Here is a 54,700-nt window from a genome sequence, read left to right as displayed (position 1 = left end):
GCTGGGCTTGCAGGCCGAGCGCAAGCTCGCTGGCCGTCAGTGCGCCTGTTTTGACCAGCAGTTGCCCCAGCATCTCGTTGTCTTCCGGCAGGGCGTTGATGAGCGCTATGTACTCGGCGATCTTGCTGTGGGGCGGCAAGATGCTGATGAGACAGTCATCTCGCACGAATTCGAACACGTCGCTCAGGGCACTCTTGTCGGCCTGGGAGTCCAGATCGATCTCGTAGCCGAGGTAACAGCTCTCCGGATCGAACTGTTCCCACTCCGGCAGGGCATGGTGAATGGTCTCGATGGCGCAGAGGGTACCCATGGTACCGAGGTAGCGCAGGAAAGAGGTGGGATCCATGCCGTTGCGCAGCACGTCAGGACCAAAGCGCAGGGAGATGTGCCACAGGGAGGTAGCGCTGACATGACCCTCCTCCTTGGTGACCGGATCGGCATCGGCAGGCTGGGTCCGCTCCGGCAGCGTGGTCTGGTTGCCGCTTTGGTGACGAGCCAGATTGCGCCGCAGCAACTCATCCTGAGCCTGTTCATCCGCACCAAGGGCTTCCCCTTGTTCAGCCACCAGACTGACGAGGCGTTCGATGTGATCCCGACTCTCCAGCAGATCCCTGATGAGGGGGGCACTTATCGCCAGCTGCTGGTTGCGTACCTGATCGAGCAGGTCCTCGACGATGTGGGTGAAGCTGACTATGGGTTGCAGGCCGAACAAGCCGGCGGAACCTTTGATGGTGTGCGCCGCCCGGAAGATGGCCCCGATGAGCTCGCCATTGTCTGGGTCGTTCTCCAGGGTCAGCAGCGCGGACTCCATCTCCTCCAGCAGCTCGCGCGCCTCGGCGATATAGGTTTGCAGGGCCTGATCAAGATTGATGCTCACGAATGACTCCTTGTCCGCGGAACCGGTTAGGCGTGATCGGCGTGGGGAATGAGGGTGGGATCACCGAAGAAGGCCGCCAGCTGGCACAGCTCAAGGGCATCAAGCACGGCATGGCTGTGCATGACCAGATGCAGCGGATAGCCTCCCTGCTGCGCCGTCTTCTTGGCCGCCAGCAGCAGCTGCAAACCAGCGCTGTCCATTTCGCTGACCTGGGAGAGGTTCAGTTCCAGCTCCTGCTGGCGATAGAGCAGGGGTGTGAGCGCCTGTTTCAGCTCGGCTGCCGTGTAGATGGTCATCTCGCCCGAGATGGTCACGACACTCTTGTGCTCACCCGTTTCGATTTGCAGCGGCATGAACGCCTCCCGGCTCAGGGCATGATGAGCTTGGCCACGGCAGCCAGCATCTGATCCGGCTGGAACGGCTTGACCACCCAGGCCTTGGCTCCCGCGGCCTGTCCCTCCTGCTTCTTGCTGTCCTGGGACTCTGTCGTCAGCATGATCACCGGAGTGAACTTGTAGCTGGCCAGCTTCTTGGCCTCCTTGACGAAACTGATGCCGTCCATGTTCGGCATGTTGACGTCACTGATGATGAGGTTGATCTTCTTGCCATCGAGCTTTTTGAGGGCATCCTTGCCGTCACTGGCCTCCATCACCTCGTAACCGGCTCCCTTGAGCGTCATGCCGACGACCTGGCGTATGGTGGCCGAGTCATCCACGATCAGGACTGTTTTGGGCATATCTCTCTCCTAGAAAAAAGTGACATCTGCATTGCTGGAAGGGGTTGCCGCCTGGTGCTGGCGACCATGATGAATGTTGCGTTGTTCATCGGTGGCGTATGAGAGCTCCATGTCAGCCAACCAGCTCTCCGCATCGATCCGGATGGGGCCTGACTGGTGTGTTCTGTTGCGTGACGAGACCAGGTGGTCGTTGAGGCTGTCCATGTTTTGACGCACATGGCTGAGGATTTGACTGACCCTATCCTGGAACTGTAACGAAACGATGACATCGGAGATCTCGCGATGTATCCCGCTGCTCTCGCTCTGTAACAGGGCTGCGGATTCTGCCAGGCTGGTGGTGGCCATCCGAAAGCGTTCCAGTACCTGCTCGATGGCGTGCTCGGCATCGCTGACGGCAACCTGGTCGCGCCCGGCCGCGCTCTCGGCAATCTGGAAGGCGCGGCCGATGCCGGCATTGATGGTGTCGACCTTGTCGGTCATCTTCTGGGCGGTCTCGCTGGAGAGGCGCGACAGGGTGCGCACCTCGTCAGCCACCACGGCGAAGCCACGACCAGCCTCACCGGCCCGGGCCGCTTCGATGGCGGCGTTGAGGGCCAGCAGGTTGGTCTGGGAGGCTATCTTGGCCACGTCGAGCGCCATGGTGTTGAGCTCTATGGTGTAGGCGGTGAGCGTCTTGATCTCAGCCAGCATGGCATCGCGGTTGGCCTGGGTGGAGTGCATGATGGTGATGACCTGATTGAGCTGGGCCTGACTCTGGGCCAGCACGGCTGCCATGCCGGCCGACTTCTCCCCCCCCAGATCGCCGGCGGCATTGTGGGAGGCGGCGACCGCCTCTTCCAGTTTGGTGGTCAGGCCGGCGAAGCGCTGGGTGAGGTCGATCATGGCTCCTTCGGTTTGCTGGCGAGAGTTTTCAATCTGTTGCGACCAGATAGGAACCGCTTTTTCACATACCTGCTCGAGCCCGATGATGGAGTGGTTGAGTCCGTTATCGGCAAATGGGTGGGTCTGCTTTGCCTCACTCTCTAGGCCGGCGGGTTTGGCGTGGTAGTGGCGGGCGCTCCAGAGGGTGGCGGCCAGTGCAGCCGCCAGGTTGGCCAGCAGATAAGGAAGGGGGCTGCCCGCGAGCAGCAACAGCAGGGTGCTGAACAGGCCCAGGCCAAGGCCGCAAGCCCAGCTGACCGGCTCCCAGAAGGCTGAGGTGTGTGCCCGTGTGTTGTCTGTCATACGCAAACTCGCCCCTGCTCTTGAATGTGAAGAGGGTGAGCCGTCATTTCAGTCAGACCGAATGAGCCAAGCGCAACCCACTAATTATCAATAACTCAGTAAGGTTAGCGCAAAAAAATCGCCTGGTTACAAATTGCTCTTTCTTGCTTGGTGTTACTGAGAAAAATGGAATATGGAGGGGACGCTTGGCAGCTTGCAGCCCCTTGTTGGCGGGGAATGGCGTATCTGCACAATAAGGAAGGAGGGGAGAACGAAAAAGAGCCTGCATATGGCAGGCTCTTGGCGTTGTGCGGGCGGCTTATGCCTCGTTGGCGTGGGCTTTTTGGCACCCTTCCACGGCATGGGCGATGAGTTCGAGGGCGCTCTTGTCGCACGGCGGCAGTTCGGCCTCGCACGCCTTGATGGGGGTAACACGCTCGCCCCACTTGATGATGGCGGCGCCCCAAGTCAGACCGGCACCGAAGGCGGCGGTCAGCAGATAGCTGTTCGGCTGGACGCGGCCTTGCTCCAGTGCCTCGCACAGGGCGATGGGCACGGTGGCGGCGGAGGTGTTGCCATAGTGCTCGATGTTGACCATCACCTTCTCCATCGGCGCGTTCATGCGCTTGGCGAGGGTCTCGATAATGCGGATGTTGGCTTGGTGCGGCACGATCAGATCGATCTGTTCCGGTGCGATGCCGGCCTGTGCCAGTACCGTGTTGGTGGCTTCGCCCATGCCGCGTACGGCCCGCTTGAAGATCTCCTGGCCTTCGAAGTTGAAGGTGAAGAGGCCGTCGATGTCGGCAAAACGCACCCGGTCGGTACCGAAGTTCGGCACGTGCAGGATCTCGCGCGCCTCGCTGTCACAGCCCAGCTTGTTGGCGATGAGACCGCTCTCCTGCTCGCTCGCCTCGATCACCACGGCGCCGGCGCCGTCGCCAAACAGCACGGCGGTATCGCGACGGGCCCAGTCCAGCAGATAGGTGAGGCGCTCGGCGCCGATCACAAGCACCTTCTTCATCATGCCGGTCTGTACCAGCGAGGTGGCGACCGAGAGGGAGTAGACGAAACCGGTGCAGGCGGCGTTGAGGTCGAACACGGCGGCATTGGTGGCGCCCAGCTTCTTCTGCACAGCGGAGGCGGCGCTCGGCAGCAGGTTGTCCGGCGTGGCGGTGGCCAGGATGATGCCGTCGAGGTCGCTGGCTTCCAGCCCGGCGCAGGCCAGCGCACGACGGCCGGCCAGGGTGGCCAGATCGGAGGTGCTGACGTGGGAGATGCGGCGAGCCTTGATGCCGGTGCGCGGGTAGATCCACTCATCCGACGTATCCATGATGGTGCTGAGGTCGTCGTTGGTCAGTACGGAGGGAGGCAGGCATTTGCCCCAGCCTGTGATATTGGCGTATTTCATCTTGTTACCGCTTCTCAAGTGGATCGCCCGCGGGCGGAAAATCGCGCAATTATGCCGCACGGGGCAACCACTGTCATCTTGTGGTCATGGTTATCTGGCAGCAGGGTCACGCCAGGTTGCGGGGGCCGGCGGGAAATTTCGCTTAAACCACGAGGCTTGGCTGCCCTAAGATAGGGCTTTCGCCACTGGATGGAACCTCTCCCTTGCACAAAGCCAACCTCAACCTGCTGCCGACCCTCAAGGTGCTGCTGGAGACCCGCAACATCAGCCGGGCGGCGGAGCTGCTGCACCTGAGCCAGCCTTCCATCAGCAAGCAGCTTGGCCAGCTGCGCAGCGAGTTTGGCGACGAGTTGCTGGTGCGGGAGGGGCAGCGCTGGCTGCTGACGCCACGGGCCGAGGCGCTGGCCGCCCAGCTGGCGGACTCCCTCGGTGCGCTCGAGCGACTCTACGAGGCTCCCGGTTTTGACTCGAGCCGCTGCGAGCGGGTGTTCCGGCTCGCCTCCTCCGATTACGTGGCCCAACATATCCTGCCAAACATCTGCGCGGCGCTGGCCAGGGAGGCGCCACTGGCGGCGCTGGAGTACAGCCTGTGGGACAAGCGTCAGCTGCCGCAGCTGTGGCAATCCGAGCTGGACATGGTCTCCACCATTACCGAGCTGGTGCCGGATCAGATCCGCGGCCTGCATCAGGGGGAAGATCGGCTGGTGGTGTTGATGGGTAGCCACCACCCGTTGGCGGGGCGCTCACTGAGTCTGGATGACTACCTCGCCTGGCCCCATTTGCAGGTGAGCGGCGGGGGTGACAAGGACAGCCCGGTGGAACAGGTGCTGGCACCGCAGGGGTTGAGTCGGCGCTGGTTTGCCCGGGTGCCCTTCTTTCAGGCGGCGGTGGAGGTGTTGCTGCGCACCGACTGCCTGCTGACCACCCCGGCTCACATCGCCTGGCAGCTATCCTGCGAGCATGCCCTGCACTTTTGTGATCTGCCGTTTGTCAGCCGCACCCAGCAGTATCATCTGCTGTGGCACCAGCGTCACCATCAGGATCCGGCCCACAAGTGGTTTCGCGAACTGGCCTATCCCTTCCTGCGCGAACACCTGCAGCGCACGGTGGCGGCGAGCCGTAAGGTGTTGAACCCGCCCCGCTAGCAACAGACGCTTGTGTTGACCTATAGCCGTTGGCTATGGGTTCTATTCCCAACTTTCACTTCTGGCATAACCAGGGGCCCTTTACCCTGAGCGCAGACATTCATCTTCCGCTTGAGACAAGGAACACCATGGAATTGACGAGTTGGCTGGCTCTGGCCGCAATCTGCGTGATGGGCGCCATCAGCCCGGGGCCGAGCCTGGCACTGATCATCCGCAACACGGTGCAGGGTGGACAGGGGCACGGCGTGGCCACCGCCCTTGGCCACGGCTTCGGAGTCGGCATCTATGCGCTGATCACGGCTTTGGGTCTGGCCATCCTGATCACCCAGACCCCGCTGCTGTTTGACGTTATCCGCTACGGTGGTGCGGCGTTTCTCGCCTGGCTCGGGGTCAAGGCGCTGCTGGCCAAACCTGCCAAGGGGGAGGCGAGGGAAGAGGTGCATCAGCTGCGCGGTCGGCAAGGCGCCTTCGAAGGCTTTATGGTGGCCTTTCTCAACCCCCAGCTCGCGGTCTTCTTCATCGCCCTGTTCAGCCAGTTTGTGCATGCAGACACTGGCTGGCGCGAGGGGGGCATCATGATGCTCACCGCCGGCGGGATCGACGCCGTCTGGTACGTGCTGGTGGCGCTGGTGCTCTCTCGTGGTCCCGTGCTGGCCTGGCTCAAGGCCAAGTCCTTCGTCATCGACAAGGTGAGCGGTCTGGTGCTGCTGGGGCTGGCCTTGAAGGTGGTGCTCTGATCCAATCCTGTATTTTGCGGTGATCTTAAGCGGGATCAAGGCGGGGAGAGTGGCAATGCCCTAGAGTGGCGCCCATTTGCTGTCCGCCCTGATCCCGAGACCATGCACCAGAACAAGCACCCGTTAAGCCACCACAACCGGTTGGAGCTACTGGCTCCGGCCAAGAACCTCGCCTACGGCATCGAAGCCATCAATCACGGTGCCGATGCCGTCTACATGGGCGGCCCCGCCTTTGGTGCCCGCAGCGCGGCGGGCAACAGCATAGAGGATATCGAAGCGCTGGCGCGCCATGCCCATCGCTTCGGTGCCCAGGTCTTTGTCGCCTTCAACACCCTGCTGCACGATCACGAACTGGAACAGGCCCGGCGGCTGACCCACCAGATCTACGAAGCGGGGGCCGATGCGCTGATCGTGCAGGACATGGGGTTGCTGGCGCTCGATTTGCCCCCCATTGCGCTCCATGCCAGTACCCAGACTGATAACCGCACCCCGGAGAAGGTGAAGTTTCTGCAGGATGTGGGCTTCTCCCAGGTGGTGCTGGCGCGCGAGCTATCCCTTGAGCAGATCCGCGAGATCAGTGCGGCCACCAATGTGCAGCTGGAGTTCTTTATCCACGGTGCGCTCTGCGTCTCCTACAGCGGTCAGTGCAACATCAGCTACGCTCGGACCGGCCGCAGCGCCAACCGCGGCGAATGTGCCCAGCTCTGTCGCCTGCCCTGCTCGTTGCAAAAGCCGGATGGCGAGGTGTTGGTGGCCGATAGCCACCTGCTCTCCCTCAAGGACATGGATCAGACCGACAATCTGGAGGCGCTGATCGAGGAGGGGATCCGCTCGTTCAAAATCGAGGGGCGCCTCAAGGGGCTCGATTACGTCAAGAACGTCACGGCCTGGTATCGGCAGAAGCTAGACGCCATTCTGGAGCGCCGCGGCGATCTGGTGGCCGCTTCGGCCGGCCGCTGCAGCTACAGCTTCACGCCGGATCCGAAGAAGAGCTTCAACCGCGGCAGCACCGATTACTTCCTCCATGGTCGCAAGCCCGGGATCGACTCCACCAAGAGCCCGAAATACGTGGGCGAGCCGCTGGGCCGGGTCACCAGCGTCACCAGGGATGGCATCGAGATTGACGGCAAGCAGGTCACCCTCAACAACGGCGACGGTCTCGGCTTCTTCAAGCCGAACAACGAGCTGGTGGGGATGCGCCTGAACAAAGTAGAAGGTAAGCAGTTACTCCTGTCAGAGCGCATGCCGGGGCTGAAGGTAGGCACGGAAATCTACCGCAACCACGATCAGGCATTCAGCAAGGTGCTGGAGAAGGCGAGCGCCGATCGCCGCATCCGGGTCGATATGGTGCTGGCAGAGTGTGATAAGGGATTGCGCCTCACGCTCACCGATGAGCAGGGCATCAGCGCCGCCGTCACGCTCCCCTGTGACAAACAGCCGGCCGACAACCCGGAACGGGCACTGCAACAGGCGCGGGATCAGCTCGGCAAACTCGGCAATACCCTGTTCGTGGCGCACAAGGTTGAGTTGGCGTTTACTCACCCGCTATTCATTGCCGCATCCATGCTCAACGGTTTGCGCCGGGATGGCATCGCCGCGCTGGAGGCTGCCCGTCTGGCCGGCTACCAGCGCCCCGAGCGGCGCATCGCCCTGCGGGATATCCACTATCCCCAGCACCGTCTCTCCTACCTTGGCAACGTGCTGAACAGCGCGGCCGAGCAGTTCTTCCGCGAGCACGGGGTGGAGCGCATCGCCCCCGCCTATGAGGCGAACAAGGAGGAGCGGGAAGTGGTGCTGATGATCACCAAACACTGCATCCGTTACAGCCAGAACCTCTGCCCGAACGAGGTGCCCGGCCTCAAGGCAGAGCCGTTGGAGCTCAAGATGGGCAAGGACACCTTCCGCCTGCGCTTTGACTGTCACCGCTGTGAAATGCACGTGATGGGGAGTTTGAAACGCTGAGGAGCATGATGCCGCCAGGTTCCATGGCTCGGGCAGTGTGGCCCATTTGGGATTGAGTTATCATCCTGTGCCAGGGATCCCCAGCAAGCTGCAAGGAAGGACCTATGCTCGCACTCTCCATCGTGGCGCCCCATGGCGCCAATATTGCTTCGGGCAAGAAGACGCTCGAGGTTCGCTCGTGGTTGCCTCCCTCACTGCCCATTCGCGACCTGCTGATCGTTGAAAATGGCCGATACCTCAGCGCCGATCATCCTGTGGATCCGGCCGGTCGAGCGGTCGCCCTGGTTGATATCGAGGAGGCCCATGAGTGGCAACCCGATGAGGTGTTGGCCGCCTGCTCCGGGGGCTGGGAGCCGGGTTACTTTGCATGGCGGCTGTTCAACGTGCGTCCTGTGGTCGATGGGCCCGTGGTGCCGGCGCAGAGGAAGTTGTATGAGGTAGACGGCTCGGGCGTTCTGGGCGCACATTGCGGCTAAAACAGGGCTGGTCAGAAGAACAGGCATCGGCTTGTGGGTTGATACCCATGGAGAGTGTTATCGGAGGTGGTGAGGTAGCCGCATAGACCCTTCGATACTGCACAGAGCAAGCCTGGTGCGAGCAGCATGTACAGGGATGGTGCCCCTGTGGATTGCCGGTGCGGGGAGGTGCCTTCAATATTTTCAATTATTGGAATTTATTCAGAAACGCCTCTAATGCCTCTCCTGGGTTCTCTTTTTCAGATGAGATCATGCTGATCCCCCATTGCTCAAGAACGGCCTCTTGTACCGGATTCGACCTGGCTGAGAAAATATACGATTTCGGCTGGGCATCACCCGCCCGGTTGGCTTTCCATAATTTGGAAAGCTTGTAAAATAAAAGCCGCAGGTTGATATCGGCCAAGCTATATCCGATAAACAACACTGATTTACCCAGCACATCCGAACGCAGTTTTATATCCAGTGGTGTTTCGAATTCAAGCCGCTCAAAATAGCTGGTCTCATCAATGACAATGGACTTGTCATCATCAAAATCACCATGGAATTTTACAACTTGCACCTTGTCACTTTTGATCCTGGTAAAGTCTGATACCGATGCGATTTTGGTAAATGGCTTGCCATAATATGCGAGGGCATGCTCTATCCAGCGGTCATAGTTGGTGGTGTATATTATCGGAAAGTTAGCTTTGGCAATGTATTCATGGACTTTGGACGTTGAAATATCAATGTCAGGCGAATGCCAAACTCTGTCCATCCAGCTTCTTAAAGGGCCTATGCTGCCTTTCTGTAAACGATAATATTCTGCCAGCGCATAGTGGTCGCCAAAAGATTTATATATTTCAGGCTCATAGCCGAGATCCTTGGCGATCTTGTCGAGCAGGGTTGACCATGATGGAAGACCAAGGTTCATCGATACCCCGGCCCCTACAAAAAGAATGACATTGCCTTGTCTAAAGGCAGATAGTAGCTGCTCCATATTTAATCTCTCCTTAATAAATATGGTTCTGCCACTATACTCTGGTTAGAAAAGTCGATGAAATCGTAAATCTGTGGTGGATATTATTTTATGATAGATAGTGTCTATGGCTTATAGGCATTACATTATCTTTCACTGATATTCTCCAGTTGCAGCAACGCCTTTTTAATCTCCAGTCCCCCCGCATAGCCGGTCAGGCTGCCGTTCTGGCCGATCACCCGATGGCACGGAATGATGATCGAGAGCGGGTTGCGGCCGTTGGCAGCCCCCACCGCCCGCACCGCATTGGGCTTGCCGATGGCGCGGGCGATGTCGCCGTAACTGCGGGTCTCGCCGTAGGGGATGTCGCACAGCGCCTGCCAGACCGCTTGCTGAAACGCCGTGCCTCTTGGTGCGAGCGGCAGGGTGAAGCGTTGCAGGCGGCCGGCAAAGTAGGCTTCAAATTGAGCGAGAAAAGGGGCCAGCGCCGTCTTGTCTTGTTGCCAGTCGCGCATCTCGGGCAGTGCGCGCAGCCCCGCCACAAAGTCCACGTGCACCAGACCGCGCTCGTCGATGGCCACCAGCAGATCGCCGCAGCGGCTGGGCAAGAAGTCGTAACGGATCATGGGGTTGTCTCCTCTGCTTGGTTGTCGCTTGCTGTGCGGCCTGGTGCTGACTCGGTCAACAGTGCTGGCTGCTCGCTCATGGCATGCCACAGCCAGCTCGCCGCGTAGCCGCGCCAGGGCCGCCACCTTTCGCTGTGGGCCAATACCGCTTTCACCGGCAACTTGGTGCCGCCCCCCAGCGCCTTCAGTAGCACCAGATCCGAGGCGGGGAAGGCATCCGGGTCCAGCCCACAGCGCAGCCGCCAGTAAGCCACCGTCCAGGGGCCGATGCCGGGTAGTGCCAGCAGTTGTTCATCGCTGGCGCAGGTCAAGTTCAACTCGCCGCTGGCCAGCGCCTGTGCCAGCCCCTGCAGCGTTCTTATCCGGCTGCCGGGCATGCCGATACCGTCCAGGTTCAGCTCGCACAGCTGGGCAGGGGTGGGCAACTGCGCCACCCCGAATTGCGCCTCGGTGCGTGCCACCAGCCGCCCCAGTATGGTGATGGCCCCCTTGACCGACACCTGCTGGCCGATGATGGCGCGCAGCATCACCTCGTACTCGTCCCAGCCGGCGGGCAGCCGAACCCCCGGCCAGCGTGCCTGCAGGCGTGCCAGCAGCGGATCCTGCCCGAGCCGCGCACCGATGCGCTGCATGTCGGCATCGAGATCCCACATTCGGCGCACCCGATACAGCAGATCAGGCAGCGCGGCGGGCGGCAGATCATGGACGCTGAGCTGCAGGCTGTGCCCCTTGCCCTGGCTGATGCGCACCCGTGCGAGCCGATCGCCGACCCGGTGCAGGCGTTCATACACCTCGCCATCTACCCGTTCCAGCCCCGGAATGGCGCGCAGCCGGTAGAACGCCAGCATGGCCGCCACGTCATAAGGGGGGCGGTAGGGCAGTTGCAGCGTGAGCATCGCCCCATCCTCGGTCTGTGGCGCAGCCTGCGTCAGGGCGGCGGCGTCGCCGGTTGGCTCGCTCTGACGACGCAGCGCCCGCGGCGCCAGCCCGTATGCCTGCTGCCAGGCGTCGTTGAAGCGGCGAATGCTGGCAAAGCCCGCTGCAAACGCGATGTCGGTGATGGGCAGCCGGGTTTCGGTCAACAGTCGCTTGGCGAGCAGCAGTCGGCGCGTCTGCTCCACCTGTTTCGGTGAGGCGCCGAGGTGCTGTTCGAACTGGCGGCGCAGCGTGCGCTCACTGATGCCGGCCTGTTCTGCCAGGATGGTGAGCGAGCCTTCCGCCAGTTCGCCGCGATCGATCCGGGCCAGCAGGCGCGCCAGCGTCGGTGGCAGATCGCCGGGCGCGGCGGGCGCGAGCTCAGGCCGGCAGCGCAGGCAGGGGCGCAGGCCGTGCTGCTCCGCTGCGGCGGCGCTTTGGAAGTAGCGCACGTTGTGCTCGTGCGGTGGCCGCGCCGGACAGACAGGGCGGCAGTAGATGCCGGTGGAGAGCACGCCGGTAAAGAAGCGGCCGTCGAAGCGCGCATCGCGGGCCAGGCGGGCGGCATGGCACTGCTCGGCGCTGAGCGGCAGGCCTGACTCATCCTCTGGGGCCGGCGGCATCGTCGTGGCGGGATCTGTTGGCATCGGTGGCTCCTTGCGCCGAAAACGGGGTGGGCACGGCGGCCCGGATGAGTGAGAGACTAAGCAGGAACGGGGGCTATGACTAGCCAGAAACGGACAGCAATTGAAATAAAGCCGATGCCGCGTGCACGGTATGAAAAACAGATCGGTTTGAGGGGGCAAGTGTGCGAATCTGGGCTGACAACATCCAAGGAGGAGAGAGCCATGCCAGGACCCGCACGTGCCGGCGCCCTGATCTACGCCAGGGATCCCGGCCTGCTGAGCCACTTTTATCGCACCCTGCTGCAGATGGAGATCCGCAGCCAGAGTGACGAGCTGATCGTGCAGGAAAATGCCGACATCCAGCTGTTGCTGCACGCGATCCCAGCCCCCTATGCGGAACAGGTGGTCATCACCACGCCGCCGCAGCTGCGCGAGCAGGGCGCCATCAAGCTGTTCTTTACCGTGCCTAGCCTCGCCTGGGCGGAGGCGAAGGCGGCCGATCTCGGTGGCGGCCTGCTGCCGCAGCAGTGGTCAGGGCCAGGTTTCGTGGTGCGCAATGCGTTTGACCCCGAGGGCAACATACTGCAGCTGCGCGAGTTCACCGGCGTGCCGGACGGGCGCTGAGGCGCCACGCCGCCATGAAAAACGGGGCCGCGAGGCCCCGTTTGTTGTCTGCTGGTGGGCACGCTGGCCCTACTTCAGATAGCGCTGCTCGAGGTGTTTGCGCAGCCAGTGCGGATTCAGCGCCTCGCCAGTGGCACGGCTGACCAGTTCGTCCGTGCCGTAGCGGCTGCCCTGGGACCAGATGTGACGGCCCAGCCAGGCGAAGATCTCCGGCAGGCGGCCCGCCGCGATCAGCTCGCCCATGTTGCCGAGCTCCCGCTCGAGCGCGAAGCGCAGCTGCGCCGCGTACATGGCGCCGAGCGTGTAGCTCGGGAAGTAGCCGAACGAGCCGTCGGTCCAGTGAATGTCCTGCATGCAGCCATTCTGGTAGTTGCCCTGGGTGGAGAGCCCCAGCCACTGCTGCATCTTGGTGTCCCACAGCGCGGGAATGTCTGCCACCTCGATGCGCCCCTCGATAAGGTCGCGCTCCAGCTCGTAGCGCAGGATGACGTGGGCCGGGTAGGTCACCTCGTCCGCATCGACCCGGATAAAGCCGGGCTCGACCCGATTGTAGAGCTTGACCAGGTTCGCCGGCGCCAACGCCGCCTGCTCGCCGAAGTGGGCGCGAATGTGCGGCGCCAGCAGCGTGAGGAAGGCGGGATCATGGCCGAGCTGCATCTCGCAGAACAGGCTCTGGCTCTCGTGAATGCCCATGGAGCGAGCCTCGGCCACCGGCTGGCCCAGCAACTGGCGTGGCAAGCCCTGCTCGTAACGGGCGTGGCCGGTTTCGTGGACTATGCCCATCAGGCTGGAGACGAACTCCTGCTCGTTGTAGCGGGTGGTGATGCGCACGTCGGTCGGCACCCCGCCGCAGAACGGGTGGCTGCTCACATCGAGCCGGCCGTGAGCAAAATCGAAGCCGAGCAGCCCCATCACCTGCTGGCCGAGCGCCTGCTGGGCGGCGATGGGGAAGGGGCCTTGCGGGATCTGCACCGACTCGCGCTTTTGCTGCTCGCTCACGGTCTGGATCAGGTTTGGCAGCCAGCCGGTCAGATCGCCGAAGATCTCGTCGAGCCGGGCGCTGGTCATGCCCGGCTCATAGAGCGCCAGCATGGCGTCGTAGGGGCGTACCCCCAGCGCGTCGGCACGCAGGCGAGCCACCTCGCGCGAGAGCGTCACCACCTCGGTGAGGTTGGAGGCAAAGCCCGCCCAGTCGTTCTCCTTGCGCTGGCGGCGCCAGGCGTGCTCGCACTTGCTGCCGGCGAGCGACAGCGCCTCCACGAGATCCCCGGGCAGCAGGCTGGCATCCTGCCAGTGCCGCTTGATCTCGCGCAGGTTGGCGCGCTGGAGCTCATCCAGCGGCTCGCTCTCGGCCTTGGCAATCCAGTCGCCCAGTTCGGGGGCGGTGCGCTTGTGGTGGATCAGCAGCCCCAGTTCGGCCATGGCCTCGGCGCGGGCTTCGTTGCCCCCCTCCGGCATCATGGCGGCCTGATCCCAACCACAGATGGCCGAGAGGTGGGAGAGCCGGTGCAGCTGCTGCTGATGTTGTTCAAGTTTCTGATATGACATGGGATTGTCCTTGTTATCGTCCCTGATGGCGTGCACCCCGTACCTGGCATGCTCGGGGCCGTTCGATGCTACCACCGCTCACCGCCCGGTGCGAGCCGCCGCTTAGCCGAGCCGCTTCTGGTGGCGTTCGCGGTTCTCCGCCTTCTTGCGCTCGCTCTTGCGCAGCAGCACGTAGAGCGCACCACCGCCGCCGTGACGACGCTCGGCGCTGTGCATGGCCATCACCGCCGGCAGTTGCGGCAACCAGGCGCTGACATAGCTTTTGAGCAGGGCGCGCGGCGTGCTGCGCTCTCCCTTGCCGTGCAGGATCAGCAGGCAGCGGATGTCGCGCAGTTCGCAATCCGCGATGAACTGCACCAGGTTCTGGCGCGCTTCGTTCAGGGTCTTCTGGTGCAGATCCAGGCTCGCCTGCAACTCGTATTTGCCGAGTCGCAGCTTCTTGTAGACCCCCTCCTGCACCCCGTCGCGCTTGAAGCCGACAATGGCGTGGGGGTCGAGCATCTCGACCGCCTCCATGCTGAGGTGATCCAGGGCGAGTTGTTCGGCGGTGGCGGCCTGGCGCCGCGCCAGCTGGGCGTCGGTCGGGCTGCTGGCCGTCTGGAGGCGGACATGGTCGTTGCGAATGGGGCGCACATCGGCCACTTCATTGCGAAACAGTGAGAGTTCGTCGTTTTGAGACACGGCAGGCTCCCCGCAGGTGGAATGAGCGGCCATTATAGCGGGCGGGGGCGGATCTGAAAGTGGCGGGCGCGGCAGTGGCGCCAGGTTGCTCAGCCCGTGAGCAAAGGGGAGGCGAGGGCGGGATCAGGCGATCGGGGATCGCCTGACGCAAGCTTATTGGCCCTCTTTCGGCGGCTTGGCGTTCATCACCTTGTAGATGAAATAAGCCGCGTAGGAACTGATCAGCAGGAAGGTACCGATAATCACCAACATGGACATCAGTCCCACGCTGTTGCCGAACATCAGGTTCATCCAAAAATCCATCTCGTGCACTCCTGTCATCCCATTGATGACAGGCATGATAGATACCTCTTTGGGAGCAAAGAGATGATCTCGATCAAGTCCCCTTGTGGTTATTAAATCAGCAGCCGGTTCTGTGAGCGCCCTCCCATATAAAGACCCTGACGGGGCCAGCGTGGTCCTGTCGGCGCCTATTGGCGGGCAGGCTTGCGCGGGCCCGGCTCGGTGAGCGGGGTGATGCGCCAGCCCTGTTGTTCCAGCAGGGCGAGCAGCCCCTGGTTGCCGTAAAGATGCAGGGCCCCTACCACGATGAAACTCTCGTTCGGCAGGGTGGACCACTTCTTCAGCCAGTTGTGGTTGCGCTCCGCCAGCAGGGTCTGTTCCAGCCAGGACTGCAGTTTGGGCGGCGCCATCTCCGACTTGAGCAGGTTGATGAGGGTCGCCTCGTCCCCCTCTTCCCACGCCTTCATCACCTCGCCAAAGCCGCGTTCGAGCTCGGGCAGTTCGTCCAGGGTGCTCTCCAGCATCAGGGTCTGGTTGTCACCGACGCTGGCGAGGTAGCCGAGCTGCTCGAGCAGGGTCTCGAAGCCGATGATGGGCTTGCCGCCGTCGGTGGCCTGTTTGGCGAAGTGCTGATCCACCCCGAGCGCGCTGCGAAAGTCGGTGCGCTCCAGCGCCGCCTGGGTGAGGGTGATGGCGGCGAACCAGGGGCGCAGCGGGGCCAGCATGTTCTCGGTCAGGCCGTTCTGGCCGGCGGCGATGATGGTGCGCCGGTAGAGGTCGAGCGGTATGTGCTCCTTGAGGGTCTTGCCGTCCACCAGCCGGGTGATGGCCCCCATCTCCTGCCACTGCTGCTGGCTGATGTGGGTCAGATCGACCTCCAGCACCAGGGCGCGGCTCTGCAGCCAGGCCCGCTCTATGGGGTCGGGCAGCGGATAGAGCGAGGGCTTGCCCGCGTGGATGGAGCCCAGCAGCCAGTGCTGTTGATCGCCCTTGCTGACCTTATAGAAGGCGGGGTCGGCTAAGGCGCTCAGCGGCAGCAGCAGGCAGAGCAGGAAGGGGAGCAGCAGGCGATGGAGTCTCATGGGGCACCTTATGTCAGCGGATGGCTTCTCTTCGTCACAATAACTCCTATGATAAGTCCTCATTTGTCACAGCCAAGAGGTTTTCCCATGCCCCACCTTCGTTTCCGGGCCGTCTCCGTCGACACCCTCAAGCAGATAAGCACCCCCCTGCTGGCGGATCTCTGTGCCCTCACCGGGGGCAAACCTGAGTTCGTCACCCTGGAGTGCATCGATAGCCACTGGGTGCGCGAGGGGGAGCGCGAGGCCGGCTTTCCGTTTGTCGAGCTGGTCTGGTTCGAACGCCCGCAGGAGCTGCAGGACGCGGCCGCGGCGCTGATCACCCGTCACCTGAAAGCGGTGCTGGGGGAGCAGACCTATGTGGTGGTGCAGGTGCTGCCCATCGTCAAGAGCTGCTATTACAGCAACGGCCAGCACTACTGAGCGGGGACGGCCAGGGATGGCGGCTTGAATGATTCAAGCCACTCTGGCGCTGCACTCTGGTGCCGGTTGGTGGGGATGAGACGAGAGGCGACGATGCGCGTCGTCGCCTCTGGTTGCCAGTAGTGTGCGGGCGTGCCGGGGGGGGCGAAGCGGTTGCCGTCAGGCCGACTTGGCGAGGATCCGGTCGAGCAGGCGGCTTGGCAACAGGCGGCGCAGCACCCCGAACAGCCGGGTCGGGAAGGTGACCGGGTAGCGGTGTTTGGGGTGCGGGCTGCCGAGTGCGTGCAACAGCGGTGCGATGCAGGCTTCGCTTGGCAGGGTAAAACCGCGGGCACCCCCTTCACGCTCCAGCCGGCTCAGGGTCTGCTGGTAGGCGGCCTGATGGCGGCTGGCGGCGGGATCTATGTGGCGCAGGAAGGCGGCGCGGGCATTGGCCCGAAAGCGGGTGTCGATGGGGCCCGGCTCGATCAGGCTGATCTGCACGCCGCTGCCGGCCAGCTCCAGGCGCAGGGTATCGGTATACCCTTCCAGCGCGAACTTGCTGGCGTTGTAGGCGCCGCGATACTTCATGGCCACCAGCCCCAGCACCGAGCTGTTCTGCACGATGCGTCCCTCGCCGGCCGCCAGCATGGCCGGCAGCAGCTGGCGAATGAGGTGGTGCCAACCGAACAGGTTGGTGTCGAACTGCTCGCGCAGCGCCTGGGTGGGCAAATCCTCCAGCGCGCCGGGCTGGCCGTAGGCGCCGTTGTTGAACAGGCCATACAGGCGGCCACCGGCCAGTGCCTGTGCCTCGGCCGCGCCCCTCTCTATGCTGGCCTCGTTGGCCAGATCCAGCTCGACGGCCAGCAAACCGAGCTGGCGCAGCTGCGTCACGTCCTCGGCCTTGCGGGCGGAGGCGATGACGGTGTAGCCGTGCTGGCCGAGCGCCTTGGCGGCGGCCAGGCCGATGCCGCTGGAGCAGCCGGTGATCAGAACGAAGCGGGACATGGGCGCATCCTTGTGGTGACGGTGCAGGCATAAGCGCCTGCGGCTTTGCATGTTAACCCGCTGATCAGAAAAAAGAAAACCGGGCCAATCGGCCCGGTTTGCTAAGTTCAACCACCTGCTTACAGGATGGTGAACGGCATGATGATGTGGAACTTGACGTCTTTCTCGGAGGCGAAGATGTTGGGGTATTCGGTCCAACCGCCGCTCTGGCTGATGTCGTTGTTGTAATCGGTGTAGTGCAGCTTGAACAGGGTGCCCTTCAGCTTGCCATCCTGCACTGTGTACATGACGTCGAAGTTGGCTGCCCATTCGGTATCTTCACCGTTGGTGGCCTTGGTGCCGTCGCCTTTCTGGATATCCCAGCCGTAGGCACCGGAGACACCGACGGACCAGCCAGGTGCGCCCACCAGGTCATCCAGGGAACGGGTCACGCCGAAGAACAGCGCTTTTTCGTTGTTGGCGTTCCAGTCGGAGCGGGAGTCCCACCAGATCTCGTTCGCGCCCTGGGAGTTGCCGTAGCCACGGGTCAGACGGGGCAGGTAGTTACCTTCGTTACCCTCGGCCTTGGTCCACAGACCTTCCAGACGGAAGCCGTACGGGCCCATGCCCCAGGCGGCGGTCAGCGCTTGTTGCCATGCCAGGCCATCGTAAGTCTCGATGTCGGCACCGCCCTTCTGATAGGTCTCGGTGTCGGATCCGTAGAACTGGTAGCTGGTGGAGAGGCCGCCCAGCACGTCAAACTTGTGGGCCAGTTTGAAGTGGTAGCTGTCCATGTAGTTCTCGGAGTTACCGTAAGAACCGGTAATGGAGGTGCCGTTTTCGAAGGTGTAACGCGCCGCTACGCCCTGGATGTAGTCGATGACGTTTTCATCGGCGAACGGATCCATCCATGCCTTGGCGCGGGAGAACTTCTGGGTCTCCTTGTACCAGGGGGATTTGTACTCGTCGGCGATGGCGTAGGTCAGGTAGAGGCCGCCGAAGTTGCCTTCAATCTGGCCACCACGGTAGGTACCCGGCTGATAGGACCAGTTCACGCCGATCACGCCCGGTACGTAGAGCTGGGTCAGACCGCCCTTGGCGGTGAGGGCACCGTCCAGCGCCTTGAATTTCAGTGAGGCGTTGGCCAGGCTGAAGCCGCCTTCCGGGGAACCGTCCTTGTAGTTTTCGCCCCATTTGTTGCCGGCGAAGGAGAATTCGTTCTCCTGGTTGACCGGATGGTTCTCGGTCACGGCCAGGTCATAGGCACCGAAACCGCCCACATCGATACCCACCACGTCCCAGGCGTAGCCGGAGTTGAAGTTCAGGGAGGCCTGGGTAGTGGCGTGGCTCAGGTTGGACTGGTACTTGCCTTCCTTGTTCTTGGCAGTGGGGTCGCCGTCGATACGCTGACGATCACGCTGGAAGTAGAAGAGACCACCGTTGAGTTTGCCTTCTTCATAGAATTTGCTGGCGGCGGCTGCATAGGCGGGACCTGCTTCGTCGGCAGCCAACACCATACCGGGGGCGAGCATGGCCGCAACGACGGCTGCGCTCAATGCGGCACGTTTGAAGATCACTTTTTCCATTTTGTATTGCTCCTGATTTTATGGACTTAGCTTTTTTTGTCCGGCAGTCAGGCAGGTGCCCGCCGCTCGGTATTGGCATTGCAATCAAGACCCCGAAGGGCAAAAAGTTCGAGTATGTCGGCTGCGGCCGCGACGTCTTGGCACATCTGCGGTGGGTGCAGTTCTGTTCATCACATATTTTGTTTTTTGTGTTCCGATACTTGGCTATCGGACAGCTCAAGAGTACGTTCGCGGTGCGAAATATCAATGGAAAGTTCCCACCAAGTTTCAAAAATATGACCGAGTGCAAATAATCATGACGCTCGTTGTGGACACTCCCAGCCCACTCATAACGGCGATGACAACGTTTTCAGATGAAATTGCCGGCCGATCCGGACGGATCGCACTGTGCAGAGGGATCTTTCCTCGTTAACCTGCGGATAACAGATAATTTTGTGCCACAAAAAAAGATAAACCCCTGCGCGATGGCAGGGGCCGGGTTGGGGGCGCCGGCTGAACCGGCACGGCTCAGGCCTGGTGGCCGAGGATGCGCGGGATCTGGCTGGCCTGGTGGTGAATGTGCTCCGACACCTGCACCGAGAGACGGCTGCCCTGGCGGGCGTGCTGGCTGATGCGGCCGATGAGATCGGCAAAACTGGCCAGCTTGTGCTCCTGGCTCTTGGCGTTGTCGGCCCCCTGCAGGGCGATGACCGCCGTACTGCGCGCCATCTCCCGCACCGCCTGGGTGGTCTGGCGCAGCTGCTCCGCCTGTTGACGCTGGGCGGCGGCCTCTGCGGTGATCCGCGCCAGCACGGTGCCGAGCTGATCCCCCGCCTGGGTCAGTCTGGTCAGGATCTCGGTGATCTGGCCAAGGGAGCGCTGGGTATCGGCGGAGAGGTGGCGCACCTCGTCGGCCACCACCGCAAAACCGCGCCCCTGTTCCCCGGCCCGGGCCGCCTCGATGGCCGCGTTGAGCGCCAGCAGATTGGTCTGCTGGGAGATGTGGCCAATCACGTCGACGATGGCGGTCACATCTTCCACCGAACGCTTGAGCTGAGCCAGGGCGCCACCGCTCTCGTCGATGGCGAGCCCGGTCTGGGCGGTGGCCTGCAACATGCCCCCCACCAGCTGCTCGCTCTGGCTCATGGAGTGCTCGTTGTGCTGGGCGTGCTGCGCTATCTCGGCGGCCACCTGGTGTACCTCGCCGGCCAGCTGGTTCAGCTCGCTCATCATCAGATCGCTCTCGCCCACCGCCTGCTCCGTGGTGCGGGTGCTGTGATGGATCTCCTGCACCTGGTTGACCATCCCCTGCAGGCTTTGCGACACCGCCGACAGTTGACCCTCTTTCTGCTGCTGATCCTGTTGCAGGCGCAGGATGAGGCGGTTGTAGCTGGCGACGATGTCGGCCAGCTCGTTGCGCTCGCGCCCCTCTGGCAGGGTCTCGGCCTGCCCGGTCTCGTCGAGCTGCAGGAAGGCCGCGCGCAGGCGCAGCAGCGGCCTGACCAGCCAGCGGCGCTGCACCAGCGCAAACAGCAGGGCCACCAGCACCAGACAGAGTGCCAGGCTGCCGAGGATGGCGGCCAGCCGCTGGTTCACCGCCTGGCGGGCGGCGGCCAGTTCGCTGCCCATCTGGCCGGTGGCCTGCAGCATCTGGTCAATATCCTGCTGCACCGCCTTGCGTGCCTGCTGCTGCTGTTGCAGCGCCTTGCGGCTGTTTTCCAGCTCCTGCGGGTAGCGCTTGAGCAGGGAGATCAGCTCGGCCTTGGGGAGATCCCCCAGCTCCTTGCGCTCCGGCTCCCCCAGGGTGAATTCGTCGGCGGGAGGCGCCTCGAAAAGCGCCAGACTCGGCAGGGCCGCCAGCTGCTCGGCCTGTTTTTGCAGGGCCGCCAGCTCGAACCGCAACCCTTCCAGCAGCTTGGGGCTGGCCTGCTCCATGTAGTTCTGGCGCAGGTGAGCGAGCCCCGGCAGGGCCGCCAGCAGGTCGCCTGCCAGCTGGCGATAGCGCTCGGCGCTGGCCGGGTCGCTCCCCGTCGCTCCTTGCTGACCGTATCGCAGCAGCGCCCTGGCCTGATCGGTCAGTTCGTTCTCGGCATTTTGCAGCAGCCACTGGCTGTTGCCGGAGAGCTTGCCCGCCGCCAGATAGTCGCTGTCGATGCGCGCTCCCATCTGCTCGAGCAGGGTGCGCAGCGGGGCAGTGAGCGCCCCATCTTGCTGGGAGAGCTGGGCGAGCGCCTGTTTGCGTACCCCTTCGGCCTCGGTCAGCCGCAGCGGATCGCCGCTGGCGAGGTAGTCGCGCAGGGTGCCCTGCAGGGTACCGGTGAGCCGCTGCTGCAGCCGTTCGTGCTGGTGCTGGGCCTGCTCGGCCTGGTTCAGCTGTTGCCAGCCGTGCCAGAGGGCAGCGACCTGCACGGCGGCGACCAGCAGCAGAGCGAGAGAAGAGAGGGAGGCATAATGGGCAATTTTCACGGCAGCATTCCTGCTTGTTGAACCACGGCGATGGGCGTCGGCGTGAGCTTAAGCAGCAGAGATGGCGCTTTTATGACAGTCAGCCCGGCGGCCCGGGCTGACTGTCGAGAGGGCAGGCTTACGGCTGGGGGGCGGGAGCCTGCTGCTGCTGGCGGGCAGGGGGCTTGCCCAGCATGCCAAGCAGGGCGCCGCCCATGATGAGGGCGCCGGCCAGCAGGTGACGGGGGGTCAGCTGCTCGCCGTTGAGCAGCACCAGCAGCAGGGTGCTCAGCAGCGGCGTCAGATAGGCCAGCGCCCCGATCCGGCGCGGATCCCCGTCCCGCAGCGCCAGATACCAGGTGACGAACGCCGCCCCCATGGGACCGAGTGCCAACCCTATGATGAGGCCCCAGTCACCGGTCGGGATGCGGACCACCGGCAGCGGTCCCTCCAGCAGCCAGGCCAGCAACAGCGCCAGCAGCCCGGCGGGCAGGCAGGCCGCCGCCGTCATCACCGCCGGGGCCGGCGGCAGCCGGCGCGAGAGCACCGAGTAGGCACCCCAGACGATGGCGGCCCCCAGTGCCAGCAGATAGCCCGGCAGATAGGCCTGTTGCAGCTGCAGCTCGCCGTTCACCATCACCAGTACCGAGCCGGCCAGACCCAGGGCGCCGGCCAGCAGGTGACGGCCGTGCAGCGGGTGACCCGGCAGCAGCAAGGGGGTGAACAGAATGATAAACAGCGGCCAGAGGTAGTTGATGAGGTTCGCCTCCAGCACGGGGGCGTGGCGAAAGCTCATGAACAGCAGCAGGTGGTAGAGCAGCAGGGCGCTGATGGTCACCAGCCAGTTGACCGGACGAGCCCGCCACTGACGCCAGAACGGCAGGGCGCCCGCCCCGCAGAAAAACAGCACCAGCCCCACCAGCACCAGCGGCGACACGCTGGTGACCCGGGAGGTGAGCGCCGCCAGCGAGGCCCACAGCACTATGGTCAGCAGCGCCAGCCCGGTGGACTTGTCCCACCACGAAGCAGCAGACATCCGACACTCCTTTGCAGATGAATGAACAAAAAGAGGGCCAGTCTAGCAGACCGGCCCTCCCTGGTGGCCATACCTCGGTGGTATGGCAGTGCGATTATTTGCTGTCGGTCACCGCGCTGCTGATGGCGGGCAACTGCTGGCGACGCACGCCCCAGATGATGAGCGCCAGTACCAGCAGGGGCAGCAAGGGATCCAGCCAGGTGCCTCCGGAGCCGAACAGCAGGTTGAGCAGGGCGACGCCGGTGCCGCCGATGGCCCAGGCGATGGTGGTCGGGATGGACCAGACGATCATCTGCTGTTTCACGTCCGAGATCCCCATCATGCGGTTGACCACCCAGAACAGGCTGTCGTTGAAGTAGCCGAAGAAGAGCGACCCCATGGTGGCGGCCTGGGCGGCCAGCAGCATGTTGACCCCGGGGATCTGCGCCAGGATTGGGGCGGAGATGGAGGCCGCCGTCACCATGGCCACGGTGCCGGATCCCTGGATGAGGCGCACCAGGGTCGCCACGATGAAGGGGATCAGGATGGGGGAGATGGGCAGCAGGGCGATCTGCTCGGCCAGTTGCTGGCCCGCACCGCTGTCGCGCAGCACGGCCCCCAGAGCCCCACCGGCCCCGGTCACCAGCAGTATGATGCCGGCGGATTGCAGCCCCTCCTCGAGGCGGGCGGCGGTGGCGTGTCTGTCCATGTGCGGCACTAGCGTGTAGACCGCCAGCAGCACGCTGATGGCCAGCGCTATGATGGGGGTGCCGATGAAGTTGATGCCCTGCACCAGCGGGTTCGCCATCAGGCCGTCCATCCCCTCCAGGGTGGCGAGGGTGGTGAAGATGGCCTTGAGGAAGATGAGCACGATGGGCACCAGGATCGGCAGCAGCGACAGGGTCAGGCTCGGCAGGGCCTTGCCCTCTTTCTCCTTGAGGTACTGCTCATAGGTGACCTGCAGCTCGTCCGGGGTCTTTTGCACCTGCTGGGCAAACTCGGGGTACTTCTTGTCGAGCCACTGGGCGTAGAAGACGATGCCCACCACGCAGGGGATGGCCAGGGCCATGCCCATCAGCAGCATGGCGCCTATGTCCACCCCAAACAGGCCGGCCACACCGAGCGGGCCCGGGGTCGGCGGCACCGTGTGGTGAGTCACCACCAGACCGCCCGCCAGCGCCACCCCCAGGGTGAGCAGGGAGCGCTTGCCGCTTTTCGCCAGCGCCTTGGCCACCGGATAGAGGATGACGAAGGCGGAGTCCACGAAGATGGGGATGCTGACGATGTAGCCGGTGATGGCCAGCGCCCACTCTTCACGCCGTTTGCCAAGCCACTTGATGAAGCTGTAGGCGATCTGCTCGGCGGCCCCCGACACCTCCAGCAGGCGGCCCATCATGACCCCGAGGCCAATGACGATGCCGATGCTGCCGAGGGTGGAGCCAAAGCCCTGGGTGATGACTGTGAGGGTCTTGTCGATGTTCATGCCACCGGTGATCCCGGCGATGCAGGCCGCCGCCAGCATGGCGATCAGCGCGTGCACCCGGGTGCGGATGACCAGAAACACCAGCACGAAGACGGCGATGATGAGACCTATGATGGGGGTTGGGATGTCGCTCATGATGCCTCCTGCATGTCATGGGTGATGAAGCTGTCGATGATGTCGGCAAACGTCCTGTCTGCCATGAAACCGAGGGCGGTGGCGCGCTGGTTGTCGATGCGTCCCGGCCAGCTGGCCACGATGCGCTCGATGGCGGGATCGGCGGCAAACTGCACCCGATCCCGCGCCGCCTGGCCACCCGCCTGGGTCAGCGCCGTCAGCATCTCGCCGACGGTGACGCTGATGCCGGGCAGGTTGATGCTGCGGGCATCCCCCCTTGGCAGGGTGGCGGCCAGTAGGAAGTTGGCCACCACGGTGGCGGGGCTCGAGAGCCAGAGGCGCAGCTCCGGGCTCACCGGGCAGAGGGCGTTCTCTCCTTGCAGCGGCTCGCGGATGATGCTGCTGACAAACGACGAGGCGGCGCGGTTCGGCTTGCCCGGCCGCACGCAGATGGTGGGCAGGCGCAGCGCCAGGCCGTCGACGTAACCCTTGCGGCTGTAGTCGTTGACCAATAGCTCCCCCATCGCCTTCTGGGCGCCGTAGGAGGAGGTGGGGGTCAGCGCCGTGCCATCGTTCACCAGCTCAGGCAGCGGGCCGCCGTAGACGGCCAGCGAGCTGGTGAAGATGAAACGAATACCCGGACGGGTGTGACGGCACGCCTCCAGCAGGCTGCGGGTGGTGTCCAGATTGACCTGCCAGCCGAGATCGAAATCTTGCTCAGCGTGGCTGCTGACGATGGCGGCGAGGTGATAGACCACGGCGGTGCGTTCGCTGATGAGGGACTCGGCCACCCTGGGGGCGGTCAGATCCGCCTGCAAGCAGCGCACTCGCGGGTCGGCCAGGGCTGGTGGTTCCTGAATGTCCACCAGCAGCAGCTCGCTGAAGGGTAAGGAACTGTGCAACAGGGCGCGGGCCAGCTTCTGTCCCAGAAAGCCGCCGCCGCCGGTGATGATGATCTGCATCTTGCTATCCTCAGACTCGTTCGTGTGTAGGGTCGTTATTGTTGTGCCAGCCAGGTCAGGCCTTGCCGGGTGTTGCCTCTGGGGTTGTATTCACAGCCGATCCAGTCGTGGTAACCCGCCTGCTCCAGCACCTTGAACAGGTGTGGGTAGGCGATCTCCCCCTCGTCCGGCTCGTGGCGATCCGGCACCGAGGCGATCTGGACGTGGCCGATGGCCGGGCCCAGCTTGCCGATGAGACGGGTGAGATCTCCGTCCATGATCTGGGCGTGGTAGAGGTCGAGCTGCACCCCCACGTTGGGCCTGTCTATCTCCTGCACCAGGGCCAGGGCGTCGAGCTGGTGGGCCAGGAAGTAGCCGGGTACATCCCGATCGTTGAGGGGTTCCAGCAGTACCTTGATGCCGTCTTCGGCCAGGAAGTCGGCGGCGAAGCGGATGTTGTCGATCAGGGTCTGGCGGTGGGCCTCGAGGCTCTGTGCCGGGTCGACGATGCCGCTCATGGCGTGTACCTTGCGGCACCCCAATGCCCGGGCGTAGTCGCGCACGCTTGGCAGATGGGCGCGAAATTCTGCTTCCCTGCCCGGGATGGCGGCCATGCCACGCTCCCCTGCCGCCCAGTTGCCCGGCGGCATGTTGAACAGCGCCTGGGTCAGACCGTGCAGTTGCAACTGGCGCCCCAGCTCGGCGGCTGGCCACTCGTAGGGGAACAGGAACTCCACCGCGGCGAAGCCGGCCTCGCGGGCCGCCGCGAAGCGCTCGAGGAACGGCAGCTCGGTAAACAGCATGGTGAGGTTGGCGGCAAACTTGCTCATGATGTAATGCTCCTCAATGCGTTGTTTTTGTATCGGGTCAGAGGGACGGACCAGAGTTGGCTCATGGCTTCAGACTCCTCAATTCGTTGATCTCGGGTTCGCTCAGGTAGCGGATCCGCTGGCCGTGCAGCAGCAGTGCCAGGCGCGCCGTCTCCTCCAGCTCCTCCATGTTGTTGACCGCATCCACCAGATCCTTGCCGGTCACCACGGGACCGTGGTTGGCAAGCAGAAAGGCGTTGCCTTCGGGGGCGCGGCGCCCAAGCTCCTCGGCGATGCGGGCATCCCCCGGCTTGTAGTAGGGAATGAGCGGCAGCTGGCCGACCCGCATCACGTAGTAGGGGGTGAAGGGGCGGATCACATTGGCCGGATCCAGTCCCTCCAGGCAGGAGAGGGCGGTCAGGTGGGTACAATGCAGGTGCACCACGGCCTGGCACTCCGGCTTGTTGTGGTAGATGGCGAGGTGGAAGGCCACCTCCTTGGAGGGGCGATCGCCCCCCAGGTGCTCGCCACTCATGCTCACCCGGGCGAGACGCGCAGGATCGAGCCGGCCGAGGCAGGAGCCGGTCGGGGTGGCGAGCAGGGTGCCGTCCGGCAGTTTGGCGGAGAGGTTGCCGGCGCCGCCGGTGGCATAGCCTCGCTGGAAAAGGGATGCACCCAGCATCACCATGGTGTCGCGCAGTGCCTGTTCAGTCATGGAAAAACTCCTGTGCCCGGCTGAAGAAGGTCTCGTCACCGAAGTTGCCCGATTTGAGGGCCAGCGAGAGGGGGGCGTCGGTGGCCCGCACCCAGGGCACGCCGGGGGCGATCTGCGGGCCTATGTGGAAGGCGGCGACGCCGAGGGCCTGGGTGACCCGGCTCGAGGTCTCGCCGCCAGCGATGATGAAGCTGTCTATGCCGGCGGCGCGCAGCAGCACGGCGAGGCGGGCAAAGCACTGCTCCACCGCCTCGCTCGCCGCGTCGCGGCCATGGCGGGCCTGGATCTCGGCCAGCCGAGCCGGACTGGTGGTGGCGTGGATCATGGGGGCGGGTGACGAGGGCTGCCCCAGCACCCAGCGGGCCAGCTCGGCTGGGTAGTCGGCTTGCGTCAGGCAAGCTGCCACGTCGAGGGGGAGAGCAGGCGCCGCCTCCCGATAGCGGGCCACCTGGCGATTGGTCATCTCGGAACAGGAGCCCGACAGCACCACGGCGCGGGTGCCGAGCGGTCTTCCCGCGGCGCGGGCGGCGGCCGGATTGCCGTTGCCGAGCAACCTGGCCAGGCCGATGGCGAGCCCGGAACCGCCGGTCACCAGCGGCATCTCGATGGCGGCCGCGGCGATATCCAGCAGGTGCTGCTCGGTGAGGGTGTCGACCACGGCGTAGCTCACACCAGCTTGTGTTAGCTGCTCGAAGGCGTCGGCAATGGCATCAGGGCCCTGCACTATGGTGGTGAAGGGCACCAGTCCGGCGCGCCCCGAGCCCTGCCTCTCCATCAATCGCAGCAGATTGCTGTCGGTCATGGGAGTGATGGGATGGTGGCGCATGCCGGACTCGGCCAGCGGCTGGGCGCCGACGAACAGGTTGCCCTGATAGACGGTGCGACCGTTCACCGGCAGGGCCGGGCAGATCAGGGTGAATCGGCTCTCCAGCGCTGCCAGCAGGGCATCGGTGACCGGGCCTATGTTGCCGGCCGCCGTGCTGTCGAAGGTGGAGCAGTACTTCTGATAGATGCGCGGGCAGCCGCGCGCCTTGAGCCAGTCGAGGGCCGCCAGTGAGTCGCGTACCGCTTCGCCCGCCGGGCAGGAGCGGCTCTTGAGGCTGATCACCACGGCATCGATGCCGCTGAGATCCACCGCCGGCGGGATGCCGGCAAGCTGGAGGGTGGCGAGGCCGTTTTCCACCAGAAAACCGGCGATGTCGGTGGCCCCGGTAAAGTCATCTGCAATCACGCCCAGTTTCATCGTGCCTCCTCCGCGCCTGGCAGGGTGATGCCGTCGAAGATCTTGATGACGGCGCTGTCATCCTCCTTGCCGTGGCCGGCGTTGCTGGCGGCGAGGAACATGTTGAGGGCGGTGCTCGCCAGCGGCAGCGGGAAGCGAAGCTCTCGCGCCGTGTCGGCTACCAGGGTGAGATCCTTGACGAAGATGTCCACCGCCGAGCGGGCCTGATAGTCGCCGGTCAGCACCCGGGCCATGCGGTTTTCGAACATCCAGGAGTTGCCGGCGGCGTGGGTCACCACGTCGTACATGAGATCGAGCGAGATGCCGGCGCGGCTGGCCAGCGCCATGGCTTCGGCGGCCACGGCGATGTGCACCCCCGCCAGCAACTGGTGAACGATCTTGACCGTGCTGCCCTGGCCCGGTTCGCTGCCGACCCGGTAGACCTTGCCGGCCACCGCATCGAGCACAGGGGCCAGCTTGTCGAAGGCGGCATCGGCGCCGGCGGCCATCACCGTCATCTCGCCGGCCTCGGCCTTGATGGCGCCGCCGGAGACCGGGGCGTCCAGCATCGGCAGCTCCAGCGCGGCCAGCTCGCGAGCCAAGCTTGCGGCCTCTTCTGCGGCGATAGTGGAGGAGATCATGATGCCGGTGCCCGGTTTGAGGTGCGCGGCGAGGCCGTGCTCGCCAAACAGGATCTTGCGCACCTGAACGGCGTTGACCACCAGCAGCAACACCGCATCGAGCGTCTCCGCCAGGGGGCGGGCATCGGCCATGACGGCGGCGGCGCCAGCCTGTTGCAGCTGGTTGCGCGCCTCTGCATTGAGATCGATGCCGTAGGTGGTGAGCCCGGCCCGCAGGCAGGAGCGGGCGGCGCCCATGCCCATGGCGCCCAGGCCGATGACGGCAACGTGATAAGGTCTGCTCATCTGTCAGTTCCTCGATTACAACGAATGAACCGATAGTAGGGGCTTGTGGTGGTGAAATATCAGGCAGGTGTCACAAAATTTAACTTAAGTGGTGTTAATTTTTGTTATTTAAAGCGAGATGGAGCCGATTGAGTGACTTTGGTGGCGGTTGAGATGTGATTTGTTGTGAATTGTGAGCCTTGATTTGCTTTTTTATCAAAATTTCCCATCCCGCTGGGGTAACATGGGTGCTCGTTTTAGCGTTACGGATTGCCCATGATCCCCGTAGAGAGACAGCAACAGATCCTGCACCTGCTGGCCGAGCGCGGTGCCGTCAGCATCACGGAACTGACCGAACGGCTGCAGGTATCCCACATGACCATCAGGCGCGATATCCAGAAGCTCGAAGAGCAGGGGCGAGTCCTCTCGGTGTCGGGGGGCGTGAGCCTCTCCGAGCGGATCAAGAGCGAGCCCTCCCACGCCACCAAGCGCAGCCTGATGCAGGAGGCGAAGCTCGCCATTGCACACAGTGCCGCGGCGCAGGTGGCTGCGGGCAGCTCCGTCTATCTGGATGCGGGTACCACCTCCCTCGAGCTGGCCCGCGAGCTGGCGCCGCGGGAAGACTTGATGATAGTGACCAACGATTTCATGGTGTGCGCCTACCTGATCGAGCATGGCCGCGGCCGCCTCTACCACACCGGCGGGCAGGTCATTCGGGAGAACCAGTCCTGCGCCGGCGAGGCGACCGCCCACTTCCTGCGCAATCTGCACCTTGATGTGGCCTTCTTGTCGGCCTCCTCCTGGGATGCCCTGGGGATCTCCACTCCCAGCGAGCAGAAGGTGCCGGTCAAGCGCGCCGTGGTGGAGGCTGCCGCGACCCGAATACTTATCTGCGACTCCTCCAAATACGGCAAGGTGGGTACCTTCAACGTGGTGGGCTGGGAAGCGATCGATCAGGTCATCAGCGACGGGCAGCTGCCCGAGAGTGCGCGCGAGGTACTGGCCCAGCACGGTGTCAGGCTCACGTTGGTTCCACTGGGAGGGGATGCACACGATTCCACTGAGCTGGCAGGTTAGTCAGGGCAGGTTAGGTTGCGGCGGGCGGCTGACGCACCCGCCATCGGCCGAACGGCGGCCTTGGCCAAAAACGAGCAAGGGGTTGGCATCATGATGATGCCAACCCCTTGTTTTGTATGGCGTTCCCGACTGGAGTCGAACCAGTGGCCTGTCCCTTAGGAGGGGACCGCTCTATCCTGCTGAGCTACGGGAACCTTGTGGCCGGCATTATACAAGAAGCGGCTCCCTTTTAAACCCTTGATTCTTATTCCAATACTGCCAGATCGCCGATCTGGATGTTAAACGGCGAATATTTGTTCTGGCTGCTGATGATGGCGCCATCCTCGAATACCTGCACCACTTCGAACAGGCCGTCGGCCGGGTTGCGCAGCATGCGTGCCTTGCCGTAGGGGTCGATGAAATCGGCATCGTGCTGGATGCGGAACTGATCCCCGAGCCGGACGCCGTTGCGGCGGCCGAGATTGATGTAGGGGCCGCGCTCGTTCTGGCTGACCACCCGGGCGGTGACCGGGGCGCAGCTGAGCTGGGCCACCAGATCCTGCACCGCCTCCTGCAACTGGTAGTTGACCTCCTGGCCATAGCTCGACTGCCAGAACTGGCCGCTGCTGCTGCCCACCTGATCCCGCTTGGCGAAGGTCCAGTTGGCCCGGCCCTGATACTCCTTGCGGCCGAGCAGGCTGCCGTTGATGCCGTCGAACAGATAGAGCTGCATGCGAAAGTTGCGGATGGGATCTTCATACCAGCTGGTCAGCTGGTTGCCCTGCGGCTCGATGGAGAGATCGTCGATGCTGCCGAGCACTAGGTACTGGCTGTCGGTGCGCAGGCTGAGCGCCTTGATCTCCTCGAGGGCGCTGCGATCCCCCTGCTGCAGGTGGAGCGGGTCGATGCGCAGGTTTTCGTCCAGCCACTGGCGCACGGCTACCCCTTGCGGTGCGCTGGCCAGTGCCTCGAACATGCGGCGTGACAGGTTGGCGGGCATGTCGTCGAGGGCGCCGTAACTCGCCTGCTCGGGGTAGCGCAGCCGCAGCCGCACCAGCGTCAAATCCTTGGCGTAGTGCTGGGTCTGGCAGATCTGGCGCTCGGCCTGGATGTCGGCCATCACTGTGATGTACATGCGACCGTTGCGCACCTCTTCCCGCTTGAGCCGGTACTGGCGAATGTCGCCGCCGGAGCGGATCTGGATCTGCTCGGAGCGCAGGCTGCCGTTTTCCAGGCGCTGGATGCTGGAGACGGCGGCGCCGCTCGCCAGCAGCGCCTGCCGCAGGGCATCGCGGGTCGCCTGCTCGCGGGCGTAGACCTCGTCCCCGCCCAGGATGGCGGCACTGCCCTGCGCCTCGATGATCTCGGCCCGGGCCGACAGACTGGCCAGCAGCAGGGTTAACAGCAGCGGTAATTTCATGACAAACACCTTGAATATGCGGGTCGGCGCGATTCACCCCCTGTCGAAGTGAGGTCGCCGGCCGATACAGATCACAGAGCCGTGCCGGTTGCACAGCACACCGCGAATATTTAGCAAGATCCATGCCTCATTCCCGGCTCAAGCTTTGGCCGGTCGAACCGATAACAAATCAGGTGCAGATACAGGAAAGGTATCCATGAACAAACTCATCACGGCGTTGGCGCTCGCTCTGGCATTGGCCGGTTGCGGCACCGACCCCATCAACCGGGATCTGGGTGATCCGCGTCAGGCGGCGCAGGGGATGGAACTCAACTGGCTGGTGGCTCGCATGACCGATCAGCTGATGGAGCGCAAGTCGCTCACTACCCTGACCGAGCCCATCGCGGTCGCCTCCTTCGTCGATCTCGATACCCTGCAGGACACCAACTGGATGGGCCAGCAGATCGAGGAGAGTTTCATCTACGAGCTCAACCGGCGTGGCGAGGTGGTGGTGGACTTCAAGCTGACCGGCAGCATCAAGGTCACCCCGCAGGGGGATTTCGTGCTGAGCCGCAACTACAAGGATCTCTCCCCCCGGTTGCCCATCTCCCGCATCCTGGTCGGCACCTTCAGCCGCAACAATAAGGGGATCCTGGTCAACGCCCGCATCATCGACCTGCGGACCAAGATGGTGGAGACCACGGCCCAGAGCATGATCCCGCAGAAATACCTGTTCGGTGCCAACAATTCGTTTGGCCGGGCCTCGATCAACCGCGGTTACCTGATGCGTGACAGCCAGGCGCGTCCCGGCGGCCATCTGGTCAACCTGACGCCCTGAAAGGAGTAGACGCAATGAGAATCCTGTTCGGATGCCTGCTGGCCCTGCTGCTGACGGCGTGCAGCGGCGGCAATCGGGTGGTCAACTACGGCGGCAACAACAAGCCGGATGACTTCCCGGTACTCAAGGCGGTCGGCTACGCGGTGATCGACATCCAGCCCGGCCCCTCCCAGTCCGAGAAGATGCTGCAGGCCATCCGCGCCTCCAAGATGGACGCCTACCGCGAGCTGGCCGAGCAGCTCAACGGCCAGCAGGTGCGTGGCCAGAGCAGCTACAAGGACCTGACCCAGACCTCCAACTCGCTGGACGTGTCGGTGGCGGGCATGGTACGCGGCGCCAGGGTGGTGGCCTCCTATCCCCGCGGCAACACCTATGCCACCGAGATGGAGCTCGATACTCGCGCCCTCTACAACATCAACCAGCTGATGGCAGGCCAGTTCTGACGGCGTGCCCGCAGCGAATGGACGACAAAAAGGCGACCCCGCAGGGTCGCCTTTTTCATGGGCGGTGTCGGCCGGCTGATACCCAGGCCGGCCCAACCTTGGTGGATCAGCCGCCCATCAGCACCGGCGGCACTGTGGTCGGCTTGACGTCTTCGCTCGGGTAGCAGCCCAGCACCTTGATGTAGCGGGTGATCTTGGTCAGCTCCATCAGCGCGGCCTGCATGGACGGGGTGTTGAGGTTGGCGGAGACATCCAGGTAGAACATCTCCTCCCACGGGTTGCCCTGCACCGGCCGGGATTCCAGCTTGGTCATGTTGATCTCGTTGTTGCGCAGCACCAGCAGTGCCTCCACCAGCGAGCCCGGCTTCTGGGAGGTGGACATGATGAGGGTGGTCTTGGCCGGGATCTGCGGCGCCACATCGATGGGCTTGCGCGCCACCACGATGAAGCGGCTGTAGTTCTCCTTCTGGTTGGCCAGCTGTTCGGCCAGCACGTCCAGCCCATACAGCTCGCCGCCGGCCGCGCTGCCGATGGCCGCCGCCTCCGGGCTTGCCAGTTCCTTCACCTTCATCATGGCGCTGGAGGAGGAGTCGCAGATCTCGTGGCGCGCCCCTTCCAGCTTGCTGAGGTAATGGGAGCACTGCTGGAACACCTGCGGGTGGGCGTAGAAGGTCTTGATGCGGGACAGCTCGGTGGGCACGGCGGTGAGGATGCAGTGCTCGATGGGGTAGGTGAGCTCACCTACGATGGAGAGGCTGGTGTGCTGCATCACGTCGTACACCTCGTTGATGGAGCCCGAGCTGGTGTTCTCTATGGGCAGCACGCCGAAGGCGGCACGGCCCGACTCCACAGCATCCAGCACCTCGCGGAAATTCTGGCAGTTCACCTCGATCACCTGATCCTTGTAGCGGGCCAGGTACTTGCGGGCGGCGAGGCTGGAATAGGAACCGCGCGGCCCCAGATAGGCGACGCTGGTCATCGGCTCCTGCTGCTCCGGGTTGAGCAGGCTCTGCAGATAGGCCTGTTGGGAGAGCACCGAGTCTTCGATGATGGTGTGATAGATGCGGGTGATGTACTGGGCATCCAGCCCCAGTCCGCGCCCTTTCTGGATCAGGGCGACCAGCAGATCCTGCTCGCGCTGGGGATCGCGGATCGGGCGCGGGTTGGCCTGCTTGGCGCGGGCGACCTCGATGCTGAGGGTCTTGCGTTTGGCCAGCAGGGCGAGCAGCTCCTGATCCAACTGGGTGATGTCTTGTCTGATCTCGTCGAGCGTTGCCATGATGGTTCCCTATCCAAGTAATCGATTGTGGTGGCTGCAAAAAAAAACCTCCGCTAGGGGAGGCTCGATTCGTCTTTGCTTTCTGTTTACGCGAGTGCTTCACGTGACGACTGGCCTTCCCTCATGAGGGCCGGATAAACGAGAAAGCAAAAAAGAATGGTGCGTGCATGAGTGTGTCCTTGAGGTAACGCCATAAGCATTAAGGGATTTGACCGTGCGATGCAAGTAAAACTTGCCCGTGGGTGGCGAACGGGGCAGGGTAGGGGCGTGAGCCGGCGGGGGCAGATGCGTGTCGGATGGACCCGCTTGCCGTCGCAATGATGCAGAGAGCTGGAGGTGAGAATGGCGATTATTTTCGATCTGGGACGAGTGGTGGTGAGCTGGGATCCGGTCGGTATCGTGCGCTCGGTACGGGGGCCGCACGGGGCGGAGCAGCTGGCGGAGCAACTGTTCAACCATGGCGACTGGCTGGAAGTGGATCGGGGGACCCTGTCGCTGCACACCATGGCCCGTCAGGCGCAGGCGCGAACCGGCCTGTCGACGGCGGAGAATCTGGCCATTTTGCAGGCGGTGCCGCCATCCCTTGTGCCGGATCCCGCTATGCTGAGCCTGATAGAGGCACTGCACGGGGAGGGGCACACCCTCTATGCACTCTCCAACATGGGCCATGCCAGCATCGACTGGCTGGAGCAACATCAGGATTTCTGGCGCTTCTTCAGCGGCAAGGTGGTGTCGGCAAGGGTACGGATGATGAAGCCGGAGCCGGATATCTACCGCTATCTGCTGGTGTCGTTCGATCTGCGGGCCGAGCAGTGTCTGTTCATCGATGACAGCCCGGCCAACGTGGCCGCTGCACAGACGCAGGGGATCGGCGGCCTGGTGTTTACCGATGCATACAGTTGTCGCCAGCAGCTGGTGGCACAGGGTTACCTGCCGGCCTGAGCGGGCGGGAACGCGGGGTAAGTTATGGAACACGGCAGGTTTCGCAATTGGCTCAGTCACTATCCGGATGCGGGGCTGCTGATCGCCTGTCTGGATGGCAGCGGTTATCAGCTCTGTGTCGAGGTGGATGGGGAGATGCAGTGCCTCACCGACAGTGAGGGGGGCAGGCTGACGTTCGCCTCCCTCGAGCAGGCCGAGGGTTTTCTGCGCATGCACCAGGTTCATCAGGCGAAACTGCGGATTTATGACACGCAACTGGATGAATATGATGATAATTGGTATGAAATAATCATTAAATTCTAGTTTATCCGCATTCTTTAAGGGTTTATTCAGGATTATTGCTGCACAATGGCGCCCAATTCATCATCCGGTGCCGTTGTTATGGATGCCAATATCGTTGTGCTGAATCGAGGATACGATCAGACCTTTCAGACCAGGGAGCAGTCGCTTATCGAGACCCTGGCTGGCTACGGCGAACTGGCGGTCTCCTTCTCCGGTCGACTGGAGTCCTGCTACAGCATGGATCTGTGCCGCGCCAGCGGTATCCGGATCCGCGCCATCACCCTGGACAGCCCGACCCGCAGCCGCAAGGAAGTGGCCCGCGCCAAACGTTACTGCCAGCGCTACGGCATCGAGCAGCGGGTCATCAAGACCGATGAGATGATCTTCTGCGATCACCTGCGCCACCTCAACGAGGTGATCGACCCGGTGCGTTACATCTGTCACCTCACCGCGCTGGAAACCGACTGGAGCCACCTGCCCATGCTGCTGCCGGCGCCGGTCGAGGAGCTGCGGGAGTATCTGCGCCGCTTCGGCAGCCTGCCGGACAACACCCTCTGGCTGTTCGCCAAACAGGGCATGACCCACAGGGACTTTCGCTACGGCTTCAACAAACGTCAGCTGGGACGCTGGGGCAAGAGCGCCCATGGCTGCCTGAGCCACCGCTTCTCCGATCCCGAGCTGGTGGATCGCCGTCATCTGCGGATGGTGGACATGGCGGAGCAGATGCTGGCCGACATGGGGCTGGAGGAGGCACAGGTGTTTTTCCATACCCTGGGCGATCGGGCCACCACCCTGGCCCGGGTACGGCTGCCGGCCCGGTTGCGGGCCCGGGCGTTCGATCTGCAGCCGGATATCCTCACCGCCCTCAAGAGCACGGCGTTCGATCTGGTGACCCTGGACATGATGCCGGCGGAGGAGCGGCAGGAGCTGGTGGTCTAGGCAACCGAGGGCAGGAACGTGAGTGCGGTCATAGGCAAGGTGCGGCGGACTCTTTATACTGACGCCCTTTTCCATCGACGCGAGTCACCACCCTATGAAACCCTTGTCCCGTCTGCTGGTTGCCCTCTGCTTGTCGCCCCTGCTGGCACAGGCCGCCCCGCTCACCCAGGTGACCCTGCCGGATGGTCGCCAAGTGCAGCTCAACGATGACTTCACCTGGGAATACCTGCTGCTCAAGCCCGCCGCCGACGGCAGCGCGGTGCAGGGCACGGTGGCCGTGCCGGTGCTGACCGAGCAGGCGATGAACAACCCGGATCTGCTGGCCCAGGCCGTCAAGGACGGGATCGGCGTCAAGCTCGCCAAGCTGGAAGGTTCGGATCCCCTGCAACTGCAATTCATGGTGAGCAACACCGGCACCCGCAACGTGGTGCGGGTGCGCGGCAGCATCACCCTGTTCAGCGAGCAGGGGGCCCAGCTGGTCAAGCAGGAGGCCCGCTTCTGGGTCGGCGAGAACCGTCTGCCGGAGTCCTATCTGCGCAAGGGCCAGCAGCGCCCCTCCATGGTGCTGGAAGTGCCGCGCCCGGCCGGCCTCACCGGAAAACCCCTGGTGCGGGTCGAGATTGAGGAAGTGGAGTTTCGCTGATCCCTCATGCAACAGGCTCCTTCGCGGAGCCTGTCTTGATTGTTAACCCGGTAACCGCCAGCAACAGTTGCTTACATCTGACATGGTTTGGCAACAGCTTGCCGCTCGGCATTTCTCCCCGTCCTCTGCACAATGACCCCATTCCAGCTAGGTCTCAACTAGCTCAACGATGGAGTCATCAAAATGAAAAAAGTTGCACTTTCTGTTCTGGTTCTGGCCGGTTTCGCTTCTACTTCCGCTCTGGCTGAGGATGCCTTCAGCTACGCCAAAGGCGGTCTGACCTGGGCGCACACCAAGTCCGACTACATTGGCGGCAAAGATAGCAACAACCGCGACTTCGGCGGTCTGAACCTGGATCTCTCCAAGAGCTTCGGTTCCAACTTCTACGGTCGTCTGGGCAGCGAGTACACCTCCCGCAACGATGGCAACGACAGCATGGGCATCTCCAGCCTGGGTCTGGGTGTCTACACCCCGCTCAGCACAGGTCTGAACCTGTATGGGGAAGCGGGCCTGATGGGCTACACCATGGAGCGTCAGGTGGCTGCCAACGTCAAAGACAGCGGCTGGGACGTCATCACCCGCAAGAACAGCGGCAGCATGTACGGTGAGGCCGGCCTGCGCTACGACATCGGTGCCGTCGAGCTCTCCACCGCTTACCGCTACGCCAACATGACCGACGACATGCACGATTTCAAAGTGGGCGCTGCCTACAAGGTGAGCCAGAACCTGGCCCTCACCGCCGACTACACCTATCGCAAGTGGGATCTGCAACAGGGTTCCATCACCAGCCTGGGTGTGAAGTACAGCTTCTAATCATCCTTCCTGTAGTGTCTTCATTTTTACCCATGACTTCGGTCATGGGTTTTTTCATTTCCGGTTGATCCACCCTTCACCCTTGCGCCGTATCAGTCCGCAATAGTTATACAACTTCCGTTTTTTTGTATAACTGCTATAACTGATTCAGACTTATACAAGGAGTGATGATATGTACAAGATCAAGGTTGGTATCAGCGCCTGCCTGCTGGGACAGGAGGTTCGGTTCGACGGGGGTCACAAGCGTTCCAGTTTCTGCGAGCGGGATCTCGGTGCCCACTTTGACTATCACCCCGTCTGTCCCGAGATGGCTATTGGCCTCGGCGCGCCCCGCGCTGCCATCCGGCTGGTGAAGCGCCACGGCGAGATCCGCGCCGAGGCGAGCAACGGCAGCTTCGACGTCACCGACCAGCTCATCGCCTTCAGCGAGCAGAAGGCGCGCCAGCTCGACTTTATCTCCGGCTACATCCTCTGCGCCAAATCCCCCAGCTGCGGCATGGAGCGGGTGCGGATCTATGGCGCCAACAACGAGGGGAGTGCCAAGGAGGGGGTCGGCCTGTTTGCCAAGGCGCTGATGGAGGCCAATCCCCTGCTGCCGGTCGAAGAGGATGGCCGCCTGTGCGATCCCATCCTGCGGGAAAACTTCGTGCTGCGGGTCTTCGCCTACCACGACTGGCAGCAGCTCTGCGCGCGCGGCATCACCGCCTCTGCGCTGATCCGCTTCCACTCTCGCTACAAGTACCTGGTGCTCTCCCACGCCACCACCCACTACCGTGCGCTCGGCAAGCTGCTCGGCAACCTGGCCAGGGCCGACCTGCAGCAGGTGGCCGACAACTACATCAAGGGGCTGATGGCGGCGCTGACCCTGCGGGCCAACCGGCGCAGTCACACCAATGTGCTGATGCACCTGCAGGGCTACTTCAAGCGGGTGCTGACCCCGGCCCAGAAGCAGGAACTGTGCGACACCATCGACAAGTACCGTACCGGCGTCTTTCCGCTGCTGGTGCCGCTCACCCTGATCCGCCACTACCTGCGCGAGTACCCCAATCCCTATCTCGCCAAGCAGGTGTACCTCAATCCGCACCCCGACACGCTGAAACTGCGCTACGGGCTCTGAATATTCTGTGCAGGCCCCGGCGGATGGCCGGGGCCTCTCCCTCAACCTTTGCTGGATGCCGTTATGTCTGATTTACCGCACGCCGCTTCTCCTTCGCCGGAGGAGGGGATCTACCCCATTCGCGAGGTCTCCCGCCTCACCGGCGTCAACGCCGTGACCCTGCGCGCCTGGCAGCGCCGCTACGGTCTGGTGCAGCCGGCCCGCACCGACAAGGGCCACCGCCTCTACAGCGAGCAGGACATTCGCCAGATCGGCGAGATCCTGAGTTGGCTGGAGCGGGGAGTGAGCATCGGGCAGGTGAAGGGGCTCCTGAGCGAACCCCAGGCCCAGCCGGTGAGCGATCACTGGCAGCAGACCCTGGAGCAGTTCAGTCAGGCGCTTCTTGCCTTCAATCAGCGCAAGGCCGAGGCCGAACTCAACGACCTGCTGGCGAGCTACCCGTTCGAACTGGTGCGCAGCCGGGTACTGCAACCCTTGGTGGAACGGCTGCTCGGGCTGTGGCGCGAGCGGCCCGATGGCGAACTGTTGCAACAGGTGTGGCTCGGCTGGCTGCATACCCGCTTCGCCCGCCACCTCATCGAGCAGGAGAAGGGCGTGCCGGTCACCCTGGCGAGCTGGGGACAGGTCGGCCCGCTCGACCTGGTCTGGGCCGCCTACGAGCTGATCGGTCAGGGCCATGAGGTGCAGCTGCTGGGGGCGGTGGAGCCGCGCCATGCCAGCCTGCTGGAGGGGCGTGCAGTTACCCCCTGGTTGGTGCTGCTGGGAGCCGGCCTTGGCAAGCCGGATCTGACCGCCGGCTGGCCCGCCGGTACCCGCTTCTTTGGTGAGCTGGGGCGCCTCTACGATGGCGAGTGGCTGCAAGCCCATGGCTGGCTGGCGGGCCTTGCCGAGGCGATGGCAGACATGCCAGCAGCGGTTGGTGCCGGCGGACGCGGGAGGAAAAAATCATGAAGCTGGTCTGGTTTCGCAATGATCTGCGCCTGGCCGACAACCCGGCCTTGCGTCACGGTTGCGCCAATGATGAACCGGTCGCCGCGCTCTTTATCCTCTCCCCTACCCAGTGGCGGCAGCACAAGCTGGCCCCGGTCCGTCAGCGCTTTGTGCTGGCTCAGGTCGATGCGCTGGGCCGCGAGCTGGCGGCGCTCGGCATCCCGCTGCATCTGCTGCGAGTGGAGACTTTTGCCGAGGTGCCGGCGGTGCTGGCAGATCTTTGCCGCGAGCTGGGGGTAACCCAGCTCTACGCCAATCAGGCCATCGAGATCGACGAGCTGCGCCGGGATCAGGCCGTCACTACCGCGCTGGCAGAACAGGGGATTGGTTGTCACTGGTTCAACGGCTGCTGCGTATTGCCGCCGGGGCGGGTGCTGACCGGCTCTGGCGAGATGTTCAAGGTTTTCACCCCCTTCAGCCGTGCCTGGCTCAAGGCCCTCGACGAGGATGGTTTCGTCATTCATCGCGCGCCCACTGCTCGTGGCGAGCCGCTGCCGTGGCAGCCGTTGGCCGAGCGGGACTTCGTCGATGCCGCTCTTGGCGAGCTGACGGCAGACCCCCGTTGGCCGGTGGGGGAGGCCGAGGCCAGCCGCCGTCTGAATGACTTTCTGGAGCAGGCGGTGCTCGACTATGGCGAGACCCGCGATTTCCCTGCCATCGCGGGTACCTCGGTGCTCTCCCCCTATCTGGCGGCCGGCATCATCAGCCCGCGCCAGTGCGTGGCGGCGCTGCAGCAGCGGCTTGGCTACCGGCCCCAGTCCAAGGCCCAGCCCGGCTTTGTCTGGCTCAATGAGCTCATCTGGCGCGAGTTCTATCGCCACCTGCTGGTGCTGATCCCGACCCTTTCCATGAATCGGCCCTTCAAACCGGAGACATCGGCCCTGCCGTGGAGCTGGGACCCGGACGCCTTTGCCGCCTGGTGCGAGGGACGTACCGGCTACCCCATCGTCGATGCGGCGATGCGCTGTCTCAACGCCACCGGCTGGATGCACAACCGGCTGCGGATGATAGTGGCGAGCTTTCTCACCAAGGATCTCCATATCCACTGGCGGCTCGGGGAGGATTATTTCATGAGCCGACTGATCGACGGCGATCTGGCGGCCAACAACGGCGGCTGGCAGTGGGCGGCGGGCACCGGCGCCGATGCGGCGCCCTATTTCCGGGTCTTCAACCCCACCACCCAGGGGCAACGATTTGATCCGCAAGGGGAGTTCATTCGTACCTGGGTCTCTGAGCTGGCTGATCTGCCTGCCGCCTATCTGCACCAGCCCCACGACTGGTTGCGGCTCAAGGGGCGACACGATTATCCGGCCCCCATGGTGGACCACGCCGTTGCCCGGGTGAGAGCCATCGAGATGTTTCGCGCCCTGGAGAAATAGCATGGATGAGTCGCTGGCCCGCTTTGTGGCCCTCTATCAGCAGCTAAACCGAGATGAGTTGCACCGTTTGCCCGAGGTCTACGCAAACGAGGTGGTCTTTACCGATCCTGCTCACCGCATCGAGGGGCTGGCGGCGCTCACCGACTATTTTGCCGCCCTCTATCAGCGCCTCGCCTACTGCCGTTTCGTCATCACCAGCCAGCTGCAACAGGGGCGCCAGGCCTGGCTCGGCTGGACCATGACCTTCTCCCATCCCAGGCTGCGCGGCGGCGCCCCGGTGACGGTGGAGGGGGCCACCCGCCTCGAGTTCGACGAGACGGGCAAGGTGTGCCTGCATCGCGACTACTTTGACCTTGGCGCTATGCTCTACGAGCACTTGCCGCTGCTTGGGGCCGTGGTGCGCACCATCAAGATGAGGCTGGGCGCATGAGCGGCCGGGTGCTGATCACTGGCGCCACCTCCGGCATCGGCTTTCAGCTGGCGCTCGATTATCGGCGCGCAGGCTGGCAGGTGTGGGGTTGCGGGCGCGATGGTGAGCGGCTGCTGGCACTGGGGCGCCACGGCATCACGCCGCTGCAGTTTGACGGGCGCGATGCAAACGCCGTGAGCGAGGCGGCCGCCGGCTTGCCGCGGGTTGACCTGGTGATCCTCAATGCCGGCAACTGCGAGTACATGGCGCTGAACGAGGGGTTTGACGGCGCCCTGTTTGCCCGGGTCATCGAAACCAACCTCGTTGCCACCGGCCACGCCCTGGCCGCCTTCTTGCCGCTGCTGGGGGCGGGCGGGCGCCTTGCCATCGTCAGCTCCTCGGTGAGCTGGCTGCCGCTGCCCAGGGCCGAAGCCTATGGCGCCTCCAAGGCGGCCCTCGACTATCTGGCGGATACCCTGCGCCTCGATTTGGTCGGCAAAGGGATTGGGGTGACCCTGATCCGGCCCGGCTTTGTCCAGACCCCGCTCACCGCCAAAAATGATTTTCCCATGCCCTGCCTGGTGACGGTGGAGGAGGCTTCCCGCGCCATCATGGACGGGCTCACCGCCGGTCGTCACCAGATCCACTTTCCCCGCCGTTTCATCTGGTTGCTGCGCCTGCTCGGTGCGCTGCCGACGGGGCTCTGGCTGCGCCTTGGCCGCGCACTCGTATCGAAAGGACGCCCTTCATGAAGAAAAAGATCGCCATCGTCGGCTCCGGCATTTCAGGCCTGACCGCCGGTTTCCTGCTCCACAAGCTGCACGACATCACCCTGTTCGAGGCGGCGCCGACCCTGGGTGGCCACACCGCCACGGTCGATGTGGAGCAGGCGGGGCGCCACTATGCCATCGACACCGGCTTCATTGTCTTCAACGATCGCACCTACCCCAACTTCCTCAAGTTGCTGGAACGGATCGGGGTGGCGCGCCAGCCGGCCGAGATGAGCTTCTCGGTGAAAAGCCCGCAGGGGCTGGAGTACAACGGCCACAACCTGGACACCCTGTTCGCCCAGCGCAGCAACCTGCTGAGTCCGCGCTTCTACGGCTTTGTCGCCGAGATCCTGCGCTTCAACCGGGAGGCGCGGGCCTGGTTGGTGGATGGACAACAGCAGGGGGAAGGCCTCGAGCTGACCCTGGGGGATTTTCTGCAGGTGGGGGAGTTCAGCGACTACTTTGCCCGTCACTATATCCTGCCGATGGGGGCGGCGATCTGGTCATCGACGCTGGCCGATATGCGCGCCTTCCCCTTGAGCTTCTTTCTGCGCTTTTTTGACAACCACGGCTTGCTTGAGGTGGCCAATCGCCCCCAGTGGTATGTGATCCCGGGTGGCTCGCGGGAATACATAGGCCCGCTGACGGCGGGTTGGCAGGCACACATACGCCTGGCCTGCCCGGTGCAGGGGATCCGGCGTCAGGCGGACGGGGTACTGATCCAGAGCCGCCATGGCGAGGAGCGGTTTGACGAGGTGATCCTCGCCTGTCACAGCGATCAGGCGCTGGCGCTGCTGACGGACCCGGGCGAGCGGGAGCAGGCCATTCTCGGCGCCATGCCCTATCAGGCCAACGACGTCTGGCTGCACACCGATGTGCGCTGCCTGCCGGTACGCCGCAAGGCATGGGCCAGCTGGAACTATCTGCTGGGGGGGGATGACGGGGCGCGGCCGCTGGTGAGCTACAACATGAACATCCTGCAGGGGGTGAGCTCGCCAGAGCCCTTCTGCGTCAGCCTCAATCCCGAGGGCAAGGTGGACGAGAGCAAGGTGCTGCGCCGCTTCGTCTATCACCATCCGGTGTTCAATCAGGCCTCCATCGCCGCCCAGCAGCGGCGGGCCGAGATCTGCGGCCAGCAGCACACCCACTTCTGCGGCGCCTACTGGTACAACGGCTTTCACGAAGACGGGGTGCGCAGCGCCCTGGACGTAGCCAGACGCTTCGGGGCCGAGCTATGAACGATGCAGTCCTGGCAGGCCAGGAGGCGACTGCCGAGGCCATGACCGGCACCCTCAGTGCCATCTGGCAGGGGTCGGTGCGCCATCGCCGCTTCGCACCGCGCGCCCATGCCTTCTCCTACAGCCTCTTCATGCTGGGGCTGGATCTCGACGAGCTGCCACAACTTGAACGCGGGCGCTGGTTCGGGGTGGAGCGGGCAGGGCTGCTCTCGTTTCGCCGTGACGACTACCTGCGCGGCAGCGAGGGGCCGCTCAAGCAGGCGGTGTGGCAGAAGGTGAGCGAACTGGGTGGCGATGCCGAACCCGAGGGGCGGGTGCTGCTGCTTGGCAACGTGCGTTGCCTCGGTTTCTACTTCAGCCCGGTCAACTTCTACTTCTGCTACCGGCAGGGAGAGGCGCGCTATTTGCTGGCGGAGGTCTCCAACACCCCCTGGAACGAGCGTCACTGCTACCTGCTGGATCTGGCGGCGCTGGCCCCCCACGACAAGGATTTTCACGTCTCCCCCTTCATGGGGCTGGCGATGCGCTACCACTGGCGCATTCGCCCGCCCGCGCAGGAGACACTGATCCACATCGAGAGCCACCCCGTATCCGGTGAAGCCAAGCTGTTTGACGCCACCCTGGCGCTGCGCCGGGCGCCGCTGTCGCGCAAGGGGCTGGCGGCCCTGCTGGTCCGCTGGCCCTGGATGACCATGAAGGTGCTGCTCGGGATCTACTGGCAGGCCCTGCGTCTTTTTATCAAACGAACTCCCATTTTCACCCATCCGGAGAGCCGCTAATGGAACTTGTGCAATCAACCCTCTCTGCCTCTTTCATCGACAAGGGGGCCAGGCAACTGCTGCTCAATCTGCTGGGGCGCCTCGAACACGGCCAGCTGCTGCTGTGGGATGGCGGCGAGCGTCACAGTTTTGGCGTGGCGGGCACCGACCTGCACGCCGAGCTGGTGGTGCAGGATCCGGCCTTCTATCGCCGCCTGCTGCTGGGGGGCAGCATCGCCGCCGGGGAAACCTGGGTGGAGGGGCTCTGGAGCAGCCCGGATCCGGTGGCGCTGGTGCGGCTGCTGGCCCGCAACCTGGCGCTGCTCGACAGTCTGGAGCGGCGCCTCGGCTGGCTCAGCTTCCCGTTCAACAAGGTGCGTCACTGGCTTAACCGCAATACCCTGACCGGGTCGCGCTCCAACATCGCCGCCCACTACGATCTTGGCAACAGCCTCTATGAGGGCTTTCTCGATAGCCATATGCAGTACTCGAGCGCCATCTATCCCCATGCCGAGGCCACTCTCGAAGAGGGACAGCAAGCCAAACTGCGCACCATCTGCGAGCGGCTGGCACTGGGGCCAGACGATCATCTGCTGGAGATCGGCACCGGTTGGGGCGGCCTCGCCGTCTATGCCGCCCGCCACTACGGCTGCCGGGTGACCACTACCACCATCTCCCGGGCCCAGCACGACTATGCCAAGGAGTGGATCGCGAGGGAGGGGCTGGGGGATCGCATCACCCTGCTGCTGGAGGACTACCGCAAGCTGGAGGGTACTTACGACAAGCTGGTCTCCATCGAGATGATCGAGGCGGTGGGCCACGCCTTCCTGCCGGACTATTTCCGCCAGTTGTCGCGGCTGCTCAAACCCGGTGGCCGCCTGCTCATCCAGGCCATCACCATTGCCGATCAACGCCATGCCCAGTACCTGCGCGGGGTTGATTTCATCCAGCGTTACATCTTCCCCGGCGGCTGCCTGCCAAGCGTCTCCCAGATGGCGGGGCTGCTGGCGCGGGAGACCGACATGCAGCTGGTGCGGCTGCACGATCACGGCCACCACTATGCCCGCACGCTGGCTGATTGGTGCGAGCGCTTCCTGGTGCTGGCGCCCGAGCTGCCCGCTCTTGGCTACAGCCAGGACTTCATCCGCTTGTGGCACTTCTATTTCGCCTACTGTGAAGGGGGCTTCTGGGAGCGCACCATCAGCCTGGTGCAGCTGGAAGCGGCCAAACCGGGCCCACTCGGCTGGAGTGGGGATCTGCCCGTCGGCGGTCGCTGATCATGTGGCAGTGGGCCCATCTGCTGGGGTTCAACCTCTACTGGTTGCTGGCGGTGAAGTGGCAGCAGCCGGGCCCGCTGCTGGCAATGCTACTGCTTCATTTTCTCTGCTCTCCGCGCCGCTGGCACGACTGGCGGCTCATCCCGGTTGCCCTGGCCGGCAGCCTGCTCGATGCCCTGCTCTGGCAGCTCGGGCTGTTTGATTTCAACGCCGGTTTTCCGCTCTGGCTGGTGCTGCTCTGGTGCGGCTTTGCCCTGACTCTCTCTCACGGTCTGCGCTGGCTGCGGCCCTTGCCGCGCTGGCAGCAGGGGCTGTTCGGCATGGTTGGGGGGGCCTCCTCCTATGTGGCGGGCGCCGCCATGGGGGCAGTACACTTACCCTGGGGCATCGGGATCAGTGCGGCACTGCTGGCGGTGATCTGGATGTGGTGGTTACCCGTACTCCTGTGGGTAACGGTCAAGCTGGAGGGTGAAGCGAGATGAACACCTTTTCGACCGACACCTTGTTGTTTTCCAAGTGGACCAAAGAGAGCCAGCACGAGCTGACCGAGCGTTTCTATCTGGTGGTGGCCTGTCAGCGCGATGCGCAGGGGCAGCTGCAGCAGGTGGTGATGCAGGACATCAACACGCTGCTGGAACAGGAGATGGACTGGCATGAACTCGAAGATCCTGCCCATTGGCACATGGGGTGGAATTAGCCTGCTGCTGGCAGGCTTGAGCCTACCGCTGACCCCTTTCGCCCAGACCGGGCAAGCCCCGATCACCCCCTGGCAGCAGCTGCACCCGGTCGGGCGCGGCGAGATGAGCTGGCTCTGGTTCAAGCTCTATGACGCCACCCTCTACAGCGAGAACGGCCGCTATCGGCCGGGTCACTATCCTCAGGCGCTCAGCCTCACCTACGCCAGAGCCATCGAACGGCAAGATCTCTTGAGCGCCACCGCCGCCGAGTGGCAGCGACTGGGGCTTGGCAGCCCGCAACAGCGCCAGGAGTGGCTTGGCCGGCTCGCCGCACTCTGGCCCGATGTCCAGGCGGGTGACCGGCTTACCTTCTATGTCGACAAGGGGGGCGCGGGCCATTTCTGGTGGCGAGACAAGCCGCTCGGCACCCTCGCCGATCCGCAGTTTTCGGCGGCCTTCCTCGCCATCTGGCTGGCAGAAGGGAGCCGTGATCCGGCGCTTACCCGTAGCCTGCGAGGAGAGTTCTGATGCAAAAGGGATTCATGAAATACATCTGCATCTGGCGCTACCTGCTGTTATTGCCTCTTCTGCTGCTGGCCGGCTGTGGCAGCAGTCTGGAGGAGTATCGCGATCGGGGTCCCGAGTGGGATCTCGCCCGCTTCTTCGATGGCAAGCTGACGGCGCACGGTCTGGTGACCGATCGCAGAGGCGAGGTGACCAGTCGTTTTCGGGTGGAGATGCACGGGCGCTGGCAGGGGGGCAAGGGAGAGCTGTTCGAGCAGTTCTACTTTGACGACGGCCGCCAGCAGACCCGCACCTGGTTTTTGAGCAAGGGGGCTGATGGCCACTGGCGCGGCACGGCCGCCGACGTGGTGGGGGAGGCGGTAGGCAAGACGGCCGGCTTTGCCCTCAACTGGCGCTATCAGCTCGATCTGGCGCTGCCTGACGGCAGCGTGGTGCGGGTGAGTTTCGATGACTGGATGTACCTGATCGACCAGGATCGTTTGATCAACCGGGCCGCCATCAGCAAGTTCGGCATCCAGCTGGGGGAGGTGATCCTCTACATCGAGCGGCAGCCTGAATGAGTTCGCCTCGCCCGGTCGGTAACGTGGACGATAGTCACTCGCTATCAATCAGTTAGGTCTTAACGATTACCTTTCGAGTCTGATGGGTTCTAAGATGACCAGGTCGTCAAATCTGGAGGTGAAACATGAAGAGTCCGATTGGTCTTGATACCGTTCAATCACAAGCGCTGGCTGCCGAACTGAACAAGTTGCTGGCCAGCTACCAGATCCTTTACATGAACGTCCGCGGCTTCCACTGGAACATTCGCGGCCACCAGTTCTTCGAGCTGCACCTGAAGTTTGAAGAGATTTACAACGACCTGTTGCTGAAGGTCGATGCTCTGGCCGAGCGCATCCTGACCCTGGATGGCGTGCCGCTGCACAGCTTCAGCGACTACCTGAACGTTTCCGCCATTGCCGAGCAGAAGGGGCTGCACGACGGTCGTGCCTGCGTCGAATCCCTGCTGGAGAGTTTCCGCGAACTGCTGGTGGCCCAGCGCCGCATCCTGGGGCAGGCCGCCGATGCCGGTGATGAAGGGACTGCGTCCATTCTCTCCGACTATGTGCAGCAGCAGGAGAAACTGGTCTGGATGCTGCGCGCTTACTTGGCCTGATAGTTAACCAAGCCGGATGCATACGAAGTATGCCGGCTTGATGAAGTCAAGGGCAGGTGCTATCTGACCAGACGCTAGCCCGACCCGTTCCATTACCGTGTTCTGTTGCAAACCTGAGTTGTCTCTCCTTTTATCCACCCGCTTGCCGCCCTGTTTGGGCGGCTTTTTTTGTTTTTGATCTGCATCAATGAACATTGAATTGGCAAATAGAATGCCTATTAAGTTTTCCACGAGGGGAATAGAATCGCCACAAAACAAACAACTGAAATGTCCAATTAGGAGAGGCATGATGTTTTGTGTGCAATGTGAACAGACAATTCGTACCCCGGCAGGCAACGGCTGCGCCTATGCACAAGGTATGTGCGGCAAGACGGCTGAAACTTCTGATCTGCAGGATGTGCTGATCTATACCCTGCAGGGGCTGAGCGCCTGGGCGCTGGCCGCCCGCGAGCACGGCATCGTCGACAGCGAGATCGACGCCTTCGTGCCCAAGGCCTTCTTCGCCACCCTCACCAACGTCAACTTCGATTCCGCCCGCATCGTGGCCTATGTCAACCAGGCGCTGGCCTATCGCCAGCAGCTGGCTGCCAAGCTGGCACCGCTGGCCGTGAATGTTGACGATCTGCCCGCCGCGGCCCGCTTCGAGCCGGGTAGCGAGCTGCTGGAACAGCTGGCCCAGGCACCGCAGACCGCGGTCAACCGCGGCAAGAACGAGGTCAACGAAGACATCATGGGGCTGCGCCTGCTCTGTCTCTACGGCCTCAAGGGCGCTGCCGCCTACATGGAGCACGCCCGGGTGCTGGATCAGCAAGACAGCGAGGTAGCCGCCGAATTCCACCGCATCATGAGCTGGCTCGGTACGGATCCGAGCGATCTGGATCCGCTGTTCAAGTGCGCCATGGACATTGGCCTGCTCAACTTCAAGATCATGGAGATGCTGGATCTCGGTGAAACCACCGCCTTCGGCCACCCCGAGCCGACCCAGGTACGCGTTACTCCGGTACCGGGCAAGTGCATTCTGGTCTCCGGTCATGACATGGTGGATCTCAAGCTCATCCTGGAGCAGACCAAGGGCACCGACATCAAGGTCTACACCCATGGCGAGATGCTGCCGGCGCTGGCCTACCCCTTCTTCAAGCAGTACCCGCACCTGGTGGGCAACTACGGCTCCGCCTGGCAGAACCAGCAGAAGGAGTTTGCCAACTTCCCGGGCGCCGTGGTGATGACCTCCAACTGCATCATCGACCCGAACGTGGGCAACTACTCGGATCGCATCTTCACCCGCTCCATCGTCGGCTGGCCGGGCGTGACCCATCTGGAAGGGGAAGATTTCTCCGCCGTCGTTGCCAAGGCGCAAGCGCTGGAAGGCTTCAAGCACGTTGAGCTGGAGCACTTCATCACCATCGGCTTTGCCCGCAACGCCCTGATGCAGGCGGCTCCGGCGGTGATCGACAAGGTCAAGGCCGGCGAAATCAGCCACTTCTTCCTGGTCGGTGGCTGTGACGGTGACCGTGCCGAGCGCGCCTACTACACCGAGTTTGCCAAGGCGATCCCGCAGGACAGCCTGCTACTGACCCTGGGTTGTGGCAAGTACAAGTTCAACAAGCTCGATTTCGGCGACATCGGCGGCATTCCCCGTCTGCTGGACGTGGGTCAGTGCAATGATGCCTACTCTGCCATCCAGCTGGCGCTGGCGCTCTCCGAAGCGTTCGAGTGCGGCGTCAACGATCTGCCGCTGACCCTGGTGCTCTCCTGGTTCGAGCAAAAAGCCATCGTCATTCTGCTCACCCTGCTGGCGCTGGGCGTGAAGGACATCCGCACCGGCCCGACCGCCCCGGCCTTCCTCACCCCGGCTCTGCTCAAGGTGCTGGAGGAGCAGTTTGGCCTCAAGGGTACCACTACGGCCGAAGCCGATCTCGCCGAGATCCTGGCGGCCTGAACAAAGAGACAGCCTTACACGCTCAGCATGTTGTAAGCCTTTGGCGAGCCTGATGGCTCGCCTTTTTTTAACAACCCCTTTCCAACATTTTTCAACAAGAGGAGCCTTGCGATGACCTCTACCTCTCTCACCCTCAGGTGCATCGGCCGCCGGGCGGATACCCACGATGTAGCGAGCTGGCAGTTCGTGCCGCAGACGGGCAGCCTGCCCGCCGTGCTGGCCGGCCAGTGCGTGACGCTGCACACCGAGATTGACGGCAAGCCCCACTGCCGTGCCTATACCCTCTCCTCCAGCCCGCGGGATCCTTTCTGGCAGGTCACCATCAAGGATGTAGGACTGGTCTCCCACCATCTGCATCAAACCCTGCAAGTGGGGGACGAGATCCGGGTGGATGGCCCCTTCGGCGACTTCAACCTGACGGCCTTGCCCTGCGAGCGGCCGCTGCTCTTGAGCGCCGGTTCCGGCATCACCCCCATGTGGGCCATGCTGCGGGACGAGCTGACCAAGCGACCGGACGCCGATATCCGCTTTATTCACAGTGCCCGCTCGCTAGAGGATGTGATCTTCGCAGACGACTTGGCTGCGCTGGCCGCGACCCATGCCGGCGTGCGCCACGCGTTAGTGCTGGAGAAAGTAGGGGACGAGGCGCCGGTGGCTTATCCCTGGGTTGGCCGGCTCACGCCGGACATGCTGAGGGAATTGGCACCGGATCTATTGAGTCGCCACGTCTATCTGTGCGGCCCAGCCCCTTACATGGAGGCAGTGAGCGAAATGCTGGCCGGGCTCGGCCTGCCGGCAGCGCAGTTGCACCAGGAGTCGTTCGGCCTGCCTGCAGCCACATCGGACGTGGCGCCAGTTGCGGCCGGCAGCGACCACTTCTGGCTGACCCTCAAAAAGAGCGGCAAGAAGGTGAAGATACTGCCGGGGCAGACCCTGCTGGCGGCGCTGGAGGGGGCGGGGGAGACTATGATGGCAGCCTGCCGCGCCGGGGTGTGCGGCGCCTGCCGATGTACCACGGAAGGCGAGATCGAGCGCCAGAGCGTGATGACTCTCAGCCCGCAGGATCTGGAGAGTGGGGTGGCACTGGCCTGCTCCTGCACCGTCAGCGGGGATGTTTGCGTCGACTATTGAGGAAAGGTAATGGGCACCCTGCTCTTTTCGCTACGAAGCAAGGCGGGTAGACTCAATCCCAGTTTCAGTCGAACGCGGGATAAAAAATGACAATTCTGGTCACAGGGGGCGCCGGCTATATCGGCTCCCACACCCTGGTTGAGTTATTGAACGCAGGGCAACAGGTCGTGGTGCTGGACAACCTCTCCAACTCCTCCCCCGAGTCTCTCAAGCGGGTCGAGCGGATCACCGGTAAGCCGGTCATCTTCGTCGAAGGGGATGTGCTGGATCGGACTTGCCTGCAACAGCTGTTTGCCGATCACCAGATCGAGTCGGTGATCCATTTCGCCGGGCTCAAGGCGGTTGGCGAGTCGAGCGAGATCCCGCTCACCTATTACCAGAACAACATCACCGGCACCCTGGTGCTGTGTGAAGAGATGGCAAAAGCCGGCGTGTTCCGGCTGGTATTCAGCTCCTCGGCCACCGTCTACGGCGATCCGGCCTCGGTACCGCTGCGGGAAGATTTTCCCACCAGCGCGACCAACCCTTATGGCCGCTCCAAGCTGATGGTGGAGGAGATCCTGCGGGATCTCGCCAAATCCGATCCCCGCTGGGCCATCGTGCTGCTGCGCTACTTCAACCCGGTCGGCGCCCACGAGAGCGGCCTTATCGGGGAAGATCCCAACGGTATTCCCAACAACCTGCTGCCCTATATCAGTCAGGTGGGGGTGGGCAAGCTCAAGGAGCTGGGGGTGTTTGGCAACGACTACCCGACACCGGACGGTACCGGGGTGCGCGATTACATCCATGTGGTGGATCTCGCCATCGGTCACCTGAAAGCGCTGGCGCGCATCGCGTCGGATACCGGGGTCTTTACCTACAACCTGGGTACCGGTCAGGGCTATTCGGTGCTGGAGATGATCAAGGCGTTCGAGGCGGCCAGCGGCCGTACCATTCCCTACCAGATCAAGCCCCGTCGCCCCGGCGACATCGCCGAGTGCTGGGCCGAGCCGCACAAGGCTCGTGCCGAGCTGGGCTGGCAGGCCGAGCGCGGTCTGGAGCGGATGATGGTGGATACCTGGCGCTGGCAAAGCCAGAACCCGAACGGTTATGGCCCTGCTGCGAAGCCGTGATCAAGGGTCATGCGCTGCTCGGGAACCTCATTTATTCATATAAACCCGGGTCCCTGCGCAGCTCTTCGCCTTGCTGACAGCCTCTCGCGACGGCCCATCAGATCTGATGGTTTGCAGCCTGAATAGCAAAACGCCCCGGCATGCCGGGGCGTTTTTTATGTGCCTGAGCGGGATTACTGAATGCTCTTGCCGGCGCGCACATCCTTGATGAAGCCTTTCAAGCTGGCGAGATCACGGGGGGCGCCGCGCAGGATCTGATCGCCGATGATGAAGGCCGGGGTGCCAGAGATGCTCATGGCTTCGGCCAGCGCCCGGTTGGTGCCGAGATTCTGATCGATGCTGCCGTCCTTGATCTTGGCTTCAACCTTGCTCCAGTTGACGCCAGCTGCTTCCGCCAGCTGCTTCACCTGTGCCTCGTCGGCCAGCGGGCCTTGATGGGCGTACAGCTTCTCGTGGAAGGCCTGGTACTTGTCGGGCTGACCCAGCTGTACCGCCAGTGCGGCGCGGGCGGCGAAGTAGGAGGTCTCGCTCAGGATCGGGAACTGCTTGTAGATGTAGCGAATGTCCTTGTCTTCCGCCAGCAGCTGCTTGATCAGCGGGTGGGCGCGTTTGCAGTAGCCGCAGTTGTAGTCGAAGAATTCGACCACGGTCAGACTGCCCTTGGGATTGCCGGTTTCCGGGTCCTGATTGCTATAGAGCTGCTTGGCGTGAGCCTTGATCAAGGTCTTGTCGCTCTCGGCCTGCTGGCTCTCCTGCTTGGCGCGCAGGGCGTTTGACATCTCGACCAGGATCTCCGGGTTTTTGACCAGATAGTCGCGCACTATCTGTTCCACGTCGCTCTTGGTCAGTTCGCTCGCCTGAACCGGCGCCGCAAGCAGGGTGGCACCCGTCAGGGCGCAAAGCAGGGCATGTTTGATTTTCATAAGTCCATCTTGCTGGGGATTTCGGGATGCTGACTATAGTGGGTGAGTCTGTTTTCAAGTCAAGTTATCTGGTTGAAAAAGCGCTGGTTATGCTCAAATTGACGGCTTTGTACGTCATTTAGCCCAATAAATCGGCAAACGAGCGGTGAGGGGATTTACAAGGGCGATCGCCATGGGTAATATTCGCCGCACTGTCGCGGAGGGGTGGCAGAGCGGCTGAATGCACCGGTCTTGAAAACCGGCGATGGGCGACCATCCGTGGGTTCAAATCCCACCTCCTCCGCCATTTATTCAGCAAAAAGGCCATCCGAAAGGATGGCCTTTTTGCTATTCAAATTCCCGCTGTCATTCTGCCTCTGATTGGGCAAGCCATCTTCATCCACGTTTTTCAGGCCGTTGGCCAAGGCTGACGCTTGCGATTTTCCTGCCTGTTTGCTCGCGTTCATTGTGAGACTATCACCGGGCAACCAGCGTCTTGATCGTCTCCGTTGGCACTGATATTCGCACAGGTCGGTAGGTATCTCGTCTCGCTAACTCATCCGCCACAACTTGGACTCCTTCTGCAGCTTGATGCAGGAAGCGTAGAGGACTGTTGGTCCGCCGGTGAGAGGTCAGCCATGACGAATGTTGCAATGATTAACATCCGTAGGAGTCATGACTGGTCGCTGGTGGAACAATCTTGTTCTTCTGTAGCATTTCATTACAAAAATTACGGTTCGATAGCATAAAGTGTGGGGCAGTTCTGATTTTCCTATGTGCCGGGGTGTGTCATCTATTGACGCTTGTTAACATTCAGCATGTTTCCATGTTTGGCCACCTTATCTTGTGCATGATCCTCATACCCCGGAAATGAATACCCTGCACGCGCTGGAGCTTATCGGTCAGTTCGAGACGGCGGCTGACGAGCGCGCCATCGTGACCCTGCTGCGCGAACTGAGCGGCCGCATGGGATTCGACTATTTTCGCTTGGCCCTGATCTTTCCCAGTACCATTCAGCGTCCGGACGTCATCATCTTCAACGGTTGCCCACAGGCTTGGGTGGATACCTACACCGGCAGCGGCTTCTTTGCCATCGACCCCATCGTCAAGTGCGCCATGACCAGAAGCACGCCCATTCTCTGGGCCGATGTGGTGAACGATGATGAGCGTTGTGATGAACAGGGGCGGGAGGTGATGCAGCTGGCCAGCGAGTACGGCATTCGCGACGGTATCACCCTGCCCTGGCACGGTGCCAACGGTCATGTCGGCCTGCTCTCCTTTATCACCAGTACAGCTCGTACCAGCCAGCAATGGCTCTCTGCGGTGCCCTTTATCAGCTGGCTCTCCATGCATATCTTTGAGGCGGTGGCCCGGGTCTGTCTGGCGGGGCTGTCACCGCACGATGCGCTGAGTTTGCGGGAGCTGGAGGTGTGTCGCTGGGCGGCGGAGGGCAAGCAGGTGAGCGATATTGCCCAGATCCTCGGGATCACGCCCCGTACCGTGACGTTTCATCTGAACAATGTGGTCAACAAGCTGGGGGCCAGCAGCAAGAGCCAGGCCATCTCATGGGCATTGAAACAGGGGATGGTCAGGTTGAACGTGGAGATGGCGCTGGTGGCCAATGTGGATGAGGAGCAGTGATTCTGTTTGTGGCAAGCAACTCGTTGCGTAGATGGCAAGATGTTCCACTGCATGTGCAAGAATTTATGGTGCAATAACCTGTTGGTTGCAACTTTTTGCGCCACGCATCAGACCAGCTTGCTTGATTTTCACTTAATGCATTGAAAAATATTAATAAAAAAGAGTGGCATGGTCGCTGCTAACTGGTTCGGTCGAGTGTCATTACCGTTCAACCAATCAGGAGCAAACTCATGCCAACTCCATGTTATATCAGCATCGAAGGTAAAACCCAGGGCAATATTACCGCCGGTGCCTTCACTTCCGATTCCGTCGGCAACATCTTCGTGCAGGGCCACGAAGACGAGATGCTGGTGCAAGAGTTCCAACACGTCGTCACCGTACCGACCGATCCGCAATCCGGTCAGCCTGCTGGCCAGCGCGTCCACAAGCCGTTCAAGTTCACCGTTGCGCTGAACAAAGCCGTGCCGCTGATGTACAACTCCCTGGCCTCCGGCGAGATGCTGCCGAAAGTGACCCTGAAGTGGTACCGCACCTCCGTCGAGGGCAAGCAGGAGCACTTCTTCTC

Annotated in this window: 58 protein-coding genes, 2 tRNA genes and 1 other annotated feature (1 of these 61 cut by a window edge); of the genes, 33 read left to right on the top strand and 27 right to left on the bottom strand. The window is 62.9% G+C overall.

Annotation, left to right across the window (positions count from 1 at the left end; genetic code table 11):
• The 5 genes from G5134_RS09995 to G5134_RS09975 all read right to left on the bottom strand — a co-directional run.
• Positions 1-877, bottom strand: the 5' portion of a protein-coding gene (locus G5134_RS09995; RefSeq protein ID WP_065017466.1) for a chemotaxis protein CheA. It extends 1,337 nt beyond the left edge of the window; the window shows 877 of its 2,214 coding nt (coding positions 1-877); the start codon lies at positions 875-877; its stop codon lies beyond the left edge, outside the window.
• Positions 878-903: 26 nt separating this feature from the next.
• Positions 904-1,230, bottom strand: coding sequence for an STAS domain-containing protein (locus G5134_RS09990; RefSeq protein ID WP_065017467.1), 327 nt, complete (start codon positions 1,228-1,230; stop codon positions 904-906).
• A 14-nt stretch (positions 1,231-1,244) separates the two neighbouring features.
• The gene (locus tag G5134_RS09985; protein ID WP_005303778.1) at positions 1,245-1,613 is read right to left on the bottom strand and encodes a response regulator; all 369 of its coding nucleotides are present in this window, start codon (positions 1,611-1,613) and stop codon (positions 1,245-1,247) included.
• Between the two features lie 9 nt (positions 1,614-1,622).
• Positions 1,623-2,837 carry a methyl-accepting chemotaxis protein gene (locus G5134_RS09980; RefSeq protein ID WP_065017468.1) on the bottom strand — a complete coding sequence of 405 codons (1,215 nt, stop codon included), beginning with the start codon at positions 2,835-2,837 and terminating at the stop codon, positions 1,623-1,625.
• Between the two features lie 298 nt (positions 2,838-3,135).
• A complete protein-coding gene (locus tag G5134_RS09975) occupies positions 3,136-4,224 on the bottom strand; it encodes a ketoacyl-ACP synthase III (RefSeq protein WP_005303774.1) in 1,089 nt (362 codons plus the stop codon).
• 203 nt (positions 4,225-4,427) lie between these two features.
• Here G5134_RS09975 and G5134_RS09970 point away from each other — a divergent pair, with 203 nt between their 5' ends.
• The 4 genes from G5134_RS09970 (at position 4,428) to G5134_RS09955 (ending at position 8,544) form a co-directional block, all read left to right on the top strand.
• Positions 4,428-5,369 carry a LysR family transcriptional regulator gene (locus G5134_RS09970; protein WP_421231988.1) on the top strand — a complete coding sequence of 314 codons (942 nt, stop codon included), beginning with the start codon at positions 4,428-4,430 and terminating at the stop codon, positions 5,367-5,369.
• A 128-nt stretch (positions 5,370-5,497) separates the two neighbouring features.
• Entirely contained in the window at positions 5,498-6,106 is a 609-nt protein-coding gene (locus G5134_RS09965; protein ID WP_005303770.1) for a LysE family translocator, read from the top strand.
• A 102-nt stretch (positions 6,107-6,208) separates the two neighbouring features.
• Positions 6,209-8,068: a peptidase U32 family protein gene (locus G5134_RS09960; RefSeq protein WP_024943071.1), complete on the top strand. Its 1,860-nt coding sequence runs from the start codon at positions 6,209-6,211 to the stop codon at positions 8,066-8,068.
• A gap of 104 nt (positions 8,069-8,172) precedes the next feature.
• A complete protein-coding gene (locus G5134_RS09955; protein ID WP_024943072.1) occupies positions 8,173-8,544 on the top strand; it encodes an ASCH domain-containing protein in 372 nt (123 codons plus the stop codon).
• Between the two features lie 187 nt (positions 8,545-8,731).
• On the opposite strand, the gene G5134_RS09950 is transcribed toward G5134_RS09955, so the two are convergent.
• From G5134_RS09950 to G5134_RS09940, 3 genes are all read right to left on the bottom strand, one after another.
• Complete coding sequence (locus G5134_RS09950) at positions 8,732-9,520, bottom strand: SIR2 family NAD-dependent protein deacylase (RefSeq protein ID WP_017779188.1); 789 nt, start codon at positions 9,518-9,520, stop codon at positions 8,732-8,734.
• A gap of 125 nt (positions 9,521-9,645) precedes the next feature.
• Positions 9,646-10,125 (bottom strand): methylated-DNA--[protein]-cysteine S-methyltransferase, encoded by a 480-nt coding sequence (locus tag G5134_RS09945; protein ID WP_024942941.1) that lies wholly within the window; start codon positions 10,123-10,125, stop codon positions 9,646-9,648.
• Entirely contained in the window at positions 10,122-11,687 is a 1,566-nt protein-coding gene (locus G5134_RS09940; protein ID WP_024942942.1) for an AlkA N-terminal domain-containing protein, read from the bottom strand. Before G5134_RS09940 ends, G5134_RS09945 begins: the two co-directional genes overlap by 4 nt.
• Positions 11,688-11,888: 201 nt before the next feature.
• On the opposite strand from G5134_RS09940, the gene G5134_RS09935 reads away from it, so the two are divergent.
• The gene (locus G5134_RS09935; protein WP_017787743.1) at positions 11,889-12,290 is read left to right on the top strand and encodes a VOC family protein; all 402 of its coding nucleotides are present in this window, start codon (positions 11,889-11,891) and stop codon (positions 12,288-12,290) included.
• Between the two features lie 69 nt (positions 12,291-12,359).
• On the opposite strand, the gene G5134_RS09930 is transcribed toward G5134_RS09935, so the two are convergent.
• From G5134_RS09930 to G5134_RS09915, 4 genes are all read right to left on the bottom strand, one after another.
• Positions 12,360-13,838, bottom strand: coding sequence for a carboxypeptidase M32 (locus tag G5134_RS09930; RefSeq protein ID WP_421231987.1), 1,479 nt, complete (start codon positions 13,836-13,838; stop codon positions 12,360-12,362).
• 102 nt (positions 13,839-13,940) lie between these two features.
• Positions 13,941-14,519, bottom strand: coding sequence for a DNA endonuclease SmrA (gene smrA, locus G5134_RS09925; protein ID WP_099359019.1), 579 nt, complete (start codon positions 14,517-14,519; stop codon positions 13,941-13,943).
• Positions 14,520-14,672: 153 nt separating this feature from the next.
• Positions 14,673-14,822 (bottom strand): DUF3149 domain-containing protein, encoded by a 150-nt coding sequence (locus tag G5134_RS09920; RefSeq protein ID WP_010634864.1) that lies wholly within the window; start codon positions 14,820-14,822, stop codon positions 14,673-14,675.
• A gap of 167 nt (positions 14,823-14,989) precedes the next feature.
• Positions 14,990-15,883 (bottom strand): TraB/GumN family protein, encoded by an 894-nt coding sequence (locus G5134_RS09915; protein ID WP_268027108.1) that lies wholly within the window; start codon positions 15,881-15,883, stop codon positions 14,990-14,992.
• Positions 15,884-15,970: 87 nt separating this feature from the next.
• Between G5134_RS09915 and G5134_RS09910 the strand changes: the two genes are divergently transcribed.
• Entirely contained in the window at positions 15,971-16,303 is a 333-nt protein-coding gene (locus tag G5134_RS09910; RefSeq protein ID WP_005303745.1) for a DUF1904 family protein, read from the top strand.
• Between the two features lie 159 nt (positions 16,304-16,462).
• Here the strand turns inward: G5134_RS09910 and G5134_RS09905 are convergent, their stop codons facing one another.
• The 10 genes from G5134_RS09905 to ltnD form a co-directional block, all read right to left on the bottom strand.
• Positions 16,463-17,290, bottom strand: a complete 828-nt coding sequence (locus tag G5134_RS09905) for an SDR family oxidoreductase (protein ID WP_268027106.1) — start codon at positions 17,288-17,290, stop codon at positions 16,463-16,465.
• A gap of 119 nt (positions 17,291-17,409) precedes the next feature.
• Positions 17,410-18,855 carry an OprD family outer membrane porin gene (locus G5134_RS09900; RefSeq protein WP_124249228.1) on the bottom strand — a complete coding sequence of 482 codons (1,446 nt, stop codon included), beginning with the start codon at positions 18,853-18,855 and terminating at the stop codon, positions 17,410-17,412.
• 507 nt (positions 18,856-19,362) lie between these two features.
• Positions 19,363-21,300 (bottom strand): methyl-accepting chemotaxis protein, encoded by a 1,938-nt coding sequence (locus tag G5134_RS09895; protein WP_421231986.1) that lies wholly within the window; start codon positions 21,298-21,300, stop codon positions 19,363-19,365.
• 118 nt (positions 21,301-21,418) lie between these two features.
• Entirely contained in the window at positions 21,419-22,315 is an 897-nt protein-coding gene (locus tag G5134_RS09890; protein ID WP_065017478.1) for a DMT family transporter, read from the bottom strand.
• A 94-nt stretch (positions 22,316-22,409) separates the two neighbouring features.
• A complete protein-coding gene (locus G5134_RS09885; protein WP_065017479.1) occupies positions 22,410-23,912 on the bottom strand; it encodes a GntP family permease in 1,503 nt (500 codons plus the stop codon).
• On the bottom strand, positions 23,909-24,853 hold the full coding sequence (denD, locus tag G5134_RS09880; RefSeq protein WP_065017480.1) for a D-erythronate dehydrogenase: 945 nt from the start codon (positions 24,851-24,853) through the stop codon (positions 23,909-23,911). The genes G5134_RS09885 and denD overlap by 4 nt, the downstream gene beginning before the upstream one ends.
• 35 nt (positions 24,854-24,888) lie before the next feature.
• Positions 24,889-25,662 (bottom strand): 2-oxo-tetronate isomerase, encoded by a 774-nt coding sequence (otnI, locus tag G5134_RS09875; RefSeq protein ID WP_065017481.1) that lies wholly within the window; start codon positions 25,660-25,662, stop codon positions 24,889-24,891.
• Positions 25,663-25,723: 61 nt separating this feature from the next.
• Entirely contained in the window at positions 25,724-26,356 is a 633-nt protein-coding gene (locus G5134_RS09870; protein ID WP_017779202.1) for an aldolase, read from the bottom strand.
• The gene (otnK, locus tag G5134_RS09865; protein ID WP_065017482.1) at positions 26,349-27,599 is read right to left on the bottom strand and encodes a 3-oxo-tetronate kinase; all 1,251 of its coding nucleotides are present in this window, start codon (positions 27,597-27,599) and stop codon (positions 26,349-26,351) included. The genes G5134_RS09870 and otnK overlap by 8 nt, the downstream gene beginning before the upstream one ends.
• A complete protein-coding gene (gene ltnD, locus G5134_RS09860) occupies positions 27,596-28,504 on the bottom strand; it encodes an L-threonate dehydrogenase (protein ID WP_268027095.1) in 909 nt (302 codons plus the stop codon). Before ltnD ends, otnK begins: the two co-directional genes overlap by 4 nt.
• Positions 28,505-28,759: 255 nt before the next feature.
• Here ltnD and G5134_RS09855 point away from each other — a divergent pair, with 255 nt between their 5' ends.
• Positions 28,760-29,560: a DeoR/GlpR family DNA-binding transcription regulator gene (locus G5134_RS09855; protein WP_017779206.1), complete on the top strand. Its 801-nt coding sequence runs from the start codon at positions 28,760-28,762 to the stop codon at positions 29,558-29,560.
• A gap of 117 nt (positions 29,561-29,677) precedes the next feature.
• Here G5134_RS09855 and G5134_RS09850 read toward each other — a convergent pair.
• Positions 29,678-29,754, bottom strand: a tRNA-Arg gene (locus tag G5134_RS09850).
• A gap of 50 nt (positions 29,755-29,804) precedes the next feature.
• The gene (locus G5134_RS09845) at positions 29,805-30,959 is read right to left on the bottom strand and encodes a flagellar assembly protein FlgT (protein ID WP_010634842.1); all 1,155 of its coding nucleotides are present in this window, start codon (positions 30,957-30,959) and stop codon (positions 29,805-29,807) included.
• A gap of 196 nt (positions 30,960-31,155) precedes the next feature.
• Between G5134_RS09845 and G5134_RS09840 the strand changes: the two genes are divergently transcribed.
• Together G5134_RS09840 and G5134_RS09835 are read left to right on the top strand one after the other, a co-directional pair.
• Positions 31,156-31,776 carry a FlgO family outer membrane protein gene (locus G5134_RS09840; RefSeq protein ID WP_065017503.1) on the top strand — a complete coding sequence of 207 codons (621 nt, stop codon included), beginning with the start codon at positions 31,156-31,158 and terminating at the stop codon, positions 31,774-31,776.
• A 14-nt stretch (positions 31,777-31,790) separates the two neighbouring features.
• Positions 31,791-32,219 carry an LPP20 family lipoprotein gene (locus G5134_RS09835; protein WP_005303718.1) on the top strand — a complete coding sequence of 143 codons (429 nt, stop codon included), beginning with the start codon at positions 31,791-31,793 and terminating at the stop codon, positions 32,217-32,219.
• Between the two features lie 106 nt (positions 32,220-32,325).
• Here G5134_RS09835 and pheA read toward each other — a convergent pair whose 3' ends face one another.
• The gene (pheA, locus tag G5134_RS09830; protein ID WP_017763932.1) at positions 32,326-33,498 is read right to left on the bottom strand and encodes a prephenate dehydratase; all 1,173 of its coding nucleotides are present in this window, start codon (positions 33,496-33,498) and stop codon (positions 32,326-32,328) included.
• Between the two features lie 38 nt (positions 33,499-33,536).
• Positions 33,537-33,671 (bottom strand) — a sequence feature (Phe leader region).
• Positions 33,672-33,840: 169 nt separating this feature from the next.
• On the opposite strand from pheA, the gene G5134_RS09825 reads away from it, so the two are divergent.
• From G5134_RS09825 to galE, 21 genes are all read left to right on the top strand, one after another.
• Positions 33,841-34,440, top strand: coding sequence for an HAD family hydrolase (locus G5134_RS09825; RefSeq protein WP_005303711.1), 600 nt, complete (start codon positions 33,841-33,843; stop codon positions 34,438-34,440).
• Positions 34,441-34,464: 24 nt separating this feature from the next.
• Complete coding sequence (locus G5134_RS09820) at positions 34,465-34,743, top strand: DUF6482 family protein (RefSeq protein WP_005303707.1); 279 nt, start codon at positions 34,465-34,467, stop codon at positions 34,741-34,743.
• A 45-nt stretch (positions 34,744-34,788) separates the two neighbouring features.
• Positions 34,789-35,661: a hypothetical protein gene (locus G5134_RS09815; RefSeq protein WP_017784403.1), complete on the top strand. Its 873-nt coding sequence runs from the start codon at positions 34,789-34,791 to the stop codon at positions 35,659-35,661.
• Between the two features lie 94 nt (positions 35,662-35,755).
• Positions 35,756-36,304 carry a DUF3157 family protein gene (locus G5134_RS09810; protein WP_010634841.1) on the top strand — a complete coding sequence of 183 codons (549 nt, stop codon included), beginning with the start codon at positions 35,756-35,758 and terminating at the stop codon, positions 36,302-36,304.
• A gap of 183 nt (positions 36,305-36,487) precedes the next feature.
• On the top strand, positions 36,488-37,117 hold the full coding sequence (locus tag G5134_RS09805) for an outer membrane beta-barrel protein (RefSeq protein WP_005303698.1): 630 nt from the start codon (positions 36,488-36,490) through the stop codon (positions 37,115-37,117).
• A 172-nt stretch (positions 37,118-37,289) separates the two neighbouring features.
• On the top strand, positions 37,290-38,234 hold the full coding sequence (locus tag G5134_RS09800; protein WP_421231985.1) for a YbgA family protein: 945 nt from the start codon (positions 37,290-37,292) through the stop codon (positions 38,232-38,234).
• Between the two features lie 63 nt (positions 38,235-38,297).
• Positions 38,298-39,185, top strand: a complete 888-nt coding sequence (locus tag G5134_RS09795; protein ID WP_065017504.1) for a MerR family transcriptional regulator — start codon at positions 38,298-38,300, stop codon at positions 39,183-39,185.
• Positions 39,182-40,603, top strand: a complete 1,422-nt coding sequence (gene phrB / locus G5134_RS09790) for a deoxyribodipyrimidine photo-lyase (protein ID WP_065017505.1) — start codon at positions 39,182-39,184, stop codon at positions 40,601-40,603. The genes G5134_RS09795 and phrB overlap by 4 nt, the downstream gene beginning before the upstream one ends.
• A 1-nt stretch (position 40,604) precedes the next feature.
• Positions 40,605-41,033 (top strand): nuclear transport factor 2 family protein, encoded by a 429-nt coding sequence (locus G5134_RS09785; protein WP_065017506.1) that lies wholly within the window; start codon positions 40,605-40,607, stop codon positions 41,031-41,033.
• The gene (locus G5134_RS09780) at positions 41,030-41,764 is read left to right on the top strand and encodes an SDR family NAD(P)-dependent oxidoreductase (protein ID WP_065017507.1); all 735 of its coding nucleotides are present in this window, start codon (positions 41,030-41,032) and stop codon (positions 41,762-41,764) included. The genes G5134_RS09785 and G5134_RS09780 overlap by 4 nt, the downstream gene beginning before the upstream one ends.
• Positions 41,761-43,020 (top strand): NAD(P)/FAD-dependent oxidoreductase, encoded by a 1,260-nt coding sequence (locus G5134_RS09775; RefSeq protein WP_024942987.1) that lies wholly within the window; start codon positions 41,761-41,763, stop codon positions 43,018-43,020. Before G5134_RS09780 ends, G5134_RS09775 begins: the two co-directional genes overlap by 4 nt.
• Positions 43,017-43,799 carry a DUF1365 domain-containing protein gene (locus G5134_RS09770; protein ID WP_024942988.1) on the top strand — a complete coding sequence of 261 codons (783 nt, stop codon included), beginning with the start codon at positions 43,017-43,019 and terminating at the stop codon, positions 43,797-43,799. Before G5134_RS09775 ends, G5134_RS09770 begins: the two co-directional genes overlap by 4 nt.
• Positions 43,799-45,055, top strand: coding sequence for an SAM-dependent methyltransferase (locus G5134_RS09765; RefSeq protein WP_065017508.1), 1,257 nt, complete (start codon positions 43,799-43,801; stop codon positions 45,053-45,055). The genes G5134_RS09770 and G5134_RS09765 overlap by 1 nt, the downstream gene beginning before the upstream one ends.
• Positions 45,056-45,057: 2 nt before the next feature.
• Positions 45,058-45,537, top strand: coding sequence for a DUF2878 domain-containing protein (locus G5134_RS09760; protein WP_017783556.1), 480 nt, complete (start codon positions 45,058-45,060; stop codon positions 45,535-45,537).
• Positions 45,534-45,752: a TIGR02450 family Trp-rich protein gene (locus tag G5134_RS09755; protein ID WP_005303669.1), complete on the top strand. Its 219-nt coding sequence runs from the start codon at positions 45,534-45,536 to the stop codon at positions 45,750-45,752. Before G5134_RS09760 ends, G5134_RS09755 begins: the two co-directional genes overlap by 4 nt.
• A 16-nt stretch (positions 45,753-45,768) precedes the next feature.
• Positions 45,769-46,260 carry a chalcone isomerase family protein gene (locus tag G5134_RS09750; RefSeq protein ID WP_082970007.1) on the top strand — a complete coding sequence of 164 codons (492 nt, stop codon included), beginning with the start codon at positions 45,769-45,771 and terminating at the stop codon, positions 46,258-46,260.
• Entirely contained in the window at positions 46,260-46,817 is a 558-nt protein-coding gene (locus G5134_RS09745; protein WP_065017510.1) for a DUF3833 domain-containing protein, read from the top strand. Before G5134_RS09750 ends, G5134_RS09745 begins: the two co-directional genes overlap by 1 nt.
• A 125-nt stretch (positions 46,818-46,942) precedes the next feature.
• Positions 46,943-47,410 carry a Dps family protein gene (locus tag G5134_RS09740; protein WP_065017511.1) on the top strand — a complete coding sequence of 156 codons (468 nt, stop codon included), beginning with the start codon at positions 46,943-46,945 and terminating at the stop codon, positions 47,408-47,410.
• 289 nt (positions 47,411-47,699) lie between these two features.
• Complete coding sequence (gene hcp, locus G5134_RS09735; protein ID WP_065017516.1) at positions 47,700-49,349, top strand: hydroxylamine reductase; 1,650 nt, start codon at positions 47,700-47,702, stop codon at positions 49,347-49,349.
• Between the two features lie 111 nt (positions 49,350-49,460).
• Positions 49,461-50,480, top strand: a complete 1,020-nt coding sequence (locus tag G5134_RS09730) for a hybrid-cluster NAD(P)-dependent oxidoreductase (protein ID WP_065017513.1) — start codon at positions 49,461-49,463, stop codon at positions 50,478-50,480.
• A gap of 86 nt (positions 50,481-50,566) precedes the next feature.
• Positions 50,567-51,592: a UDP-glucose 4-epimerase GalE gene (gene galE, locus G5134_RS09725; RefSeq protein WP_065017514.1), complete on the top strand. Its 1,026-nt coding sequence runs from the start codon at positions 50,567-50,569 to the stop codon at positions 51,590-51,592.
• Positions 51,593-51,765: 173 nt separating this feature from the next.
• On the opposite strand, the gene G5134_RS09720 is transcribed toward galE, so the two are convergent.
• Positions 51,766-52,515 carry a DsbA family protein gene (locus G5134_RS09720; protein WP_005303647.1) on the bottom strand — a complete coding sequence of 250 codons (750 nt, stop codon included), beginning with the start codon at positions 52,513-52,515 and terminating at the stop codon, positions 51,766-51,768.
• Between the two features lie 198 nt (positions 52,516-52,713).
• On the opposite strand from G5134_RS09720, the gene G5134_RS09715 reads away from it, so the two are divergent.
• Positions 52,714-52,801: transfer RNA gene (locus G5134_RS09715), tRNA-Ser, on the top strand.
• Between the two features lies 1 nt (position 52,802).
• Here G5134_RS09715 and G5134_RS09710 read toward each other — a convergent pair.
• Positions 52,803-52,961, bottom strand: coding sequence for a hypothetical protein (locus G5134_RS09710; protein WP_231939775.1), 159 nt, complete (start codon positions 52,959-52,961; stop codon positions 52,803-52,805).
• A 403-nt stretch (positions 52,962-53,364) separates the two neighbouring features.
• On the opposite strand from G5134_RS09710, the gene G5134_RS09705 reads away from it, so the two are divergent.
• A complete protein-coding gene (locus G5134_RS09705) occupies positions 53,365-54,135 on the top strand; it encodes a LuxR family transcriptional regulator (RefSeq protein ID WP_041203757.1) in 771 nt (256 codons plus the stop codon).
• A gap of 230 nt (positions 54,136-54,365) precedes the next feature.
• The coding region (gene hcp1, locus G5134_RS09700) for a type VI secretion system effector Hcp1 (RefSeq protein WP_108573430.1) at positions 54,366-54,700 on the top strand (335 nt) is incomplete at its 3' end.

The organism is Aeromonas sp. 600276, assembly GCF_049175815.1.
Taxonomy (GTDB): domain Bacteria; phylum Pseudomonadota; class Gammaproteobacteria; order Enterobacterales; family Aeromonadaceae; genus Aeromonas; species Aeromonas dhakensis.
The sequence above is the reverse complement of the archived record's forward strand: the minus strand, read 5'-3'. Positions and strand labels throughout refer to the sequence as shown.

Excerpts from the sequence above, each read along its gene's own strand:
- G5134_RS09885 (WP_065017479.1), bottom strand. The coding sequence starts at position 23,912 with ATGAGCGACATCCCAACCCCCATCATAGGTCTCATCATCGCCGTCTTC.
- G5134_RS09955 (WP_024943072.1), top strand. The coding sequence starts at position 8,173 with ATGCTCGCACTCTCCATCGTGGCGCCCCATGGCGCCAATATTGCTTCG.
- otnI (WP_065017481.1), bottom strand. The coding sequence starts at position 25,662 with ATGAGCAAGTTTGCCGCCAACCTCACCATGCTGTTTACCGAGCTGCCG.
- G5134_RS09740 (WP_065017511.1), top strand. The coding sequence starts at position 46,943 with ATGAAGAGTCCGATTGGTCTTGATACCGTTCAATCACAAGCGCTGGCT.
- G5134_RS09945 (WP_024942941.1), bottom strand. The coding sequence starts at position 10,125 with ATGATCCGTTACGACTTCTTGCCCAGCCGCTGCGGCGATCTGCTGGTG.
- G5134_RS09780 (WP_065017507.1), top strand. The coding sequence starts at position 41,030 with ATGAGCGGCCGGGTGCTGATCACTGGCGCCACCTCCGGCATCGGCTTT.
- galE (WP_065017514.1), top strand. The coding sequence starts at position 50,567 with ATGACAATTCTGGTCACAGGGGGCGCCGGCTATATCGGCTCCCACACC.
- G5134_RS09840 (WP_065017503.1), top strand. The coding sequence starts at position 31,156 with ATGAACAAACTCATCACGGCGTTGGCGCTCGCTCTGGCATTGGCCGGT.
- G5134_RS09855 (WP_017779206.1), top strand. The coding sequence starts at position 28,760 with ATGATCCCCGTAGAGAGACAGCAACAGATCCTGCACCTGCTGGCCGAG.
- ltnD (WP_268027095.1), bottom strand. The coding sequence starts at position 28,504 with ATGAGCAGACCTTATCACGTTGCCGTCATCGGCCTGGGCGCCATGGGC.
- denD (WP_065017480.1), bottom strand. The coding sequence starts at position 24,853 with ATGCAGATCATCATCACCGGCGGCGGCGGCTTTCTGGGACAGAAGCTG.
- G5134_RS09800 (WP_421231985.1), top strand. The coding sequence starts at position 37,290 with ATGTACAAGATCAAGGTTGGTATCAGCGCCTGCCTGCTGGGACAGGAG.
- G5134_RS09745 (WP_065017510.1), top strand. The coding sequence starts at position 46,260 with ATGCAAAAGGGATTCATGAAATACATCTGCATCTGGCGCTACCTGCTG.
- G5134_RS09910 (WP_005303745.1), top strand. The coding sequence starts at position 15,971 with ATGCCCCACCTTCGTTTCCGGGCCGTCTCCGTCGACACCCTCAAGCAG.
- G5134_RS09915 (WP_268027108.1), bottom strand. The coding sequence starts at position 15,883 with ATGAGACTCCATCGCCTGCTGCTCCCCTTCCTGCTCTGCCTGCTGCTG.
- G5134_RS09825 (WP_005303711.1), top strand. The coding sequence starts at position 33,841 with ATGGCGATTATTTTCGATCTGGGACGAGTGGTGGTGAGCTGGGATCCG.
- G5134_RS09960 (WP_024943071.1), top strand. The coding sequence starts at position 6,209 with ATGCACCAGAACAAGCACCCGTTAAGCCACCACAACCGGTTGGAGCTA.
- G5134_RS09805 (WP_005303698.1), top strand. The coding sequence starts at position 36,488 with ATGAAAAAAGTTGCACTTTCTGTTCTGGTTCTGGCCGGTTTCGCTTCT.
- G5134_RS09950 (WP_017779188.1), bottom strand. The coding sequence starts at position 9,520 with ATGGAGCAGCTACTATCTGCCTTTAGACAAGGCAATGTCATTCTTTTT.
- G5134_RS09930 (WP_421231987.1), bottom strand. The coding sequence starts at position 13,838 with ATGTCATATCAGAAACTTGAACAACATCAGCAGCAGCTGCACCGGCTC.
- G5134_RS09935 (WP_017787743.1), top strand. The coding sequence starts at position 11,889 with ATGCCAGGACCCGCACGTGCCGGCGCCCTGATCTACGCCAGGGATCCC.
- G5134_RS09870 (WP_017779202.1), bottom strand. The coding sequence starts at position 26,356 with ATGACTGAACAGGCACTGCGCGACACCATGGTGATGCTGGGTGCATCC.
- G5134_RS09890 (WP_065017478.1), bottom strand. The coding sequence starts at position 22,315 with ATGTCTGCTGCTTCGTGGTGGGACAAGTCCACCGGGCTGGCGCTGCTG.
- G5134_RS09990 (WP_065017467.1), bottom strand. The coding sequence starts at position 1,230 with ATGCCGCTGCAAATCGAAACGGGTGAGCACAAGAGTGTCGTGACCATC.
- G5134_RS09900 (WP_124249228.1), bottom strand. The coding sequence starts at position 18,855 with ATGGAAAAAGTGATCTTCAAACGTGCCGCATTGAGCGCAGCCGTCGTT.
- G5134_RS09710 (WP_231939775.1), bottom strand. The coding sequence starts at position 52,961 with ATGAACGCGAGCAAACAGGCAGGAAAATCGCAAGCGTCAGCCTTGGCC.
- G5134_RS09705 (WP_041203757.1), top strand. The coding sequence starts at position 53,365 with ATGAATACCCTGCACGCGCTGGAGCTTATCGGTCAGTTCGAGACGGCG.
- G5134_RS09815 (WP_017784403.1), top strand. The coding sequence starts at position 34,789 with ATGGCGCCCAATTCATCATCCGGTGCCGTTGTTATGGATGCCAATATC.
- G5134_RS09975 (WP_005303774.1), bottom strand. The coding sequence starts at position 4,224 with ATGAAATACGCCAATATCACAGGCTGGGGCAAATGCCTGCCTCCCTCC.
- G5134_RS09765 (WP_065017508.1), top strand. The coding sequence starts at position 43,799 with ATGGAACTTGTGCAATCAACCCTCTCTGCCTCTTTCATCGACAAGGGG.
- phrB (WP_065017505.1), top strand. The coding sequence starts at position 39,182 with ATGAAGCTGGTCTGGTTTCGCAATGATCTGCGCCTGGCCGACAACCCG.
- G5134_RS09770 (WP_024942988.1), top strand. The coding sequence starts at position 43,017 with ATGAACGATGCAGTCCTGGCAGGCCAGGAGGCGACTGCCGAGGCCATG.
- G5134_RS09820 (WP_005303707.1), top strand. The coding sequence starts at position 34,465 with ATGGAACACGGCAGGTTTCGCAATTGGCTCAGTCACTATCCGGATGCG.
- G5134_RS09845 (WP_010634842.1), bottom strand. The coding sequence starts at position 30,959 with ATGAAATTACCGCTGCTGTTAACCCTGCTGCTGGCCAGTCTGTCGGCC.
- G5134_RS09755 (WP_005303669.1), top strand. The coding sequence starts at position 45,534 with ATGAACACCTTTTCGACCGACACCTTGTTGTTTTCCAAGTGGACCAAA.
- G5134_RS09940 (WP_024942942.1), bottom strand. The coding sequence starts at position 11,687 with ATGCCAACAGATCCCGCCACGACGATGCCGCCGGCCCCAGAGGATGAG.
- G5134_RS09810 (WP_010634841.1), top strand. The coding sequence starts at position 35,756 with ATGAAACCCTTGTCCCGTCTGCTGGTTGCCCTCTGCTTGTCGCCCCTG.
- otnK (WP_065017482.1), bottom strand. The coding sequence starts at position 27,599 with ATGAAACTGGGCGTGATTGCAGATGACTTTACCGGGGCCACCGACATC.
- G5134_RS09920 (WP_010634864.1), bottom strand. The coding sequence starts at position 14,822 with ATGGATTTTTGGATGAACCTGATGTTCGGCAACAGCGTGGGACTGATG.
- G5134_RS09720 (WP_005303647.1), bottom strand. The coding sequence starts at position 52,515 with ATGAAAATCAAACATGCCCTGCTTTGCGCCCTGACGGGTGCCACCCTG.
- G5134_RS09795 (WP_065017504.1), top strand. The coding sequence starts at position 38,298 with ATGTCTGATTTACCGCACGCCGCTTCTCCTTCGCCGGAGGAGGGGATC.
- G5134_RS09980 (WP_065017468.1), bottom strand. The coding sequence starts at position 2,837 with ATGACAGACAACACACGGGCACACACCTCAGCCTTCTGGGAGCCGGTC.
- pheA (WP_017763932.1), bottom strand. The coding sequence starts at position 33,498 with ATGGCAACGCTCGACGAGATCAGACAAGACATCACCCAGTTGGATCAG.
- G5134_RS09785 (WP_065017506.1), top strand. The coding sequence starts at position 40,605 with ATGGATGAGTCGCTGGCCCGCTTTGTGGCCCTCTATCAGCAGCTAAAC.
- G5134_RS09760 (WP_017783556.1), top strand. The coding sequence starts at position 45,058 with ATGTGGCAGTGGGCCCATCTGCTGGGGTTCAACCTCTACTGGTTGCTG.
- hcp (WP_065017516.1), top strand. The coding sequence starts at position 47,700 with ATGTTTTGTGTGCAATGTGAACAGACAATTCGTACCCCGGCAGGCAAC.
- G5134_RS09965 (WP_005303770.1), top strand. The coding sequence starts at position 5,498 with ATGGAATTGACGAGTTGGCTGGCTCTGGCCGCAATCTGCGTGATGGGC.
- G5134_RS09985 (WP_005303778.1), bottom strand. The coding sequence starts at position 1,613 with ATGCCCAAAACAGTCCTGATCGTGGATGACTCGGCCACCATACGCCAG.
- G5134_RS09730 (WP_065017513.1), top strand. The coding sequence starts at position 49,461 with ATGACCTCTACCTCTCTCACCCTCAGGTGCATCGGCCGCCGGGCGGAT.
- G5134_RS09905 (WP_268027106.1), bottom strand. The coding sequence starts at position 17,290 with ATGTCCCGCTTCGTTCTGATCACCGGCTGCTCCAGCGGCATCGGCCTG.
- G5134_RS09835 (WP_005303718.1), top strand. The coding sequence starts at position 31,791 with ATGAGAATCCTGTTCGGATGCCTGCTGGCCCTGCTGCTGACGGCGTGC.
- G5134_RS09775 (WP_024942987.1), top strand. The coding sequence starts at position 41,761 with ATGAAGAAAAAGATCGCCATCGTCGGCTCCGGCATTTCAGGCCTGACC.